The organism is uncultured Pseudoalteromonas sp. (assembly GCF_963922945.1).
Classification (GTDB): Bacteria; Pseudomonadota; Gammaproteobacteria; order Enterobacterales; family Alteromonadaceae; genus Pseudoalteromonas.
In genome coordinates, this window is record NZ_CAWUKC010000023.1 from 1 (window position 1) to 42,702 (window position 42,702).

43 protein-coding genes are annotated in these 42,702 nt (G+C 41.0%); 9 read left to right on the forward strand and 34 right to left on the reverse strand.

Annotated features, from left to right (window positions below; translation table 11 throughout):
• Positions 1-88: 88 nt before the first annotated feature.
• The 11 genes from AABI99_RS07100 to rppH form a co-directional block, all read right to left on the reverse strand.
• A complete protein-coding gene (locus AABI99_RS07100) occupies positions 89-766 on the reverse strand; it encodes a FlgO family outer membrane protein (protein ID WP_338364868.1) in 678 nt (225 codons plus the stop codon).
• A gap of 8 nt (positions 767-774) precedes the next feature.
• On the reverse strand, positions 775-1,467 hold the full coding sequence (locus AABI99_RS07105) for a FlgO family outer membrane protein (RefSeq protein ID WP_338364870.1): 693 nt from the start codon (positions 1,465-1,467) through the stop codon (positions 775-777).
• 13 nt (positions 1,468-1,480) lie between these two features.
• A complete protein-coding gene (locus tag AABI99_RS07110; RefSeq protein WP_338364872.1) occupies positions 1,481-2,074 on the reverse strand; it encodes a FlgO family outer membrane protein in 594 nt (197 codons plus the stop codon).
• Between the two features lie 159 nt (positions 2,075-2,233).
• Entirely contained in the window at positions 2,234-2,773 is a 540-nt protein-coding gene (locus tag AABI99_RS07115) for an SPOR domain-containing protein (protein WP_338364874.1), read from the reverse strand.
• A gap of 87 nt (positions 2,774-2,860) precedes the next feature.
• Positions 2,861-3,553 carry an SPOR domain-containing protein gene (locus AABI99_RS07120; RefSeq protein ID WP_338364876.1) on the reverse strand — a complete coding sequence of 231 codons (693 nt, stop codon included), beginning with the start codon at positions 3,551-3,553 and terminating at the stop codon, positions 2,861-2,863.
• A 440-nt stretch (positions 3,554-3,993) separates the two neighbouring features.
• Positions 3,994-4,872, reverse strand: coding sequence for a UTP--glucose-1-phosphate uridylyltransferase GalU (gene galU / locus AABI99_RS07125; RefSeq protein ID WP_338364878.1), 879 nt, complete (start codon positions 4,870-4,872; stop codon positions 3,994-3,996).
• 19 nt (positions 4,873-4,891) lie between these two features.
• Positions 4,892-5,743 (reverse strand): thymidylate synthase, encoded by an 852-nt coding sequence (locus AABI99_RS07130; RefSeq protein ID WP_338364880.1) that lies wholly within the window; start codon positions 5,741-5,743, stop codon positions 4,892-4,894.
• Between the two features lie 11 nt (positions 5,744-5,754).
• Positions 5,755-6,558, reverse strand: a complete 804-nt coding sequence (lgt, locus tag AABI99_RS07135) for a prolipoprotein diacylglyceryl transferase (RefSeq protein WP_338364881.1) — start codon at positions 6,556-6,558, stop codon at positions 5,755-5,757.
• A 10-nt stretch (positions 6,559-6,568) separates the two neighbouring features.
• Positions 6,569-7,378 carry a sulfite exporter TauE/SafE family protein gene (locus AABI99_RS07140; protein WP_338364883.1) on the reverse strand — a complete coding sequence of 270 codons (810 nt, stop codon included), beginning with the start codon at positions 7,376-7,378 and terminating at the stop codon, positions 6,569-6,571.
• Positions 7,379-7,450: 72 nt separating this feature from the next.
• On the reverse strand, positions 7,451-9,715 hold the full coding sequence (gene ptsP, locus AABI99_RS07145; protein ID WP_338364885.1) for a phosphoenolpyruvate--protein phosphotransferase: 2,265 nt from the start codon (positions 9,713-9,715) through the stop codon (positions 7,451-7,453).
• A gap of 28 nt (positions 9,716-9,743) precedes the next feature.
• A complete protein-coding gene (rppH, locus tag AABI99_RS07150; protein WP_004586239.1) occupies positions 9,744-10,262 on the reverse strand; it encodes an RNA pyrophosphohydrolase in 519 nt (172 codons plus the stop codon).
• Positions 10,263-10,827: 565 nt separating this feature from the next.
• On the opposite strand from rppH, the gene mutH reads away from it, so the two are divergent.
• Entirely contained in the window at positions 10,828-11,499 is a 672-nt protein-coding gene (gene mutH / locus AABI99_RS07155) for a DNA mismatch repair endonuclease MutH (protein WP_338364893.1), read from the forward strand.
• Between the two features lie 133 nt (positions 11,500-11,632).
• Here mutH and eno read toward each other — a convergent pair whose 3' ends face one another.
• The 5 genes from eno to rlmD all read right to left on the reverse strand — a co-directional run bounded on the left by eno (position 11,633) and on the right by rlmD (position 19,124).
• Positions 11,633-12,931, reverse strand: a complete 1,299-nt coding sequence (eno, locus tag AABI99_RS07160; RefSeq protein WP_338364894.1) for a phosphopyruvate hydratase — start codon at positions 12,929-12,931, stop codon at positions 11,633-11,635.
• Between the two features lie 113 nt (positions 12,932-13,044).
• Positions 13,045-14,679 carry a CTP synthase gene (locus AABI99_RS07165; RefSeq protein WP_338364896.1) on the reverse strand — a complete coding sequence of 545 codons (1,635 nt, stop codon included), beginning with the start codon at positions 14,677-14,679 and terminating at the stop codon, positions 13,045-13,047.
• A 155-nt stretch (positions 14,680-14,834) separates the two neighbouring features.
• A complete protein-coding gene (mazG, locus tag AABI99_RS07170; protein WP_338364953.1) occupies positions 14,835-15,632 on the reverse strand; it encodes a nucleoside triphosphate pyrophosphohydrolase in 798 nt (265 codons plus the stop codon).
• A gap of 1 nt (position 15,633) precedes the next feature.
• Entirely contained in the window at positions 15,634-17,790 is a 2,157-nt protein-coding gene (relA, locus tag AABI99_RS07175) for a GTP diphosphokinase (RefSeq protein ID WP_338364898.1), read from the reverse strand.
• 8 nt (positions 17,791-17,798) lie between these two features.
• Positions 17,799-19,124, reverse strand: a complete 1,326-nt coding sequence (rlmD, locus tag AABI99_RS07180) for a 23S rRNA (uracil(1939)-C(5))-methyltransferase RlmD (protein ID WP_338364900.1) — start codon at positions 19,122-19,124, stop codon at positions 17,799-17,801.
• Positions 19,125-19,235: 111 nt separating this feature from the next.
• On the opposite strand from rlmD, the gene barA reads away from it, so the two are divergent.
• Positions 19,236-22,010, forward strand: a complete 2,775-nt coding sequence (barA, locus tag AABI99_RS07185; protein WP_338364902.1) for a two-component sensor histidine kinase BarA — start codon at positions 19,236-19,238, stop codon at positions 22,008-22,010.
• Between the two features lie 87 nt (positions 22,011-22,097).
• Here barA and pdxJ read toward each other — a convergent pair whose 3' ends face one another.
• From pdxJ to rpoE, 10 genes are all read right to left on the reverse strand, one after another.
• Positions 22,098-22,829, reverse strand: a complete 732-nt coding sequence (gene pdxJ / locus AABI99_RS07190) for a pyridoxine 5'-phosphate synthase (protein WP_338364904.1) — start codon at positions 22,827-22,829, stop codon at positions 22,098-22,100.
• 21 nt (positions 22,830-22,850) lie between these two features.
• Positions 22,851-23,543, reverse strand: a complete 693-nt coding sequence (recO, locus tag AABI99_RS07195) for a DNA repair protein RecO (protein WP_338364906.1) — start codon at positions 23,541-23,543, stop codon at positions 22,851-22,853.
• A gap of 19 nt (positions 23,544-23,562) precedes the next feature.
• A complete protein-coding gene (era, locus tag AABI99_RS07200) occupies positions 23,563-24,495 on the reverse strand; it encodes a GTPase Era (protein ID WP_338364908.1) in 933 nt (310 codons plus the stop codon).
• Entirely contained in the window at positions 24,485-25,162 is a 678-nt protein-coding gene (gene rnc / locus AABI99_RS07205) for a ribonuclease III (protein WP_338364910.1), read from the reverse strand. Before rnc ends, era begins: the two co-directional genes overlap by 11 nt.
• 2 nt (positions 25,163-25,164) lie before the next feature.
• Complete coding sequence (gene lepB / locus AABI99_RS07210) at positions 25,165-26,100, reverse strand: signal peptidase I (RefSeq protein WP_338364912.1); 936 nt, start codon at positions 26,098-26,100, stop codon at positions 25,165-25,167.
• 15 nt (positions 26,101-26,115) lie between these two features.
• A complete protein-coding gene (lepA, locus tag AABI99_RS07215; RefSeq protein ID WP_338364914.1) occupies positions 26,116-27,903 on the reverse strand; it encodes a translation elongation factor 4 in 1,788 nt (595 codons plus the stop codon).
• A 189-nt stretch (positions 27,904-28,092) separates the two neighbouring features.
• Positions 28,093-28,542 carry a SoxR reducing system RseC family protein gene (locus AABI99_RS07220; protein ID WP_338364916.1) on the reverse strand — a complete coding sequence of 150 codons (450 nt, stop codon included), beginning with the start codon at positions 28,540-28,542 and terminating at the stop codon, positions 28,093-28,095.
• 19 nt (positions 28,543-28,561) lie between these two features.
• Entirely contained in the window at positions 28,562-29,512 is a 951-nt protein-coding gene (locus tag AABI99_RS07225) for a MucB/RseB C-terminal domain-containing protein (RefSeq protein ID WP_338364918.1), read from the reverse strand.
• Between the two features lie 4 nt (positions 29,513-29,516).
• Positions 29,517-30,143: an RseA family anti-sigma factor gene (locus AABI99_RS07230; protein ID WP_338364920.1), complete on the reverse strand. Its 627-nt coding sequence runs from the start codon at positions 30,141-30,143 to the stop codon at positions 29,517-29,519.
• Position 30,144: 1 nt separating this feature from the next.
• Positions 30,145-30,726, reverse strand: coding sequence for an RNA polymerase sigma factor RpoE (gene rpoE, locus AABI99_RS07235; protein WP_004586222.1), 582 nt, complete (start codon positions 30,724-30,726; stop codon positions 30,145-30,147).
• A gap of 245 nt (positions 30,727-30,971) precedes the next feature.
• On the opposite strand from rpoE, the gene nadB reads away from it, so the two are divergent.
• Complete coding sequence (gene nadB, locus AABI99_RS07240) at positions 30,972-32,582, forward strand: L-aspartate oxidase (RefSeq protein WP_338364922.1); 1,611 nt, start codon at positions 30,972-30,974, stop codon at positions 32,580-32,582.
• Here the strand turns inward: nadB and AABI99_RS07245 are convergent.
• Together AABI99_RS07245 and AABI99_RS07250 are read right to left on the reverse strand one after the other, a co-directional pair.
• Positions 32,557-32,811 carry a hypothetical protein gene (locus AABI99_RS07245; protein ID WP_338364924.1) on the reverse strand — a complete coding sequence of 85 codons (255 nt, stop codon included), beginning with the start codon at positions 32,809-32,811 and terminating at the stop codon, positions 32,557-32,559. The genes nadB and AABI99_RS07245 overlap by 26 nt on opposite strands.
• Positions 32,812-32,968: 157 nt before the next feature.
• Positions 32,969-33,220, reverse strand: a complete 252-nt coding sequence (locus AABI99_RS07250; RefSeq protein WP_338364926.1) for a succinate dehydrogenase assembly factor 2 — start codon at positions 33,218-33,220, stop codon at positions 32,969-32,971.
• A gap of 162 nt (positions 33,221-33,382) precedes the next feature.
• Between AABI99_RS07250 and ygfZ the strand changes: the two genes are divergently transcribed.
• Together ygfZ and AABI99_RS07260 are read left to right on the forward strand one after the other, a co-directional pair.
• Positions 33,383-34,294 carry a tRNA-modifying protein YgfZ gene (ygfZ, locus tag AABI99_RS07255; RefSeq protein ID WP_338364928.1) on the forward strand — a complete coding sequence of 304 codons (912 nt, stop codon included), beginning with the start codon at positions 33,383-33,385 and terminating at the stop codon, positions 34,292-34,294.
• 12 nt (positions 34,295-34,306) lie between these two features.
• Entirely contained in the window at positions 34,307-34,792 is a 486-nt protein-coding gene (locus AABI99_RS07260; protein WP_338364930.1) for a peptidylprolyl isomerase, read from the forward strand.
• A gap of 41 nt (positions 34,793-34,833) precedes the next feature.
• Here the strand turns inward: AABI99_RS07260 and AABI99_RS07265 are convergent, their stop codons facing one another.
• Genes AABI99_RS07265 through AABI99_RS07275 form a run of 3 tightly spaced genes read right to left on the reverse strand, consistent with a single transcriptional unit; the run spans position 34,834 to position 36,512 of the window.
• Positions 34,834-35,322 (reverse strand): hypothetical protein, encoded by a 489-nt coding sequence (locus AABI99_RS07265; RefSeq protein WP_338364931.1) that lies wholly within the window; start codon positions 35,320-35,322, stop codon positions 34,834-34,836.
• A 15-nt stretch (positions 35,323-35,337) separates the two neighbouring features.
• Complete coding sequence (locus tag AABI99_RS07270; RefSeq protein WP_338364934.1) at positions 35,338-36,150, reverse strand: DUF481 domain-containing protein; 813 nt, start codon at positions 36,148-36,150, stop codon at positions 35,338-35,340.
• A gap of 32 nt (positions 36,151-36,182) precedes the next feature.
• Complete coding sequence (locus AABI99_RS07275) at positions 36,183-36,512, reverse strand: HI1450 family dsDNA-mimic protein (RefSeq protein ID WP_338364936.1); 330 nt, start codon at positions 36,510-36,512, stop codon at positions 36,183-36,185.
• A 245-nt stretch (positions 36,513-36,757) separates the two neighbouring features.
• Between AABI99_RS07275 and AABI99_RS07280 the strand changes: the two genes are divergently transcribed.
• From AABI99_RS07280 to AABI99_RS07295, 4 genes are all read left to right on the forward strand, one after another.
• Complete coding sequence (locus tag AABI99_RS07280; RefSeq protein WP_338364938.1) at positions 36,758-37,549, forward strand: crotonase/enoyl-CoA hydratase family protein; 792 nt, start codon at positions 36,758-36,760, stop codon at positions 37,547-37,549.
• A gap of 72 nt (positions 37,550-37,621) precedes the next feature.
• Complete coding sequence (locus AABI99_RS07285) at positions 37,622-37,975, forward strand: CidA/LrgA family protein (RefSeq protein ID WP_338364941.1); 354 nt, start codon at positions 37,622-37,624, stop codon at positions 37,973-37,975.
• Positions 37,968-38,687 (forward strand): LrgB family protein, encoded by a 720-nt coding sequence (locus AABI99_RS07290; protein WP_338364943.1) that lies wholly within the window; start codon positions 37,968-37,970, stop codon positions 38,685-38,687. Before AABI99_RS07285 ends, AABI99_RS07290 begins: the two co-directional genes overlap by 8 nt.
• 36 nt (positions 38,688-38,723) lie before the next feature.
• Positions 38,724-39,557: a mechanosensitive ion channel domain-containing protein gene (locus AABI99_RS07295; protein WP_338364945.1), complete on the forward strand. Its 834-nt coding sequence runs from the start codon at positions 38,724-38,726 to the stop codon at positions 39,555-39,557.
• Between the two features lie 42 nt (positions 39,558-39,599).
• Here the strand turns inward: AABI99_RS07295 and AABI99_RS07300 are convergent, their stop codons facing one another.
• From AABI99_RS07300 to AABI99_RS07310, 3 genes are all read right to left on the reverse strand, one after another.
• On the reverse strand, positions 39,600-40,952 hold the full coding sequence (locus tag AABI99_RS07300) for a magnesium transporter (RefSeq protein WP_338364947.1): 1,353 nt from the start codon (positions 40,950-40,952) through the stop codon (positions 39,600-39,602).
• A gap of 273 nt (positions 40,953-41,225) precedes the next feature.
• Positions 41,226-41,975, reverse strand: a complete 750-nt coding sequence (locus AABI99_RS07305; protein ID WP_338364949.1) for an RIO1 family regulatory kinase/ATPase — start codon at positions 41,973-41,975, stop codon at positions 41,226-41,228.
• 133 nt (positions 41,976-42,108) lie between these two features.
• Positions 42,109-42,585: a MarR family transcriptional regulator gene (locus tag AABI99_RS07310; protein ID WP_338364951.1), complete on the reverse strand. Its 477-nt coding sequence runs from the start codon at positions 42,583-42,585 to the stop codon at positions 42,109-42,111.
• Between the last annotated feature and the right edge of the window lie 117 nt (positions 42,586-42,702).

The following is a 42,702-nucleotide window of genomic DNA, read 5'->3' on the forward strand; positions in this document are numbered from 1 at the left end:
AGCTTACAGCTTACAGCTTACAGCTTACAGCTTACAGCTTACAAAAATTATAACGGCATGTTGTTTTTCATATCAAGCTAAAATTAACTTAATTGCTTGATAAATATATATCTTCTTTGTTTAACACGTACAGTGGTATGAGTTTACGGCTGCTTGCTACAATATGTTTGCTGTGAACATTTATAACGCGGGTGTTTACTGCTACGCCATTTGGGCGGTAAATTAACGTACCTGCTAAAACATAGTTAGCCATGCTGCTTTCGCTGAGCTTTTCTATATCGCGAGATAGCACAAAGTCGCCTCTGTTTGATACATCAATGTTGTCCATGGTTTTAAAATCTACCACGCCGTAGCCAAATTTTTGCAGCTGATGAATAAACGTCTCGGCTAATTGATTACCCAACTGATTACTTTTATTAAGCGATGCGTCTAAATCAACAATGGTAGTAACCGCTATGTTGATGCTGTTGTTATCGGGTGCTTCGGCTTCAAGCGTATCCACTAAATCCAGCGCCATTTGCTCTACATAGTTTGCCAGCGTTTTGTGATGTTTAAGCGGTGTAAACTGCCTTGCTGTGTCGTACTCGCTTTGCTGCTGCACAGATTGGTTGGCATATACAGGCCTAGGCTGGCTGTTTTGCGTTACCACGGTGTAATCTGAGCGTGTGTTTATGCTTTCGTTATGCTCATTATTTTGCGTTATTGAACAGCCAGTTAATGCTAACGTTGCCGTTAGCCCCGCTATAGCAGATAGTTTGTAAAACATGGCTAACCTCACTCGCTGGCTTGTTTAAGCATAATTCCGTCGGTGCGATAGCTACTGTTTAACGCATCAACCACTGATTGAGGGATAAACCCTTGCGCACTGCCCACTACCGCTTTGCTTTTAATGCCCACTATACGCGCATTTACCAGTACACCACCTTGGTGGCTTACAAGTGTTCCTGCTAATACGTAATTAAAATTTTGATCTTGGTTTAGCTCTAGGTAGTCGCGGCTAAATACAAAGTCGCCTGCGGGGGTTACTCGCATATAGTCGGTGGTTTTAAAATCGATAACCGGCACACCAAAACTATGCAGTTCGTGCATAAAGCTTTCGGCTATTTGGTTACCTAATAGGCTTCCATCGCTGTAATCATCATCTAAAAACACAAAGCTAGAAACGGCAAGTGGCGTTTTGTCGTTTACGTATTGCAGATTTTCGACCATGTCTTGCATTATCCCGCGCACATAATGGTTTATATTTTTGCGTTTTGCAGGGGCACTTTTGGTGTAGTTACTTTGCTTGTTTAAGTTAGACTGAAATAACGCGTCATTTGCTACAGGTGCTTTTACCGCACGTTGCTCTGAAACAAGCTGGGCTACATTATCTTGCTCAACTTGCTCCGGCTCTGAATGTAGCGAATTTAGCATTTGCGAACAGCCAAAGCCTAATGGCAAACATAGGGTAATTAATAGGTTTCTCATGGTGTGCTCCTGATTAATATTCGCTGCGGTACAAAGAGCCGTCACGCTGCTGAATTTTTTCACTTCCCCACATTACATTTATAGGGATCTCTGTGCTGCCTGCCGACAGTACTTGCTTGTTTTCAATATTAACGAGTCGTGCATTAACTATGTACGCATGCTGTTGGCGCGTTACAGTGCCGGTGATAACTAAGTCAATATTTTGGCGATTGCGTAATTTACTTAAGTCGCGGCTTAATATGCTGTCTGCGTTTTGCGCTAATATAAGGTTATTGCCAAGGCGGTACTCAACGGTATGATAGCCAAACTGAGTAAATTGCGTTAATAGACTTTCTTGAATTTGTAAGCTCAAACCCGAGGCCTGCCCTGCTACTAGCTTAGTATCTAAAGCATCGGCATAAAAAAAGCTACTCACACCAATGCGCGCATTGGCATTTAAAGCGCCATTTATATGATTAAGCTGCGAGGTTAGATTGGCTACATACTCGTTTACAGTATAGGGTGCCATGGCTGCTTTTGGCGCGTCAGTGGGCACACTCGGCTCTGGGGGCGGAACCAAGTTGCAAGCAGTTAAATTTAACAATATTAAAGGCAGTAAAAGGCGCATAGTTGCCGTCCTCTTTAAAACATACCGAGGATAAAGCAATTATTATGCCTAATTAACCTAAACTCTGGATAATAAACCTATCTCTAGCTAGAGATAATAAATTTAAGTATCAAGATAGTTCAATATGCTAGTAAGGCTCTTAACCAGAGTTCAGGTTAATTAACTTTGAGGCGTTTTGACGTAGTAAGTTACAAAGCAAGTATTATTGTTTATTAATGACTTGCACGCATCTTCAGCTGCTTTTTTTGTTTTAAACGCACCAAGCTTTAACCTATAAAATGTGTGCTGCTCAATGAGTACTTGCTCGGTATTTACCTCAAGCTTATTTGAGGCCGATTGAAATTGTTTTACAGCCGCTTCAAGTACCGCTTTATTTTTATATGCCCCTACTTGAACTGCAAACAGTGCATTTGTATTTACAACAGCTAAGTGGTTAGTTAGCTGGGTTTGCTCTAGATCTGGCTGCGTATTTAGTTGTTTTAATTTATCGACTGTGCGCTGTAATTCACTTTCTAGCTTTAACAGCCTTTCTAATTGAGGCTGGGTTTGTTGCCACTGCTGGGCTGACTCTTTAAGTGCTGCTAAATCATCCTTTTTAATAAGCACCGCCTGCTTTTGGGGTGTGGCAAGTGCAAGAGCACTGTTTGCTAAAGCAAAGCCTAAGAGTAATGTCGCTAAAAAATCCTTGTAGTGCAGCATAAGTTTGTTGTTGATTTGGGTAAGATTGGGCGCTATTTTAACAGTCAATTGATGCTTAGCAAGTCAGGGCTTATCGAGCTATCTGCTTTAAAGTTTAATTGGCTTGTCGGTATAATTACTTACAATGCAGTCAAGCTTATACATTTTAAATACTTCACAGTCGGCTTTGGCATTTTTAAAGTTTTTATAAGAGCCAAGCTTTAAGCGGTAAAAGGTTTTGTTATTCACTTTTGCGGTTTCTACATTGGTTAATATTTTATCTCTAAATAGTGGCGCTGCTTTGGTATTCAGCTCTTGCCAGGCTTTTGTTACACCTTGCTTAGAGTCGACCGAGGCAACTTGCAATGCAAACACATGTTTTGGGGTATTAAGCTTTACCGTTTGCTTATTTTTAACGGCTTTATAGGTTTGCTGGGTACGTGGTTTATTGCGTGTTGTACGCGAAGGCATGCGAGTATAACGGCTGCTGTAACCTTGGTTAGCACTCGATTGGGCAATGGCTTTAGAGTTTATTATATCTATATGATTTACAAGATAAGTGATTTCTTTTTCAAGCTTTAAAATACGCTCTATACCGGCACGTGCTTGCTGCCACTGCATGGCGGCGTCTTTTAATTGAGCAAGCTCTAATGCTGTAATCTGCACATAGTCGGGCGTGGTGTTAGGTATTTCATTATCAATAGCAGGTTGAGCAGTAGGCGTAATAGAGCACGCCGTGCCAAACATAAGCGTAAAAAGGCATACAATAAAGTGTTTATAGTATTTTTTTAATTTAAGCATGTACCCGTTATCCTGAAAGCAGTGCCTTCGCACTTGCATTTCAGTTAAACATTCTCACAAGAAAGCGTTTAACTTAGCAATTTAAACAATGAGCAATTTTTGCTCTAGCACGCTAACTTACCTGCATAGATAAAATTAACATGTCCCTTCCGTGAGTTTGGCTTTTAATACAAATTCAATGCCAATTAACATAAACTTTACAATATAAATTACGTTATGTGGCTTTATAACGCAAGCTTAATTAGAAACATATCTAAGCGTAGACCATTTTAATAATGTGACTACTCAATTAGTGAACATAGTTTTAAAGGGCTTTTGCGTACTACTTGTACCAACTCGTTTTAATAAGTGGGCTATTTTGAGGATAGGGGTTAACGTACACACTGGGCAGATCATAAAAAAGGCGCCAAAATAGGCGCCTAGGTAAGACGTTTTAAAATTTACACTAACGATTTAATGAATGCTTTTAAATCATCGGCAAATTCGTCGCGGCGCAGCGCAAATTCTATCGTTGCTTTTAAGTAGCCTATTTTGCTGCCACAATCGTGGCTACGGCCTTTCATAGCGTAGGCGTCTACTTTTTCTTGTTCCATTAGCATGGCAATTGCGTCTGTAAGTTGAATTTCGTTACCAGCCCCTTGCGGCGTTTTAGCAAGCAGTGGCCAAATTTTTTCGCTTAATACATAACGCCCTACTACCGATAGGTTTGAAGGTGCCTCATCTACTGGTGGTTTTTCTACCATGTTGATAATAGGCGAGCTTTCACCTTGGTGTAGCTCTACGTCACCTAAATCAACAACACCAAATTTGTCTACTTCGTCCATGGGTACTGGCTCAACCATGATTTGGCTGTGCTTAGTTTGCTCAAAACGAGTGATCATTTCTGCTAGGTTATCTTTTTTAAGATCACTCTCTACATCATCAACAATCACATCTGGCAAAATAACGACAAACGGTTCGTTGCCAATAATTGGCGCAGCACAATTAATTGCATGACCTAAGCCTTTGGCTTCACCTTGGCGTACGTGAATAATAGTGACATCTTTAGGGCAAATTGCTTGTACTTCGGCAAGTAATTGCCGCTTTACGCGTTTTTCAAGCGTGGCTTCTAGCTCAAAGCTGGTATCAAAATGGTTTTCGATAGAGTTTTTACTTGAGTGCGTTACAAGTACAATCTCTTTAACGCCTGCGGCTACCGCTTCATTTACTACGTATTGAATAAGCGGACGGTCTACCACTGGAAGCATCTCTTTAGGGATGGCTTTTGTGGCAGGTAGCATACGCGTTCCGAGGCCTGCTACTGGGATCACTGCTTTCATCTTGTTCTCCTTAATCTTATTATACTGAAAACGGATATTGGATTGGTTCGTGGCATTGATAGCCTACTACTTCAAAATCGTCTCGTGTTACCCATGTTTCTATATCTTCTAGTGACTTTATATTTGGGTTTATTTTTAATTGCGGTGAATCAAACGGCTCACGTTTTAACTGTACATCGCGCATTAACGGTAGCTGGTTTTCGTAAATGTGCGCATTAGCAATTTTATGATACGCCTTGCCTGCTTTATGGCCGGTAATTTGTGCAACCAAGGCCAGTAATACAAAACACTGAATTTGATTAAAATTAAGGCCTAGTGGCACATCGCAACTGCGCTGATACGAGGTTAAATACAGCGTGTCACCAAGCAGCGAAAACGTATGTGTGTGCATACATGGGCGCAAACAACCAAGCTCAAACTCACCAGGATTATAAAAGGTAATTATTTCACCTCTGTCATCAATGCCGTTTTTTAAGTTATTAATTACTTTAGCAAGCTGATCGAGCGTTGAGCCATCTGGGCGTTGCCAATTACGCCCTTGCACACCATAAACGCGGCCCATGTCGTCCTCGCCTTTGCGGTTAGGGTTATTTAGCCATGCGTTATTATCGTTTGCGTTTGCATCCCAGGTTTTACAACCGATATCGCGAAATTGCGCTGCGCTATCGTACCCGCGTAAGTAACCTAAAAGCTCAGCAATAGCGGCTTTATAATAGCTTTTACGCGTGGTGATCATAGGAAATTTATTATTACCTACATCGTATTCTAAGTCGGCATTAATAACAGTTAGGCAGCGCGTGCCTGTGCGTTTATTTTCTACCCATACACCTTCGTCAACGATGCGCTGACATAAATTTAAATATTGTTTCATGCTGTGTTTTACTATGCCTTTGCTGCTGTTACAGGTTGCGGTTTTTTATATGCCCAAATTAATAGCCCAAGGCCACCAATAATCATAGGCAACGAGAGTATTTGCCCCATTGAGATAAAGTCGGCAAATAGGCCAAGCTGCGCATCAGGTTGGCGGAAATATTCAATACAAAATCTAAATACGCCATACCCTAATAAAAATACACCGGCTACACTGCCTGCAGGGCGAGGCTTTTTAATAAACCATAATAAAATTAAAAACAGGACTAGCCCCTCAAAAAAGGCCTCGTATAATTGCGATGGGTGACGCGCAAGCGGCCCACCCGTTGGAAATACCATGGCCCATGGCACATCGCTTACGCGGCCCCATAATTCGCCATTTATAAAGTTACCAATACGCCCTGCTAATAAACCCACAGGTACAAGCGGCACTACAAAGTCACCCACTGCAAACAATGATTTTTTACGGGTTTTTGCAAATAGAATAATAGCGGTAATAACCCCTAAAGTTCCGCCGTGGAACGACATTCCGCCTTGGTCGATTCTGAATAAATAAAATGGATTTTCTAAAAAGTAGCTAAACTGATAAAACAATACATAGCCAATTCTGCCACCTAAAATAACCCCAAGCATGCCGTAAAAAAGCAAATCGCTGACTTGCTCTTTAGTCCAGCCGGAGTTTGGCTTTTGAGCCTGACGATTAGCAAACCACATCGCAAATGCAAACCCAATTAAATACATTAAACCGTACCAACGTACGCTTAGCGGTCCAACAGAAAAAATGATTGGATCGATTTGAGGAAACTCAAGTGCCATAAATAAACCTTTAGCTAAAAACCATTTTAAGTGCGATGAGTACAAGCAACACCGCGAAAATTTTCTTTATTATATTAACAGGTAAATAATGAGTTGCTTTAGCCCCTAAGGGCGCCACAAACCACGATGTTAGTACAATACCAAATAAGGCAGGTAAGTATACAAACCCTGCGAACCCGTGCGCTAAATCGGTTACCTGCCACCCTGCGCTTATATAACCAATAGAGCCAAATAGCGCGATAACAATGCCGCATGCTGATGCGCACCCTATCGCTTTTTTTATATTAACCGAAAAGTAATTTAGCATAGGAGCAATAAGTGCGCCGCCGCCAATACCTATTAAACCAGAAAGCGCCCCCATAAGGGCAGAAATGCTTCCTAAAATAGGCCCTTTTGGTAATGGTTTTTCTTTAATCGCTTTACTGCTTGATGCCAACACCATTCTGCCGGCAATAAACACAACACTCACAGCAAACACGCTGCGTAATGCTTGTTCGGGTATTAAACTTGCGGCAAAGCCACTTATTAACGCGCCTAAGCCCACACCCGACATTACCCAAGGCGCAATTTGCCAAGGTACATTATCATTTTTATGATGAGCCATTACTGAAGAAGTAGATGTGAATAAAATAGAGGCGAGCGATGTTGCAATAGAAATAACCAAAACGTGATCAGGTGAAGTAACATCAAACATCAGTAATAAACTACTTAAAACAGGCACTATAATTAAACCGCCGCCTATCCCTAATAGCCCTGCTAAAAAGCCAACTACACAGCCAAGTAGCGCACAACTGGCCACGAGTAAAGCTAATTCATACATAGTGTTCTCAAATACCTTTTCGTGCGCCTATATTAAAGGATTATTACGTTAATAGCATCTTTAAGCGCTGCATTATTTAGCGGTGTAAAATAGATCGCCTAATTGGTGTTCAATCATAAAGTTACGGGTTAAACGCAGCACCTGTTTAGCATTCGACTGCATTAGGCACTCTGCAAGTAACTGCTGCATATCGTTAATGTTTAAGCGTCTTAAAATCCACTTTACTTTAGTCAATGACGACATGTTCATACTTAAATGCCTATAGCCCATGGCAATAAGTAAAATTGCGCCCTCTGGCTCGCCGCCCAGCTCGCCACATAAACTAAAGGGTAAGCTATGTTTATTACATTCATTCGCCACTTTGTTTAATACCCTTAACACTCCAGGGTGGTATGGGTTAAATAACTGAGCCACCCTCGCATTTGCTCTATCTACAGCAAGTAAGTATTGCGTTAAATCGTTACTGCCTACTGAGCAAAAATCAACTTTTTTAGCCCACTCATCGAGCATAAAAATACTTGAGGGGACTTCGAGCATAATGCCTACTTCTGGGCGCTCTAAATTTTGCTCTGGGTGTTTTTCTGCCAGTTCAAAATAAGCTTGTTCAAATAGCGCGAGCGCTTCGTCTACTTCTTCTGAGCCACTGATCATTGGTAGCATTATTTTTAAATTACCTAAGCCCATATTTGCTTTTAACATGGCTTTGAGTTGATCTAAAAACAGTTCTGGATGGTCAAGGCTTATGCGTATACCACGCCAACCTAAAAAGGGATTTTCTTCGGTGATATTAAAGTAATCTAAAACTTTGTCGCCACCAATGTCGAGCGTTCGCATAACCACTGGCGCTGGATGGTAACTTTTTAGCACTTCCCTATACCAGTTTTCTTGCTCAGCTTGCGATGGAAACTGCCCCTTTTGCATAAACCACGCTTCGGTTCGATAAAGCCCTACCCCATCGCAAATATGTTCATTGCTTTGCTCAGTATTAAGCTCTAATCCCGCATTGAGCATTAAATTTATTTGCTCACCATCTAAGGTGACCGACTGCGCATTTTGCTCTGCTAAAAATCGGTTATTGAGTAATTTATCTTGATGCTTTAACTGTGCGTATTCATCAAGTAACACCTGCGAGGGCGAAATATATAAACGCCCTGCAAAGGCATCTAATATCATTGGTTTACCATCAAATTGCAGTAAGGGTAAATCTTCAATACCCCAAATAGCCGGTATCCCCATAGCACGGGTTAATATAGAGGCATGGCTATTGGCTGAGCCATTTACACTCACTACACCTGCTAAATGCCCGTTGGGTACTTCAGCTAGCATAGCGGGCGTTAAGGTTTTTGCTATTAATATGGTATCGGGTGGATAATCTTTTACGGCATGCTCTGTGTTTACAAGGTGGTGTAATACCCTAAGCCCAATATCCTTTACATCCACGGCCCGCTCTTTAATGTAAGGGTCTTGCATGGCATTAAACTGCGAAATAAGCCGCTCAATAACTATTTTCAAGGCGCTTTTTGCACACCAGCCTTCATGTAATTGCACCTCAACATTATGGCCTAAACTTTTGGCATCAAGTAATTGTTGGTATACATCAAATACCGCAAGTGCCTCGCGCGGTATTGAGTCACTCAAGGTCATAGACAGGGTATTAAATTCTTTACGAGTGGCAGCAACGGCTTGCGTAAACAAACGTTTCTGCTCGGCGCTATCGGGGTCTTTTTTTAGTTCTATAGATTTAAAATCAAGCTTAGGGAGTACCACAAAAGCCTGCCCAATCCCTATACCTGGCGCACTCGACACCCCTTTTAGCACTGAGGTTTGATGTGATGATTCATCTTGGCGTAAAAGCTCTTTTATTTCAGCATGCGCAAGTTGCGAGGCTAGCTGCGCCGAGAGCGTAATTAAAAACGACTCTTCGTCTTGGCTAAAAACCCGCGCCATTTTTTGTTGTACAACAATAACGCCCAATACTTTTTTTTGATGCACCACAGGTACAGACAAAAAAGCATTGTAACCTTCTTCATTTACTTCGGGGGAGAGCTTAAAACGCGGGTGGGATTTTGCAAACGCAATATTAATGGGCTCTTCACGCTGAGCGACTAAACCAACCAGCCCTTCGGTAAAACCAATTCTAAACTTACCTACGGCATCGGGGTTTAGGCCTTCGGTTGCCATAAGTACAAAGTTATCTTGGCTGTAGTCGGCAAAATAAATAGAGCAGCACTGGGTTTTCATGGCATCTTTAACCATTTTCACAAAGCACACTAAAGCACTGTCTAAATTCGCTTGTTGCGAAACAGACTCAGCAATCGTTCTCAGTGTTGCCAGCATGACCTGCTCCTTATTTTATAATTATTTACTACCTTTTATGTCGCCATTGCTCTTTATGATGCTCTCTTTTATTAAATGGCATTGCGAACGGGGCAAACTCCTTCATAACACGTCTGTATACATCGCGTTTAAACGACACTACTTGCCTTACTGGGTACCAATAACTCACCCAACGCCAATCATCAAACTCAGGATGATGAGTTTTTAATAAGTTTACATCTTCATCTTTACAACGCAGTTTTAATAAAAACCATTTTTGTTTTTGCCCAATACACACCGGACTGGAGTCGCGGCGAATTAATCGTTTGGGTAACTTATAGCGTAACCAATGTTTTGAGCTTGCAACTATTTCTACATCTTCTGGTCGCAAGCCTACTTCTTCGTGTAATTCACGGTACATGGTTTGCTCGGGGGTTTCGCCGTCATCAACACCACCTTGGGGAAATTGCCAAGAATGTTGACCGTAACGTCTAGCCCAAAAAACCTGCCCTTGATTATTGCAAATTACAATTCCGACATTGGCACGAAAACCTTCGGCATCAATCACCTTAGTGCCTCATTTGTAAGTCGATTTTTAATGATTGTTCCACATTAGCCGCAATTCGGCAAACACTATTATCCCCAACTAATAGTCAGTTTATTATTTGCACTGTGCATAACGAGTTAATGCTAAATTTTCATAAAGTAGATTTAGGGATAAAATAACCCTTAATTAACGCAACTTTTAGTAAAAAAAGTAAAGCTATGCCTTGATTATTAGATTTAGCACTATTTACTCACAGCTTGTGTATAACTTTTTATAAACAAGGCTATTTTGCAAACAAGTCCACAATATAAGATCTAATAAGTCGCTTTCTCCACAGATTCTGTGGATAAACATGTTTATATAGTTGTATTTATCCCATAAAGATTATTTAAGCTTAATTAAAACTGAACTAATAAATAAAAAATATCAAATAGCGTCAGTTACTTAGAGTTAAACAGACACTTTTAGAAGTGAGTAAAATTAAGCCACCTATAGTGCGTATAAAATTCAACCAAAAGCAAAGATATCCACCTTTGTGGGGTTTTGCTATCATGGCACTGTTAATTATTCAACACAAATGAGTAGCATGCGACCAACAAAACCCCATTCAATTAATGACTTAATGCAACGCGTAAATGCTATTGCCGGATTAACATTAGGCCAACTAGCCTCTCAATACAGCTTTAAAACCCCTGACGATCTACTACGCGAAAAAGGCTGGACCGGACAGCTTATTGAATTCGTATTAGGTGCGACTGCAGGCTCAAAACCCCTCCCCGACTTTGAAGATTTAGGCATTGAATTAAAAACACTGCCAATTTCGTACAAAGGAAAACCTTTAGAAACCACTTTTGTGTCGGTTACCCCCCTTATAAACGTAACTGGCATGACGTGGCATACAAGTACAGTGCGCAAAAAACTCAATCATGTTTTATGGCTACCTATATTAAGTGAGCGCGATATTGCCCCTTTTGATAGAACCATAGGCAGTGGATTTTTGTGGCAACCAACACCTGAGCAAGATGCGCTGTTACAACGAGACTGGGAAGAACAAATGGAGTTGATTGCACTTGGGCGAGTGGATGAAATATCCGGCCATTTAGGGGACGCCATTCAAATAAGACCAAAAGCAGCAAACAGCAAAGTGGTTACCGATGCAATAGGTCCAAATGGTCAAATTATAAAGACCTTACCCCGTGGCTTTTATTTAAAAACCAGCTTTACAGGTGAGATTTTAAAGCAGCAGTTTCAGCTTTAAGAACGTTTATAAGCTAAGCTCACTACTTTTTATGTACCACTAACGCAAATATTACAGGGGTTAATAAGCTTAGCTGGCATAAAAAATCCCCGCCTGAGCGAGGATTTTATAATCTTAAATTAAAGAGCAGTAATTACTGGCCTTTAACTTCTTTTAAACCGTTGTAAGGTGCTTTAGAACCTAGCGCTTCTTCAATGCGAAGAAGTTGGTTGTACTTAGCTACACGGTCAGAACGGCTCAATGAGCCTGTTTTAATTTGGCCTGCAGCAGTGCCTACCGCTAAATCAGCAATAGTTGCATCTTCTGTTTCGCCAGAACGGTGTGAAATAACAACTGTAAAGCCTGCATCTTTAGCCATTTTGATTGCTGCTAACGTTTCAGTTAGTGAACCAATTTGGTTAAATTTAATTAGGATTGAATTAGCAATACCGTTATCAATACCGCGTTTTAAAATCTTAGTGTTAGTTACGAATAAATCATCGCCTACTAATTGGATTTTATCGCCCAATAATTTAGTTTGGTGTGCAAAACCGTCCCAATCAGACTCGTCTAAACCATCTTCAATAGACACGATTGGGTACTGTTCAGTTAGCTCTTTTAAGAAGTAGTTAAACTCTTCTGAAGTGAATTTTTTACCTTCACCTTTAAGGTCGTAAATATTTGCTTCTTTGTCATAAAACTCAGACGCAGCACAGTCCATAGCAAGCGTAATATCTTTACCTAACTCGTAACCTGCGTTTGCTACAGCTGTTTTAATTGCAGCAAGTGCCGCTTCGTTTGATGCAAGGTTTGGTGCAAAACCACCTTCGTCACCTACAGCAGTAGAGTGACCGTCTGCTTTTAGTACTTTAGCTAGGCTGTGGAATACTTCAGCGCCCATACGTAGGCCTTCGCGGAAGTTTGCCGCGCCAACAGGCTGGATCATAAATTCTTGAATATCTACAGAGTTATCTGCGTGCTCACCACCGTTGATGATGTTCATCATAGGTAGCGGCATTGAGTAAACACCTGGTGTACCGTTTAAGTCTGCGATGTGCTCGTAAAGCTCAACGTTTTTAGATTGAGCAGCTGCTTTTGCAGTCGCTAGTGATACTGCTAAGATAGCATTTGCACCTAGTTTTTCTTTGTTTTCGGTGCCATCTAAATCAAGCATTACTTTGTCTACAGCGCTTTGCTCTAAAGCATTTTGGCCTTTAAGTGCATCCGCAATTTCGTTATTAATAAAACCAACTGCATTTAATACACCTTTACCTAAGTAACGGGCTTTGTCACCATCACGAAGCTCTAGTGCTTCGCGAGTACCTGTTGATGCACCTGAAGGAGCAGCAGCACGGCCGCAAGAACCATCCGCTAAATATACATCAGCTTCAACAGTCGGGTTACCACGCGAGTCCATAATTTCGCGACCAATTACTTTTACGATTTCTGACATCTTGATTCCTCTATATTCCCAAAATAGTGAGTTCAGCTAACTTTACTACGTTTTATATATTTTAGTCAGCCCTTTAGACAAAAAAGCCGTGCAATAAGCACGGCTGTTTTTAATTACGAAGACGCTTTTTGATGAGTGTGCGCAGCTGCTACAAACCCTTCAAATAACGGGTGGCCATCACGCGGCGTTGATGTAAATTCCGGGTGGAATTGCGCGGCGATAAACCATGGGTGATCTTTATTTTCGATGATCTCTACTAGCTTTTTATCTTCTGATAAACCGGTAAAGCTCAAGCCTGCTTGCTCTAGTTGCTCTACAAAATTGTTGTTTACTTCGTAGCGATGACGATGACGCTCAACAATTTCTGTACTGCCGTACACTTCGTGCACCTTAGAGCCTGGCGTTAAATGACATTTTTGTGCGCCTAAACGCATTGTGCCACCTAAATCAGATTTTTCGTCGCGTATTTCAATGTTGCCCTCAGCATCTAGCCACTCTGTAATTAAGCCCACTACAGGTGCTTGCGAGTCGCTATTAAACTCAGTTGAGTTCGCATCGGTTAAACCAGCAACATTACGTGCATATTCAATAAGCGCAACTTGCATACCTAAACAAATGCCTAGGTAAGGTATTTTGTTTTCGCGTGCATATTTAGCCGCTAAAATTTTACCTTCAACACCACGCCCGCCAAAGCCGCCAGGTACTAAGATAGCATCTAGGTGAGAAAGCAATTCTACCCCTTTGCTTTCTAAGTCTTGCGAGTCTACGTATTCAATATTAATTGTTAAACGGTTTTTAAGACCTGCATGTTTTAGCGCTTCGTTAACTGATTTGTATGCATCTGGTAGTTCAATGTACTTACCAACCATACCTATTGTTACTTCACCAGTTGGGTTCGACTCTTGATAAAGCACTTGCTCCCATTCAGATAAATCAGCCTCTGGTGCATCAAGGTGGAAACGACGACATACAAAGTTATCTAGCTCTTGTGATTTTAATAACGCAGGAATTTTGTAAATGCTTTCTACGTCAGGCAGTGAAATAACGGCTTTTTCTTCAACATTTGTGAACAATGCTATTTTTGCACGCTCATTGTTAGGCAGTTTACGGTCCGAGCGACAAACAAGGATATCTGGTTGAATACCTACAGAGCGTAATTCTTTTACAGAATGCTGTGTTGGTTTTGTTTTAACTTCGCCCGCAGGGCCTAAAAATGGTACTAGCGTTAGGTGAATAAATAGCGCGCGTTCACGGCCAATTTCTGTTCCTAACTGACGAATTGCTTCAATAAATGGTTGTGATTCAATATCACCTACTGTGCCACCAATTTCTACAATCGCAATATCATGACCTTCAGCACCGTCATATACACGTTGCTTAATATCATTAGTGATGTGTGGAATAACCTGAATGGTCGCACCTAAGTATTCACCACGGCGTTCACGACGTAACACATCTTCGTAAACTCGCCCTTGTGTGAAGTTGTTGCGACTGGTCATTTTGGTGCGAATAAAACGCTCGTAGTGACCTAAGTCAAGATCAGTCTCAGCGCCGTCTTCAGTAACGTATACTTCACCGTGCTGAATTGGGCTCATTGTGCCTGGGTCAACGTTGATGTAAGGATCCAGCTTTAAAATGGTAACATCTAAACCGCGGGCCTCTAAAATAGCTGCCAATGACGCTGCTGCAATACCTTTACCCAACGAAGAAACCACCCCGCCAGTAACGAAGATAAATTTTGTACTCATGCGAACCCTAGAATATCAGGAATTAAAAGGAATATAACACCCGAGAAAGAGACTCTGGGTATATCATCAAGACGGGGCGTAATTGTACCAAAGCAACGTTAAGCAATCCAGTTAAAAATAGTGTTACATGCACAAAAAATGTTCGTTGATTAACATCATTTCGCTTTTTTAATGGCGTCCCATGCCTGCTCCATTTCATCAAGCGTGGCACTTTCTAAACTTTTACCTTGTGCTATCAGGTAGCCTTGTACTTTTTCAAAACGCGCTGAAAACTTAGCGTTTGCTTGTCTAAGAAGTTGTTCTGGGTCACGCTTAACATGGCGAGCAACATTAACTGTAGCAAATAACAAATCGCCTATTTCTTCTGCTGTATGATCTGATAAAGGGTCACACTCTAGGGCCTCTTTTACTTCAAGTACTTCTTCACTTACTTTATCAAGTGCCCCATGGTAGCTTGGCCAATCAAAACCAAGTGCGGCAACCCGTTGCTGAATTTTTTTAGCTTTGGCTAAGCTTGGCATATTTGTGGGTATATCTTGCCAAAGTGAGTCTTTGCTTGGCTGTACTTTAGCTGCGCGTTCTTGTGCTTTAATTGCTTGCCATTGCGTTGCTAATTGCTCGTCGGTTAACGTTTGCTTGTTGCTAAAAACATGTGGGTGGCGACGGGTTAGCTTACTATTTAGCTCACTAACCACGTCGTTAAAATCAAACATGCCCTGCTCGTTGGCAAGTTGTGCGTAAAAAACGATTTGAAATAATAAATCGCCCAGTTCATTTTTAAGCTCGCTTAAATTACCTGACTCAATACAATCAGCGACTTCATAGGCTTCTTCTAGGGTATGCGGGACTATCGACTTAAAGTCCTGTTTTAAGTCCCAAGGGCAACCGCCCTCAGGATTGCGCAGTGCTTGCATTATCTCTAACAGTTGCTCTAGTGCAGCACTGTTTGCCATTTTATTGGTTTCGCTTGGCACTGTGCACACCTTCAATTTGATGTAGTTTTGACAAAACCCGGTTTGTGCCCGATAGGTCATGTACCTCTATTTGCATAGTAAAAACAGCGAGCTGGTCGGCCCCAACAGTGTTAACGTTCATGTTGATCACATTTACTTTTTCATTAGCCAGTACAGAGCTAATATCACGAATTAACCCTGAGCGATCACTTGCTTCAATTTTTATACTCAGTGCATAGGAGCCGTTTATTTCATCTGACCAACTTACTGATATAACACGCTCAGGATGCTGCTCTTTTAAGTTGGTAAATGCATCACAATCTTCGCGGTGTACTCCAATACCGCGGCCTTGTGTAATATAACCAATGATTTTATCGCCAGGTACTGGACGACAACACTTAGCTACGTGGCTCATTAAGCTGCCTACACCATCCACCACTATTCCGTTTTTATCGCCGGTTACTTTACTGGGCGCTTTAAAACGAATAACAGGCTCTTCTTCGGTACGGTCGCTTACAAAATTAAGCATTTGATTTAAGCGTACATCGCCTGCGCCTATGGCAACCATCAAGTCATCAAGCTCTTTAAAATTAAAGCGCTTAATAGCTGGGTCTAAATCTTTGTACGTTAAATCTAGCTTTTGCAGTTCGTTATCAAGAATCTCTTTGCCGGCACTTAAATTTTTATCGCGGTCGAGCTGCTTAAACCAATGATGGATTTTAGCCCGCGCACGCGATGATTTAATATAGCCAAGTGATGGATTTAGCCAATCGCGGCTTGGATTGGGCTGCTTTTGTGTAAGTATTTCGACCTGATCGCCTGTAGATAGCTGATGCGTAAACGGCACTATTTTGCCAAATACTTTCGCCCCTATACAGCGGTGGCCTACATTTGAGTGAATGTAGTAAGCAAAATCAAGCGGTGTCGCGCCAACCGGTAAATCAATAATGTCGCCACTTGGGGTAAATATATAAACGCGGTCTTCTACAACTTGGTTTTTAAGCTCTTCAGCTAAATCACCGCCATCGACCACTTCTTCTTGCCATTGCAGTAATTTACGCAACCAGCTAATTTTTTGTTCATAGCCGGAGCCACGTCCAGGTAACGCGCCTTCTTTATACATCCAGTGCGCGGCAACGCCTAGCTCAGCATCTTGGTGCATTTCGCTGGTACGTATTTGAATTTCAACTGTTTTACCTTCAGGACCAAATACCACAGTATGAATAGATTGATAACCATTTTGCTTTGGCGTTGCAACGTAATCATCAAACTCTTTATTTAGATGACGCCAATTAGTATGCACAATGCCTAGCGCGCCATAACAATCTTGCAGGCGTTCAACAACAATACGCATTGCTCTAATATCAAACAGCTGATCAAACTCATAGTTTTTTTGCTGCATTTTTTTGTAAATACTGTAAATGTGCTTGGGACGGCCATACACTTGCGCTTCTATACCGGCTTCGCTTAAGCGCGCTTTTACTTGCTCAACCATATCTTCCATGTAGGCTTCACGGGCAAGGCGCTTATCATCCAGTTGTTTGGCAATGCTTTTATAAGTATCAGGGTGTAAATATCTAAACGATAAATCTTCAAGTTCCCACTTGAGCTGACCGATACCTAGCCTGTTTGCTAAGGGCGCAAAAATATCTTCGGTTTCTTTAGCTGCAATAACCCGCTCTTCTTCATCGCTATTTTTTACGTTGCGCAAATGGCACACTTGCTCGGCTAGTTTAATTACAACAGCGCGAACATCTTCAACCATGGTCAGTAACATTTTACGAATGTTATCTACCTGCATGGTGCCTTTACCTTGGTGTGATAACGTACTAATAGCCGCCATTTGTGCAACTCCGGTTAAAAGCATAGCTACATTTTTGCCAAGCTGTGCTTCTACGGTTTCAAGGTCGACTAAATCATTTAAGTAATAATGCGTTAAATACGCGGTTGCGAGTGATTCTGCATCTAAATTTAGCTCAGCTAAAATCTCAACCATTTCGATAGCCGTGTTTTGCCGTGCTTGGTTGTCACATGTAACACACAATGCTTGCGCTTTGTTTAGTAGCGTTACTTTGTCTTGTGATAACGCTAACTGTTTTAGGCTAGTAGCAAAGTCACCTGTGTCGTCCTGCTGATGTGATTGACGTGTAGCGACCATAAAACGCTTTACCTCCGTTGAAATAACGCCATTGTTTCTATGTGTCCTGTATGCGGAAACATATTCATTAGCCCAATTTTAGTAAGTTCAAAGCCTGCTTGCGAAATAATTGCACTGTCACGGGCTAAAGTAACAGGGTCGCAAGAGACGTATAAAATGGTTTTAAACTGTTTTAGAGGAAGTTGCTCTAAAACAGCCATAGCACCGGTACGCGAAGGATCTAAAACTAATATATCTAATGCCTTATTAAACCACGATGTTGTATCAATTTTTTGTGTTAAATCAAAACAATGAAAATGTGCATTGGTGATAGAGTTAGTGTGCGCATTTTGCGTCGCCATTGCAACCGCCGAGGCAACCCCTTCTACGCCAATAACCGATTTAGCGTACTGAGCAAGCACTAATGAAAAGTTACCAATACCACAAAATAAATCTAATACCTGTTCGTTTTTTTGCAAGTTAAGCCAATTTACCGACTGCGCAAGCATAGCCTGATTAACTTCATCGTTAACTTGAATAAAATTACCAAGACCAAATTCAAATTTTAAATTAAATTTATCTAAAAAATAATAAGGCGTTGGTAAATGAGCCTGCTCTATCACATCGCTGCTATCTTGCCAGGTAATTAACCACTTTTGAGCATTTGCTGCGGTTTGAATGTAACTTTTCGCCTCATCGTTTATTGCTTTGGTGTGGCGAATAACAATATAGTTCCCTGCTTCGTTTTGGCATAACTGTAAATGGCTGATACTGTGAAGCGCTTTATGTTGATTAATAAGTGTTTCAAAAATAATAAATACATTGCTAAATGCCTCACTGAGCACATCGCATTGTTCAATACTAATCACATTTTTAGAGCCGGACGCTCGATACCCCACTCGCATTTTTTTAGCGGCTTTATCATACATAACGGCTATACGAGCACTGCGTCTGTAATGAATAGGCTTACTTAAAAGGGGGGGCTGCCAATTTAAGTCGCTTAACTTGGCAAACTTTTTAAATAATTGCGTAACGGCATTTTGCTTATCTAATACTTGCTGATTAATCTCTTGGTGCTGTAACTGACACCCACCACATTGGTTATAATGCTGACAAAATGGCGCTGTGCGTGCATCGCTTGGCTTAATAACTTTAATTAACTTTGCGCTGCTGTATTTGGCTTTATCTTCGATTAATCGTGCCGTTACCTGCTCATTTATTAAAGCACCGCTCACAAAGCACACTTTATTATTGTGTTTGGCAACGCCACGCCCTTGATGATCCATGGCTGTAATATTCAATGTGAGAGTTTGCTGTTTAAGTGGTTTTTTCTTTGCTTTAAAAATTTGCGCCATGCGCCATTACCTTTAATTTTGTATTACGTATAAGCAAATCAGATGCTTTGAGAATAGCTAATGAACCGTATATACTCGATGCATACTAATAATGATAATAACGCTTCCATTATGACCAAATTAGGCTTACGTGATTCTGTTTTAACTTTGACCTTGATCCCTACGGTAATCATTGGTTTGTTACTTGGCGGCTATTTTACAATAAATCGTTACATTGAGCTTGATGAAATTTTATTTCAACAAGGAAGTGCAATATCAGAGCCCTTAGCCATAGCACTGGAGCAGCCTTTACTTGAAAAAAACAAAAAGCTGTTAAATCGTTTAATTAGTTACACACATAACAAGCACTCGCCAGCCATTAAATCGATTGCTATTTTTGATACCAACAACCAGCTTGTAATGACTAGTAACTATCATCGCTCGTTTGAGAAACTCACGAAAAAAGAGCAGCTTGAAAACCTACACACAACAAAAATTCATAAATCAGAAGAGCTAATTACCTTTTATACCCCTATTTTTAATCACTCTACCCCAGTGTCAACATGGGAAATAAACGACTTTCATACCCCTTTGGGTACTGTTATTTTGCAGCTTAATAAAGACCAAGCAATTATAGGGCAGCAACGTGCTGTGTTGATCAGTGGCATTGTGATTCTGTTTTCTCTCATATTAGCCTCTATTTTAGCCTTTAGGCTGAGTCGCATGTTTATGACTCCGCTCAATAAGTTAGTGCTTGCTACTGACAAGCTCGTTGAAGGGAAAAGAGATACAGGTTTAAACGAGGTGATGATAGGTGAGTTTGAACTGCTTCGTGAAGGGCTCAATACCATTGCACACTCTATGGTTATGCAAAAAGATGAAATGCAAAAAAATATTGACCAAGCGACCAGTGATTACCGCGAAACTTTAGAACAATACGAAACCTCTAATATTCAGTTAACCATGGCCAAAAAAGAGGCGCAGGATGCTAACCGCGTTAAATCTGACTTTTTGGCTAAAATGAGTCATGAGCTGCGCACCCCGCTCAATGGCGTTATTGGTTTTACACGCCAGTTATATAAAACGCCTTTAAATAAACATCAAAAAGACTACCTCGATACCATAGAGCTCTCTGCAAATAGCTTATTAACAATTATTAGTGACATTTTAGATTTTTCTAAACTTGAAGCGGGGGCCATGGAGCTTGAATCAATCCAATTTCAACTTCGTGATAGCGTCAACGAAGTCATGACGCTATTGGCTCCTTCGGCACATGAAAAACAGCTCGAATTATCTATTTATATAAACCCTCAAGTGCCTGAAGATTTAACCGGCGACCCAACCCGCTTTAAACAAGTACTGATTAATCTATTAAGCAATGCGATCAAATTTACCGAAAAAGGGTCTATTAAAGTTGATATAAGCTACCGTTTATTAGATGAAGATCGCGCTTCTATTTTAGTCTCTGTCACCGATACTGGTGTGGGTATCCCAATGGATAAGCAAGATGCGCTATTTACCGCATTTGGACAAGCAGACTCCTCCATTACCCGTAAATTTGGCGGCACGGGTTTAGGTTTAATCATTACTAAACATATTGTTGAGGCTATGAATGGCCGGATTACACTCAACTCGGCGCCTGGAAGCGGCACCTGCTTTACCTTTAATGGCGTGTTTAGATTACCAGATCATACCTTTAGTAATGATTTACCGTCTAAATCGCTCATAGGTAAACGTGTACTCTATTTAGAACCACATGAACATACACACCATTCTGTGCTTTCTATTTTAAATGAGTGGGAAGCGGTCGTCACAGCGTGCTTTAACGAAGCCGCGTTTTTAGATGCCATCAAACATAAAATGTTTAAATACGATATTTGTATTATCGGTGATATGGCATCGGTGGATGATATGCAGCGCCTCAAAGGCTATATAAATATGGTTCGCGAGTCGTGTGATTATTTATACCTAATGCTTAACACAGTATCACATAATATGCGCGAAGCATTTATAGGTAGCGGCGCAGACGCGTGTTTAAGTAAACCACTGAATCACCGTAAATTGTGTGAAGTACTGGCCGCCCCCTATCGACTGGATCACCCAACTTTAAATATTGAACCAAGTGAGCAAACATTATTGCCATTAAAAGTACTGGTGGTAGATGACAACGATGCAAACTTAAAACTTATTTGCACCTTGTTAAAAGAACAGGTTGAGTTTATAGACACCGCTTACAATGGTTCGCAAGCCTACAGCTTAAGTAAAAGCCATAAGTACGATGTTATTTTTATGGATATACAAATGCCTATTATGGATGGCATTACGGCATGTAAACTGATCAAAGAGTCTTCTTTAAATGAGGACACACCTATTATTGCCGTAACTGCACATGCGCTACACAGCGAGAAAGAGCAGCTATTAAAAGATGGCTTTAAAGGCTATTTAACTAAGCCTATTGATGAAGATATGCTGAGCCAGATTATTTGCGATCATAGTCCGCAGTCGCCTGTCAGCCGCGATAAAGTTAAAAATGTAGTTCCACAAAGTCCGGCTCCATTTAAAAGCAGCTGTTTAGATTGGCCACTTGCGCTACAACGTGCCGGTGGTAAAGGCGAGCTGGCATTAGAGATGCTCAATATGCTTTTAAAGAGTGTGCCTGAGACCATCTCACAGCTAAATGAAGCAACTGAGCAAGATGATTGCCAAGCTGTATTAAGTATTGTGCACAAGTTTCACGGCGCATGTTGCTATACTGGTGTACCTAAGCTCAAATCGCTGGCAGAAACGATAGAAACCTCACTGAAAAGTGACTGTGTACTTGAGAATGTTGAGCCCGAGTTATTTGAGCTACAAGATGAACTGGAAAACTTAATGGCAGATGCGCGTATGCCTGAGCATCAACGCTAAAATTATCCAATAAGCAAGCGCAGTAAACTGCGCTTTCAACAGGGCTTAATACTATTTCTATTAAATGGAGCCACCATAGGGCTAAATTTATAACCTTGCTTCAAGCATTAGGCGTTTCATATCGCGTACTGCTTTTTCAAGACCATCGATCGCTGCGCGCGCAATAATAGCGTGGCCAATATTAAGCTCGTAAATTTCTGGCATTGCCGCAATAGGTTTTACGTTATGATAATGAAGACCGTGGCCTGCATTAACGATTAAGCCTAAGCTCGCTGCGTATTTAACCCCTTCGCGAATGTGCTCAAGCTCTTTATGTAAATCTTCATCATTTGTCGCATCTGCATAGGCACCAGTATGAATTTCTACATAAGGTGCGCCACACGCTTTTGCTGCATCTAATTGTGCTTTATCGGCATCAATAAATAACGACACTTTTATACCTGCATCGCTCAGTGTTTTGGTCGCTGCTTTAATTTTATCTATGTTACCCGCCACATCTAAACCGCCTTCGGTGGTGAGCTCTTCACGCTTTTCAGGCACTAAACACACGTACTCAGGTTTAACTTCGAGGGCAATGTTAATCATTTCATCGGTCACCGCCGTTTCTAGGTTCATACGTGTTTGAATGGTTTTAGCCATCACATATACATCACGGTCTTGAATATGGCGGCGGTCTTCACGCAAATGAATCGTTATACCGTCAGCACCCGCATGCTCTGCTACACTCGCCGCGTGAGCTGGGTCTGGGTATGATGTACCACGTGCTTGGCGAAGCGTTGCAATATGATCAACGTTTACGCCTAAAAGAATGTCTTTCATTTGATTACCTATAAAATGTGTTTATTGAGAGGCCATAAATAATTCACGGCTTTTTAATGGTTTATTACCCAGTAAAGGCTTTAATAAATAACGGCTTAACTGCTTTGCCATATAAAGTACATCACGTTGGCTAAAATCATGATTAGCAATCGCTTTGAGCTGCGCGCCGCTAAATCCCGAGCGCGTATCTTGCTGTGCTAAAAAACCTACCTCAGGAAAATAGCTATACGTTTGCTTTTCGTCAATTGGCTCACCACTGGCATCAAAGCTAAAGTCGACACCGTAGCCTAATAACTCTAACAATTGAAATTCGTATGAGCGCAGCACCGACTGTAAATCAACATCGCTATTTAAGTTCTCTAGGTGAGTTTTGTAAAGCTCGAACACGTTTTCAAGTGGCTCGTTTACCGGCACAATGCGGTTAGTCAGCTCATTCAAATAAAAGCCACAATAAAGCTTATCCTTGGTTAAATATAAAGGATTGCCATGTAGCTCAAATTTATTAATGTATTTTAGATCGTACTTACCACTGTAATGAACAAGCAGCGCCTGAAAAGGCTGTAGTTGTGCTTTGTGTTTAGTGGCCTGGCGGCCACTCACTCTGGCTAGCATTCTGAGCTGGCCAACACCTTCTACCAGCATATCGAGCATTACTTGGGAGTCACTATAAGGACGCCGATGTAATAGGTACGCTGTGTAGAAGTCGCTATCCATATTGAAATATTAAATGCGGTTAATCTTCGCCATAGCCTAAGCTTCTTAGGGCCCGTTCATCATCTGCCCAACCCGATTTAACTTTAACCCATAGCTCTAAAAACACTTTATTATCGAGCATTTCCTCAAGGTCTTTACGGGCCTCTCGGCCTATGACCTTAAGCTTTTCACCTTTGTTACCTATTACCATGCGTTTTTGGGTTTCACGCTCAACAAGTATTAACCCGTTAATGTGCCAAACACCGTTTTCTTGCCATTTAAACTGCTCAATTTCTACCGTAACAGAATAAGGGAGCTCTTCGCCCATAAAGCGCATTAGCTTTTCACGAATCACCTCTGCCGCCATAAAACGCATCGAGCGGTCAGTAACATAGTCATCAGGGAAATAAAACTCACACGGCGGTAGGCGCTTAGTCACTTCGGCTTTAATTAAATCAACATTTTTACCTTGTGTTGCCGATACCGGCATAATACCCACAAAATCAAACTTATCGCCAAGCATTTTCATATGCGGTAAGACTAAATCACGGTCTTTTACTTGATCTATTTTATTGATCACAAGTAAAACGGGCTTACCACTTTGCGACACCTTGTTTAGCACCATTTCGTCATCGGCATTCCAGTGAGTACCCTCAACAACAAAAATAATTAGCTCTACATCACCTATTGAGCTCGACGCAGCGCGGTTCATTAACCGATTAATTGCACGCTTTTCTTCAACATGCAAACCAGGCGTATCAACATACACAGCTTGATACTGGCCTTCGGTATGGATCCCCATAATGCGATGACGGGTTGTTTGTGGTTTACGCGAGGTAATACTTACCTTTTGCTCAATAATTTCATTCAGTAGTGTTGATTTGCCTACATTAGGTCGGCCAACAATAGCAACCATGCCACAAAACGTATCGATATCGCCTTCATGAGGCTGTATTAAGGTATCAAGATTCATTTTTAAGTATCTTCAATGCTTTTTCGGCAGCTTTCTGCTCGGCTTTACGGCGTGAGCTGCCAACAGAAATAATGCTATCCATACCTTCAACTATACATTCAACCGTGAACGTTTGATTGTGCGCTTGCCCTTTGGTATCTACGACGGTGTAGCCCGGTAAAGATAATTTACGGGCTTGTAGGTGCTCTTGCAGCAAGGTCTTAGGATCTTTTTGATTAAGCCCTGGTGAAATAGCATCAAGTCGAGTTTCGTACCACGCTAAAATTAACTCGCCACAGCGCTCGATGTTAGAGTCTAAGAATACAGCGCCAATAATGGCTTCAACCGCATCTGCTAAAGTTGACTCACGGCGAAAACCGCCGCTTTTAAGCTCACCCGGCCCTAAGCGCAAATAATCGCCTAAACCAAACTCTAATCCAAATTCAGCAAGCGTTTGCCCACGAACAAGTGTAGAGCGCATTCGACTTAGATCGCCTTCGCGAGCCTTAGGGAACTTTTTGTATAAAGCATTGGCAATAACAAAGCTCAAAATAGAATCGCCTAAAAACTCTAAGCGTTCGTTGTGTTGCCCTTTATGACTGCGGTGTGTCATTGCCTGCTCAAGTAAACCTTGATCAGCAAACTCGTAGCCAATTCGTTTATATAATTCTGTTACATTTTTTTTCATTGTTACTGAATATTACCTAGGCGTTCAAAGCGAACACCAGTTGGAACCCATCCTGGTAAAACATCATCTGGGCCATTCTCAAATTCAAAACTCATCCATATAAAGACAGCTTTACCCACCAAGTTTTCTTTTGGTACAAAGCCCCAAAAGCGACTATCTTGGCTGTTGTCGCGGTTATCACCCATCATAAAATAATGACCATCTGGCACAACCCATTCATCTGAAGGTGTACCTGGTTGCTGATAGTAACGCCCTTTTCGTTCAGGAGCGCGTGGGTTGATTAAAATATCGTGCTTAAGTGTTGTTAAATCTTCATTAACACGAGCAAGCGACATTTGGCCTTGTTTAAACTCATTATCATTAATGAGTTTAAAATCAATTTTATTAAACTCATTACAAAGCAGCTCACCCTGTTGAGTTTCACCCTCTTTGCAATTAGGTTGAATATATAAGCGTTTATCACGATAAACAATTTTATCGCCTGGTAAACCAATTGCACGTTTAATATAGTCTACTCGCTCATCTAGCGGGTATTTAAAAACAACAATATCACCGCGTTCTGGTTCGCCTACATCAACAAGCTGGCTGCGCCATACTGGGTCTTTAATTCCATACGAGTACTTTTGTACTAAAATAAAATCGCCCACAAGCAAAGTTGGCATCATTGAGCCTGATGGTATTTGAAAAGGCTCAAATATAAACGACCTAAAAATAGTAATCGCCGCAATCATAGGAAAAATCGATTTTGCCGTTTCTGTAATTGCTGGCTCTGGCGCAATTAATGCCGCGGTTTCTTCATCAAGCTGGCCACCGGCAGATGTTTGCGCAAGTGCTAAGCGCTCTTGCCTTTTTGGTGCATACATTAGGTGGTCAATTAACCATATTAAACCTGAGCCTAACGTTAATAACACCAATAAAACTGAGAAATAACCAGCCATCTATAATCCTTTGATTTATTTGCCAACTTTCAAAATAGCTAAAAACGCTTCTTGCGGTACTTCTACATTACCTAATTGCTTCATTCGTTTTTTACCATCTTTTTGCTTTTGCAGTAGCTTTTTCTTACGACTCACATCACCACCGTAACACTTAGCGATTACGTTTTTACGTAATTGCTTAACTGTTGTACGAGCAATAACATGTTGTCCTATTGCGGCTTGAATCGCAATATCAAACATTTGGCGCGGAATAAGCTCTTTTAGCGCGTCAGCTAGTTGGCGGCCACGCGATTGTGCACTATCTCTGTGTACAATAATAGCCAATGCATCAACGCGTTCACCATTAATAAGTATATCAACACGAACCATGTCTGATGTTTGAAAATGCTTAAAATTGTAATCTAGTGATGCAAAACCACGGCTGGTTGACTTTAACTTATCAAAAAAGTCCATGACCACTTCAGCCATTGGTAACTCGTACGTTACAGCGACTTGTTTACCATGGTAACTCATTTTAGTTTGAACGCCGCGTTTTTCTATACACAACGTAATTACGCTCCCCAAATACTCTTGTGGCACAAGAATATTGGCTTCAACTACAGGTTCACGTATTTCTACTATATCGTTAACCGGTGGTAAGTCTGATGGGTTATCTATTTGCTGAGTACCCTCTTTCGTTACAACCTCATAGATTACAGTAGGCGCGGTGGTAATTAAATCAATATCGTATTCACGCTCTAAACGTTCTTGAATAATTTCCATGTGTAGCATGCCTAAAAAGCCACAACGGAAACCAAAACCAAGAGCAGTTGAATTCTCTGGTTCAAAAAATAACGATGCATCATTTAAGCTTAATTTATTAAGTGCATCGCGGAACGATTCATAATCATCAGAGGCAATAGGAAACATACCGGCATAAACCTGAGGCTTAATTTTTTGAAAGCCTGGTAAACGCTCTGGCGCAGCATTTTTTTGATGCGTGATGGTATCGCCCACAGGCGCACCATGTATTTCTTTAATGCCCGCAATTACAAAACCAACTTCGCCAGTACGTAAAATTCCGGTATTGGTTTGTTTAGGAGTAAAAATACCCACGTGATCAGCAATGTGCACTTGCTCGTTCGACATTATTTTTATTTTGTCGCCAGCGCGAAGCTCACCATGTTTTATACGCACAAGTGATACAACGCCTTGGTATGGGTCAAACCACGAGTCAATAATCAGCGCTTGTAAAGGCTCATCTTTGTCTCCCTCTGGTGGTGGGATATCCTTAACAATCATCTCAAGTACTTCGGCAATACCTACACCTGTTTTAGCACTACACTGCACTGCGTCTAAAGCATCAATACCAATAATATCTTCAATTTCCTCTGCAACACGTAGAGGATCGGCCTGAGGTAAGTCTATTTTATTTAAAACAGGAATTACTTCTAAGTCCATTTCTATTGCGGTGTAACAGTTTGCAAGGGTTTGTGCCTCAACGCCTTGGCCGGCATCTACAACTAAGAGTGCCCCTTCACACGCAGCTAAAGAGCGAGACACTTCGTATGTAAAATCAACGTGTCCTGGAGTGTCGATAAAGTTGAGCTGGTAGGTTTCACCATCGTTTGCTTTATAATTCAGCGTTACACTTTGCGCTTTAATAGTAATACCGCGCTCGCGCTCGATATCCATCGAATCTAACACTTGCTTTTGCATTTCGCGGTCTGTTAAGCCACCACAAACTTGGATCAAACGATCTGAAAGGGTCGATTTACCATGGTCAATATGGGCGATGATCGAAAAATTACGGATATGCTTCATAAATTGGATTCTAAACTTCTATTTTAATAGGCTAAGTACAAACACCTGAGTGACTTGAAAATACTTATTGGGTTCAAGCGGTAAATAAATAGTTAAATACTATTAAGATAATCATTTATCTGCTTGATTTTTTACCCTGTATTTCCAAGTTACTCTGGTATAAAACGGCAATTTTACATTTAATTGGCTTCAATCACCATCTATTTGCGTTAAAGGGAGGCTAATTGGATGAATTTTTATCACTTTTATGTCGTGTCTGAGTGTTTTAACTTTGCTTTTAGCTAAGAAATAACCTCCTATTCCACCTAGTGCGGCGAATACAATTTGCCACCCCTGTGCTAAAAGTAATAACTCGGCACTGATAAAAGCGAATGTTAATCCCAAAAACAGAGGCAGCATATAGACGGCAAAAGCATGCTTAACTAAATGCGAATCATCTAACGACAACGTTACTTTTTGGCCGACTTCTACTGGGGTGTCGAATTGATAGGGAAAGGTTTTTTTATCGCTGCCAAACAATTTAGCAAAGACTTGCGAGCCACAGCGACCATTGCACCCTTCGCACGCTTTTTTTTGCTGGGCTTCTAAGTGAGCAGTGCTGCCTTCTATGGCAACCACTGTAAGTGTTTGTTCTATCATAACAACCCTTACGAATTGTTTATAATGCGCGAGTCACTGACTCAGCAATTGCCTTTGCGGTTTGACTTGGCACATTACCAACAACGGATACATCAAAGTTTCCGCCATTATGCACATAAATTGTCGTTGCGCCAGAAGTTAATGAGCCGCTCAAACGACGTCCAGGTAAGGGACGCTGAACAAAAACAGAAACCTCAACGAACCCGTCTGAATATAAGTAGTAATCGGTCAGTTCGTTGTTCAAGTCGAGCTTATGGCGATCCGATTTTAGTAATTTAAAGCCATCAGGTAACCAGCCAATACGCCAATTTGTAGCGTTACTTTTTTCCCCTTCCAGTGCATTACCTGGTAACGGTGTTGGAAAGCTGCGGTTGAGTACCTCTAAAAGCATAGGAGCCGGTTGCTCTGTTACACTGATGTGCGTTAATTGAAGCTGCTCTAATGCCTCACCTTGGTGATTAACATAAGCGGCTTTTAATAACAGTGATGACTCTGTATCTAGCCAAATCCAATAATTATATTTAAATTCATCTTTTGACTCTATTCTTACTAGTTGCGCCGCTCGCCCTGCAATACGCCCTTTACCACCTAGCACAAAATCATACTGGCTGCTTAATGCTTCAATATCTTTAAAAAGTACTTCAGGTATTGGACCTGCAATTGAGTCAGTATTTATAGAGTATGGCTGCGATTGCGGTTCAAAGTAGGTCACTTGGTCATTAATTCTAACCATTTCTAACCCCGCGCCATTAAGCAGGCTTAAATGTTCAAGCTCTGTTTCACCTTGCTTTGCATGAACCCAACGATAAGGTTCCATTGCCTTCCCTTTTACCACAACAAAAGAGGCATCAAAGTTACGAGTATGTACTGCGTTAGCCATGTTAAGCAGTAGATCTTTGGCGGGGTTTTTGTCGTTAGCAACAGCAGTAAAGCTTACTACTAACGACAGAACAAAAGTGATTACTTTCATTTAATTAGTTTTTTTCCTCTTGCGCTTTGTCACTATTTTGCGCTGTTTGCAAAGAGTGTGCAACACGTGCTTGACGTTGATGCTCTAAAACTAACGCGCCAATGCGTTGTTGTTGTAACTCACGCAAGCCTTGCTTAGCGTTTTCAAGCGCCGGCTCTGACGAATAGCTCACCGGTGACGCCATACCTGTTAACGGGGTAGTTTGTAAAAGCGGAATCTCACTTTCTTGCTCGCCCGCACCTTGCGGGAGCGTGTTAACGCCAACAATAGCAAACATAGCAACACTTGCAGCTATAGCAAGTTGAGCAACGGGCCTGCGCCAATTAAACGCAACTACTTTGTTATCTTGCACCGCTTCGCTTTGTTCTTTTTCAGGAGCCTTGTTTGCTGTTGATTGTGTAAAATCGGCATAAACAGGTTCACTTTCAAGCGCAAGCGCGATACTTTCACTTATGTCGATGTGTATGTCGTTGTTATTTTTTTGGGCACGCATCGCATCACCAATTAGCGCATATCGACCAAACGTAGCAACATCGTGATCAGAGATTTTATCCTCTGAAAGTTGTTGTTCGCCGTCAAGTAATGCTGATAACGTTTCGTTATCCAACTTGTTAACGTGTGCTTTTGTCATACTAAGACTCGCCTATTAATGGGTTTAATTTGTTATCTATTGCTTCTCGGGCTCTAAAGATACGCGAGCGCACTGTCCCGACAGGGCAATCCATTACCACGGCTATTTCTTCATAGCTCATCCCTTCAATTTCTCTTAGGGTAATCGCGGTTTTCAGGTCTTCAGGCAAACTATCAATCGTATTAAAAATAACAGCGCGTACTTCATCGCTTAACAGTAAGTTCTCAGGTGATGCGTTTGAGCGCATCGAATCCGCACCGTCATAAAACTCGGCATCTTCAGCGTCTATATCGTTTGCTGGCGGTTTACGCCCCTGAGCTACTAAATAATTTTTAGCACAATTAACGGCAATACGGTATAACCACGTATAAAAGGCACTATCACCTCTAAAGTTAGGAAGTGCGCGATAAGCTTTAATAAATGCCTCTTGCGCTACATCTGCAATATCACCTTGGTTTGACACATAACGTGATATCAACCCTGCAATTTTGTTCTGATACTTCTTTACTAATAGGTTGAAGGCGTTTTTATCTCCTTGCTGGACCCTTTTTACAAGCGCTAAATCTAATTCCTGCTCGCTCATTCGAGCCGGTACTCCTCTGTTTGATTCTTGCTGGTTATTCATAGTGTCGCCATTGTTCACACATACTCTGACCCCTTTATGAATAAAAAGTTCTGCCTAATATCATTTTTTTATAAAATAGTGGTAATTAACGATGCTAAGCCATTAAAATCACTACGTAGTAATGTGACAATTATGATACAACTACATTATTAAAAACAAATATTGCTCTAATTTGAGCATTGTAACCGCAAAGTACCTCTGACATGAACCAAAATAAACATCATATTGCTGATGTCGCTATTATCGGCAGCGGCGCGGCAGGCTTATCTCTTGCATTGTCTTTAGCTAACTCTTGTAATGTTACAGTGATTAGTAAAGGCGCCCTCACCGAAGGCTCTACATTGTACGCACAAGGCGGTATTGCCGCAGTATTTGATAAAAAAAACGACAGCATAGAATCACACGTTGAAGACACTCTCGACGCTGGCGGTGGCTTGTGCGATCGCGAAGCTGTGCACTACACAGCGAGTAATGCACACCAGTGTTTACAATGGCTAATTGAGCAAGGCGTTCCCTTTGACATGGAGTTTGATAGTAAAGGAAAAGAACGGTTTCATTTAACCCGAGAAGGCGGACACAGCCACCGTCGCATTTTACATGCCGCTGATGCCACAGGTAAGGCTGTACAAACCACATTAATTAGCCAAGTTAAAGCACATAAAAACATTACTTTGCTGGAGCAGTACAACGCCATCGATTTAATTAGTGATAAAAGCCTAGGAAAGGCTGGCTCACATATTCATGGTATGTACGTATGGAATAAAAAAGCAAAAAAAGTAGAAACTATTTCCGCTAAATTTGTTGCACTGGCAACTGGAGGCGCAAGTAAAGTTTATTTATATACCTCAAACCCTGATGTATCGAGTGGAGACGGCATTGCCATGGCATGGCGTGCAGGGTGTCGAGTTGCAAATATGGAGTTTAATCAATTCCACCCCACAAGCCTTTATCATCCGGAGTTGCAAAACTTTTTAATTACCGAAGCCATGCGCGGTGAAGGCGCGTATTTAAAGCGCCCTGATGGTACACGCTTTATGAAAGACTTTGACGATAGAGAAGAGCTTGCTCCGCGCGATATAGTAGCCCGTGCTATCGACTTTGAGATGAAACGCTTAGGTGCAAATTGTGTGTATCTCGACATTAGCCATAAAGATAAAGACTTTATTATTGAGCACTTCCCGACCATTTACGCAAAATGCTTAAGTGTCGGGCTTGATATAACCAAAGAAGCTATTCCCGTTGTGCCTGCAGCACACTATACCTGCGGCGGTGTAATGAGCGACTTTAACGGTAAAACCGATTTAGATAATTTATACGCTGTGGGTGAAGTAGCCTACACGGGCTTACATGGCGCAAACCGTATGGCAAGCAACTCATTATTAGAGTGTATTGTTTTTGCTCACGCTGCTGCAAAAGACATTTTAAGTAAATTAGATAACGCGCCTGCGCCTTTAGCACTGCCTCATTGGGATGAAAGCCGTGTAAGTAACTCTGATGAGGAAATTGTAATTACTCATAACTGGCACGAACTACGATTATTTATGTGGGATTATGTGGGTATTGTGCGCTCAACTAAGCGATTAGAGCGTGCGCTACATCGAGTTGAGTTACTACAACAAGAGATACATGATTATTATGCAAACTTTAGAGTAAGTAATAACTTATTGGAGCTTCGTAATTTAGTGCAAGTAGCCGAGCTTATTATTAGAAGCGCAATGCAACGTAAAGAAAGTCGGGGCCTACACTATACAATTGACTACCCTGAGCAAACTGAAAACCCAACACCCACTATTTTGACTCCTCCTCGCCATTAATAGTAATCAGTGCTGCGCGCTTTAATCGTGCGTAGCTTTGTTTATCTACGCCTTTGGCTGAAATAATTAGCCACTGGCGTTTATTAAAACCTTTAACATGTAGCCACACACTGGTATTTAATATTTTTGTTTTAGGGGTTAATTGCCCCTGAATATTTAAAATTTCGCTTTCAAAGCGTATCTGTTTAGGCTCTAAAATAATGACCCCATTGACTGGGTGGATAGCCACTATTTTTTGCCATACCCAGTAACACGCAATGGTATTTATAGCTAAACAAACAACAACGCTAAAAAAAGAGCTTAAATAAAGCCCTAAAACAACACTTAGCAAGCAGAAAAACAGCACGATAGGCCGATGTTCTGCTCTGTTATTAACAACCGTAAATCTATACACGAACTCGGTCTAAAATGAGCGACACCATGTTATTAAGCTCTGCGTCTTTACATTCTTCGTGGCCCATAAACCATGCGAATAAATCTGGATCTTCCTGCGTTAATAAACGCTGAAATGCAGCCTGCTGTTGTGCATTTAACGAGTCGTATGCTTCCTCAACAAATGGCATAAACAAAACATCTAACTCTAACATACCGCGGCGACAAGCCCAGCGTAAACGTGCTTTACTATGAATTTCAGTCATTTTAAACCTCATAATTAATTGTCACGAGTTTAACAAATACCTATATGTTTAGCAGCTATTAATCTGCAACAAAAGAATAAAAAACTGCTGGCTTTCGTTGCTGTACCCTAGGATATAACTGCGTTATGATGTGAGCTCATTTGTATTGCACAGAAGGTTTTTATGTCGAGCGTTTATGCATGTCCGTTATCTCACCAACTCATTAGCTTAACCGGTGCGGATAAATTATCTTATCTTCACGGGCAAATCACTCAAGATCTCAATAAACTATCTAACAGCAATTATCTATGGGCCGGTCACTGCAGTGCCAAAGGCAAGCTGTGGGGTGTTTTTAAATTATTCTCTCATCAAGATAGTTTTTACCTAGCAGGGACTAAGCCTGAGGTAGAACAATCGCTTAGCGAACTAAAAAAATATGCCGTATTTGCCAAAGTCGATATTGAAATTTCTACGAACAGACTCATTGGGTTGATCAGCGATGATTTAACCCCAACCTTAGAAAAGCTTAATATACACTTTTCTGATGATGAAACAGCCTGTGACTTTCCAAGCGGTAAAGCACTTAAATTAGCGCCAAATCGCGTGTTATTAATGGTCGATAGCCAATTCAGTATGCCTGATGATGTTTCTACATTAGATAATTGCGCCCTATGGCAAGAAGCGGCAATCAAAGCAGGCGAACCACAGTTAAATAGTGACGCCATTGGTGAGTACGTGCCACAAATGGTAAACCTACAAGCAATTAACGGCATTAGTTTTAAAAAGGGCTGTTACACCGGCCAAGAAACTGTTGCGCGCATGAAATACCTTGGAAAAAATAAACGTGCTATGTATATCGTTTCAGGTAAAAGCGATGCCCTACTTGAGGAGCTTGAGCTTGAAACTCAAATAGGAGAAAACTGGCGCCGTGCAGGTAAGTTAATAGCACAATGCTATAACGAAACTAGCGAAACCTTATTTGGCCTTGTAGTGCTGCCAAACGACACACCAAGTACACACGTACTTCGTGCAAAGCACTCCCCTCAGGTAGAGCTAAGCATTCTGCCTCTACCTTACTCCCTTGAAGATGAATAAATAGGAATGACTATGATCATTGCACCAAACACAGTAGTAAAAATGCATTATTCAGTAATGGATAACGATGGCAACACCATTGATAACTCTTTTGATGGCGAGCCACTGGTTTTTATTACTGGTACAGGCTACCTGATCCCAGGGCTTGAAAATGCACTCCAAGGCAAGCAAGCCGGTGATACACTAAGTGTAAAAGTTGAGCCTGAAGAAGGCTATGGCGAACGCCACGACAACTTAATGCAAGCAGTGCCTAAATCTATGTTTGATGGCATGGAGATCGAAGTAGGCATGCAATTTAGAGCATCAACGGATGATGGCGACCAATCTGTGATGATTATCGAAATTCAAGATGAAGATGTGATTGTTGATGGTAACCACCCTCTTTCGGGCATTACCCTTAACTTTGATGTAGAAATTTTAGATGTTCGCGAAGCAACCGAAGAAGAGCTGGCGCATGGGCATGTCCACGGCGAAGGCGGGTGTGGTCACGAACACTAATCATACTACCGTTTATAAAAAAAGCGCCTTAGGCGCTTTTTTTATAGCATATTGTTATAATTCGCGGTTTTTACTGGAGCGGGCTCTTCTAACGAAAGTTCACTGGGCGATATTTTTCCCTCAAGCGCATGTAATAAGCCTTGCTGATCGTTTGTTCCCACTCTGTACTGAGTACCATCTTTTAAGGTTAACTGTACAGCGCTAAACCCTGATACAGAGTACACCCACCCATCGTGCGTGATACGAATACCAATACCATGACGATATGAATTTTGAACTGCTTTAGCTTCGACTATCTCGCTGAGCGTTAAACGTTGCCCCGCAACCCCAGGCCCAAAAGCCCAGCTAATTGTTTGCTCGTCAACTTTTACGGTTAAACCATGAAACAAAAATCCGACTAAAACGAGTACACCGGCGAACACCATTAATGGCACATCGGCGCCCATTAAATTCCAAGCCAAAGCGACAAAGCCACCTATCCACGCCAAAACAAAAAATATAAACACCGCATATTGTTTATGCTGATACATAGCACTCTCTTTTTATTAAAAACTGTACACCAAAGTGGCACTTAACTCCGAGTCGTATTTAAGATTATCGTCCTCAGGTTTGGAATTATAACGATACATATAAGCAAACTTTAACGATACCGCACCGATTACTTGGCTGATTAGAGCGGTTTCTGACTTTAACCGCGAATTTAACCCCGATAAAGACTGTTCAATACTTACATCTTGGTTAAAACGAGTACGCTTTGACACCAGTCTTTCCCATTGCATTGCAATACGTACTAAGTAACCAGTTTGATTCTCACTTGCTTCAGTTGCATCTGATTCATCATCAGCAACAGAGCGATAAAGACCAGGCCCAATATCAATATCAACTTTATTTTTAACGCCTTGATACACCCTTGCACCGTAACCTGTCGCTAACGTACTTTTAAAATCAAGGCCACTAAATTTATCTTCTTCGTAGTCTCCGTAAATAAAAAACGAAGAGTTTTTAATACCTACTTTATAGTTACCTTGTGCAGAAACAAAAATACGATCTGCAGTTACATCTGTTTGCCCAGTATCATCGTTTTCATCGCGTTTATAGAGGGTGTCTAACTTAAATTGATTACGCCAGTTTTCGAAGTCTTGGTATAAATTACCTCTAAATTTAAAGCTGGTAGAGTTTGTATTACCTTTACTTAAAATTAAGCCAAATTCAGTATCACCATAGAGCATTTCGCCTTTATGTAGTTCGTGTATTTCTTCATCAGAGAGTTGCCCATATTCATGAAAGTCTTCAAATGGATCTACAGCCCAACAGTGGCTGCTCATTATTAACAACATGAATAGTAAATACTTATACACAGTAAACTCTCTTGCACATACAAACATAACGCTTACTCAGCGTGCTGTGTATCTTTCCATAAAATATGACAAAACGGCGCGTCTTTATCACGGCTAATTAAAATTTTTGCAAATAACACATCTTGGTTTTCAAACTCTAACCCTACTAACACCTGTACAAATAATTCTGGCTCTATTTCAAGTGCTACAAAGTCTTGCCATTGTTCGTCAGGTTCACCTTCTTCAATAAAGCCAAGCTCTTCTCGGTATGTGTTAAAGTCTTCAACATCTTGTTCGCTAAGATTATTTGGCGCCAGCTCTAAAAAAATATCGTACGCTTGATGGGTAACTTCTTCTTCGCTGTATAAACGTGGGCCCGACATGGGTAAAACCTCAATGCAACATAAATGCGCACATAATATCAAAACTCACCTGTGTTTTGAGAAAAAACAGCTAAAAATAATGACTTTTTTGTTATCAACTCATGTGCAGTTAAGCTTTAATAAGATGCAGTTAGTTTTGACTAAAAAAACTAAAAATAATTCAATTTAGTTTTTTGTAAAACAAACCGTTACTTTACTTAGCATTGCGTACATCTTAAGCTCTAATACACTAATTGGAGAATGCGATGATAAAACTAGAAATACAACAAGGCATTGCTAACGTTATTTTAAGCCGCGCAGAAAAACAAAACGCACTTAGCTTTAAGATGTTCATGCAATTGAACAGCACGATTAAACAAATTAAAAAAGACAAAAGCATTCGCGCGGTGGTCATAAAAGGGGAAGGTGAGCATTTTTGCTCAGGGCTTGATGTGTCAGGAGTTATGGCCTCTCCTCTTAATATTGTAAAACTCTTATTTAAATGGCTACCCGGAAACCAAAACCTAGCACAAAAAGTCGTGCTCGGATGGCAGTCACTGAGTGTTCCTGTTATTGCACAAATAAAGGGGAACTGCTTAGGCGGTGGGCTACAAATAGCGCTAGGCGCCGATTACAGAATAGTGGATACGCAGGCAAAACTTGCCATTATGGAGGCGCGCTGGGGGTTGTGTCCTGATATGGGCGCTAATGTGGTGCTTGCAGGTTTATTAAAGCGCGACCAAGCGCTGTGGCTGGCAAGCCATGCAAGCCCTATTGATGCAGAAACAGCCTTTGAACTAGGGTTAATCACAGAGCTAAGTGACAATACCGAACAAGCTACAAAACGTATGTTAGATACACTGCTTGAGCGCTCTCCTGATACACTTGCCGCAATCAAGCGAGTAACTCAACAAAGCTATACACTAAACCAGAGAAAAATTTTAGCTAAAGAAACGCTGAGTCAAATTCGCCTGTTAATCAATCCCAATACTAAAAAAGCCATTGCTAAAGCAAAAGGAAAAACAGATATACGCTATGCAAATTCAAAACGTTGGTAAGACTAAATTAGCATATAAAAATACTACGCCTTTGCTAACGTCATTATGTTTATTACTAAATGGGTGTTTATTATGAAGTATTTGCTCAGCAGTGTTATTATTTTACTGTGTTTAGGCTGTGCAAAATTAATAATGTATTACGTAGATGGAAGCTTTCCTGCACCTCTTCTTGGCATGGTGATTTTACTGTGTTTGTTACTACTAGGTATAGTTAAAGAGCACCATGTAACACCTTCTGCCTCCCCGATATTAAATATTATGCCGATATTTTTTATTCCCGCGGGCGTTGGCTTTATTGAGCATATCACTCTTATTAAACTACATTGGCTTTATTTAGTTATGATAGTTTGTTTAGTACCTGCCAGCACATTACTATTAGTAAGTAGCGTAGTTGGCTACGTTAAAGGCAAACAAAATCATGACTGATCAGCCTTTTACATTATGGCTCTTTACAACCCCGGCTATAATTTTACTGTTTTTACTTCTAAGAGCCTTTAATAAACGCTGGCAACATAATTTATTAAAGTCGCTTAGCAACCCGGTGTTTTTAAGTATTGCGATTATTGCGCTAGTTCTGGTTAATTTAAATTTACCCTACACTGATTTTTACCAAAATAGCCAACTACTTAGCTGGCTATTAGAACCCGCTATTGTGGCATTAGCTTTACCTTTGTATCAGCAATTTATACACGTCAAAAAAAATTTACTCTTAATTGTAAGCACGTGTAGCTTAGGCATAATTAACGCAACTGTCGTGGCCTTTGTTTTAAGTATTTTGTTTGATGTACCCGCCAATTTAAGCGCATCCGTAGCTGCATTGAGTGTCACTACGCCTATTTCGTTAGTCGTTACACAGTCGATAGGAGGGGTTAGCTCACTTGCAGCCGCGTTAGTTATTTTTATAGGCTTACTCGGCGCGCTCTTTGGTTTTTTACTGCTTAAATGGGCAGGTTTACATAACCACCAGGCCCAAGGTATTGCCATGGGGACTGCGTGCCATGCAATAGGCACTGCTGCAGCACTCGCTGAGCACCCAAAAATAGGCGCATTTTCTTCGGTGGCTATGGCCTTAAGTGCGCTTTTAACGGCAATTATAGTCCCCGTGCTATATCCTTTTTTAGTCAACTCTTTGCTATAGTTAACAAAAACAATCACCTAATACTAAGAGCCTACTATGATCAGTTCTGAAATAGAACAATTTGAAAAATACTACACCATGTTTACTGAGTATTTAGTTACTTACAGTATGCAAATTGTTGGCGCTATTTTTATTCTTATACTGGGTTTGTGGGTTGCCAAAAAGCTCTCAAACTTAGTCGCTAAATTAATGACTCGTCACAATATCGATATCACACTAACCAGCTTTGTAAGTAGCTTGGTAAAGGTATTAGTTATCGTGATGGTTGTGGTGATCGCACTGGGTAAAATAGGCATTAGTGTTACACCTTTTGTCGCAGCGATTGGTGCTGCATCTTTAGGGGCTGGTTTAGCCCTGCAAGGAATGCTTTCAAACTATGGCGCCGGCCTTGCGATTATAGCAACACGCCCTTTTGTGGTGGGCGATACCATTGAGGTAAAAGGGGTGAGTGGTCAGGTAAAAACTATTGAGTTGGGTTACACCATTTTAATTGATGAAGAAAAAGTAGAGATCACGATTCCTAACAAGCACATAGTGGGTGAAATTATTCACAACTCGTTTAGCTACTCATTAGTAAAAGGCGAAATTGATATAGCCTATAGTGCAAGTGCTGATAACGCTATCGAATTAATTGAAAAAGTTTTAAAGTCGCATGAACAGGTCTCGCAAGACCCTGCGTCTCAAGTGGGTATCGAGCGCTTTGCCGACAGCGGTGTAACAATTAGTTATCGCTACTGGGTGCCTACAACCAAAATAATAGAGACCAAACTGGCTATTAACGCAGGCGTTTACAAAGCCCTGAATAACGCTGACATAGAAATACCCTTTCCACAACGCGAAGTTACTATTAAAAACCACAGTGCTACGTAACTATACACAAAGCCGCTCAATGCGGCTTTGTTGTTTTATCGCTTACAACAATAACACGCTACCTAGCCCTAAAAAGGTCACAAACCCAACTATGTCGGTAACTGTGGTTAGTATAACCGAACCAGAAAGTGCAGGATCTATTTTCATTTTGTCCAAGACAGACGGTATAACAACGCCTGCTAACGACGCTGCAACCAAATTAAGTAGTATCGCTGAAGTAATCGTGATGCTGAGCATAATGTCACTAAACCACAAAAATGTGAGCCCCCCAATCACTAAAGCCCACACCAAGCCGTTTACAGCCCCAACTCGCAGCTCCTTTTTTAAAAGCGCATTTCTATTCGAATCAGTAACTTGCCCAAGCGCTAAACCGCGCACAATAACGGTCAAAGTTTGACTGCCAGCAATACCGCCCATAGAGGCAACCACAGGCATCAACACTGCCAAAGCAACAACCTGCTCTATTGTTGCGCCAAATAAGCCAATAAACCATGATGCCAAAAAGGCTGTTGCTAAATTTATACCCAGCCAAATACCTCGGTTTTTAGCACTTTTTCTTACATTGGCAAATAGCTCTTCGTCTTCGCGTAAACCACCCGCTTTTGCTGCTGCTTCATCGGCGCTCTCTTGTCGTAATTCGTATGCCGAGCTAATGGTTAACCGCCCCACGAGTTTATTATCGGCACTAACAACCGGCATGGCCATTTTCTCACTGTGAATAACCACTTCTGCCGCTTCGTATAGATCATCATCAGCATGCAGTGATGAAAAATCATAGTTTACTAAGGCCAGTAAACTATCTTCCTCATTAGCTCTAATTAAGTCATTAACGGCAAGCTCACCTATTAAGCTACCTTGGCGGCTAACTAAATATACAACCTCACTGTATTGCGGCAAGCCTTTATGCAGTAGTTTTTTTACGCCTGCTACCGTTGCTTTTTCGCTAATTTTTAAAAAGTCAAAGCCTACCCAGTGACCTAGTTGCTCGGGAGAATACTGCTGAGCAAGATCATATTGCTTTGTTTGTGCCTCATCGAGTTGCTTTTTAGCATAATTAATAAAGCGCTCAGGAATAACCTCTTCAAGCTCTAGTAGCTCTTCGACATTAACCTCATCTAAAAGCTTATAAACTTCGTTTTCATCTAAGGTTTGTAGTAACCATAAGCAACTATCATCACTTAAAGTTACAAATATTTCATGCTGTATATCTGTGTCTAATAATTGCCAAATTTCTAAGCGCTGCTCTTTTGGGATAGCCTCAACGAGTAGTGAAAGGTGCTCAGTAGATAAATTAAGCTGTGCATCAGCTAGTAGTTGGCCTTTTTGTGCGTGTGTTTCACACTGCAGTAAATCGTTTATTAACTGCGGGAGTTGGTCGACTGGATACTCAATCATCTTAAAACCTTAAAATTTAATAATGCACATTGCTTATAGTTTACTTGAACAATAAAAAATAGCAGAAAAAACTTAAACTTATTTGAGCGCGTTAGCTTTTATTAGTTAAGTTTCTAGACACTACTTTTGCGCATTGTAGGGGCAAAAACCCTCGCGATACTACTGTTTATTTTAAAAATTAAAAAAGAAATTTTTGGCCTTATTTTTTAGTCAAAAAAAAGCCCATAACATTGAGTCGTTATGGGCAAAGTCACACAATGAAAAAAGGTAAAGTTAAAATCTATCGGTTAAATTGCGTATTAGGTCAGAGTCCACAAATTGTGTGACCATTGCAGCGCCCCATGCGTATGTACGTTGTATTGGGTAGCCTTTGAATATCCAGCGTTTACGAACATGGTTAAAACGCTGCAAATACTGCTGCTTAGCAAGCGGTAAAGGCGTACTGCTTAGTTTGTCCCACGCTTTATATACGCCCGACATGTCAGAGCCGCGCATAAAACGCTGCAACCAGCGCGAAAAACGTCTAAACCCAATGGTAGATTGAAAATCAATGATATAAGGCTTGCCATCGCTACCACATAATATGTTGCCCATATTACGCAGGTCCAAATGCACTATGCCTTGGCGGTGCATTTTTGCAACTTGGCGCTCAAGCTCAATAAAAAACTCAACAGGCAACGTCTTACCCTGCTGTATTAAGCTTCTAAGCGGCGTGCCCTCTATGTAGTCATACGCTACCGCAATTGGTGATAAACGACTAAACTGATTAGCTACCGCGTCAAGCTGTGCTAGGCGACTCAACCCCTTAAACTCTTGATTTACAGAAAGCTTGGCAAAGGTTTTACGAATAAACCACGGACTTTTACTAAAGTCTTTTACTATTAAGTCAAACTTATCATCTTTGTACCTGTATACAATTGCGTTCGCAAAACGCCCTTTATGAACAACACTTAAATACGGTTGCTTAAATACATGTTCAGGAAACTGCTGCTGTAATTGTGATAACAACTTATTTTCAATCATAACAAACCTAACAAGATGATAACTTTAATTGCCTAGGCAACTATATTAGCAAGATTGGATTTGCCAAACAATGAGATCTACTACTTAGCAGGCTAAGTTTTTATTGAAACAGTATCGCTAAAATGTTGATAATCTATTTGGTAGGTGAGTCTAAATTGGTTATTGCTTTAAACAATAAATCTATAACTTGCTGTTTTTCATCATCAGAGAATCCATTAAGCGCTTTAGCATACACCTCATTTACCAAAGGCATTATTTGCGGGTACAGGGCTTTGCCTTTTTCACTTAAACCCAAAATGGTAGAGCGCTTATCGAACTCGCACTGAGTTTTTGCAATAAGATCTTTTTCTTCTAGGCGCTTTAGCAAACGGCTCATAGCTCCTTTATCGTAAACCATATGCTCACACAGCCCGGCTAAGGTATTTACCGAGCCTTTTGCTAATAATACCACCACAATATATTGGGCCGACGTTAAACCCATAGGCTGAAGCTGTGTATCAATATGAGTAGAAAGCTTTGAACGTAAAAACGAAATTACTCGCCCTAAATCTTGCTCAGGTATTAATTGTGATCGGTTACAGCTATTTATCGAAGGCATGCTTTGTTGCATATAAGGATTACTCTGTTTATTCAAAATGCGTGTAATAGACTACACATAATTAATAAAATTCCCTAGGGCCTGTTGACCTTTCAGGATTAAAATTTGTTCAATTTAGGGGCCATTTAA

What these genes read in the sequence shown, in the direction of transcription:
- AABI99_RS07100 (WP_338364868.1), bottom strand. Translation starts at nt 766, where the DNA reads ATGTTTTACAAACTATCTGCTATAGCGGGGCTAACGGCAACGTTAGCA.
- AABI99_RS07105 (WP_338364870.1), bottom strand. Translation starts at nt 1,467, where the DNA reads ATGAGAAACCTATTAATTACCCTATGTTTGCCATTAGGCTTTGGCTGT.
- AABI99_RS07110 (WP_338364872.1), bottom strand. Translation starts at nt 2,074, where the DNA reads ATGCGCCTTTTACTGCCTTTAATATTGTTAAATTTAACTGCTTGCAAC.
- AABI99_RS07115 (WP_338364874.1), bottom strand. Translation starts at nt 2,773, where the DNA reads ATGCTGCACTACAAGGATTTTTTAGCGACATTACTCTTAGGCTTTGCT.
- AABI99_RS07120 (WP_338364876.1), bottom strand. Translation starts at nt 3,553, where the DNA reads ATGCTTAAATTAAAAAAATACTATAAACACTTTATTGTATGCCTTTTT.
- galU (WP_338364878.1), bottom strand. Translation starts at nt 4,872, where the DNA reads ATGAAAGCAGTGATCCCAGTAGCAGGCCTCGGAACGCGTATGCTACCT.
- AABI99_RS07130 (WP_338364880.1), bottom strand. Translation starts at nt 5,743, where the DNA reads ATGAAACAATATTTAAATTTATGTCAGCGCATCGTTGACGAAGGTGTA.
- lgt (WP_338364881.1), bottom strand. Translation starts at nt 6,558, where the DNA reads ATGGCACTTGAGTTTCCTCAAATCGATCCAATCATTTTTTCTGTTGGA.
- AABI99_RS07140 (WP_338364883.1), bottom strand. Translation starts at nt 7,378, where the DNA reads ATGTATGAATTAGCTTTACTCGTGGCCAGTTGTGCGCTACTTGGCTGT.
- ptsP (WP_338364885.1), bottom strand. Translation starts at nt 9,715, where the DNA reads ATGCTGGCAACACTGAGAACGATTGCTGAGTCTGTTTCGCAACAAGCG.
- mutH (WP_338364893.1), top strand. Translation starts at nt 10,828, where the DNA reads ATGCGACCAACAAAACCCCATTCAATTAATGACTTAATGCAACGCGTA.
- eno (WP_338364894.1), bottom strand. Translation starts at nt 12,931, where the DNA reads ATGTCAGAAATCGTAAAAGTAATTGGTCGCGAAATTATGGACTCGCGT.
- AABI99_RS07165 (WP_338364896.1), bottom strand. Translation starts at nt 14,679, where the DNA reads ATGAGTACAAAATTTATCTTCGTTACTGGCGGGGTGGTTTCTTCGTTG.
- mazG (WP_338364953.1), bottom strand. Translation starts at nt 15,632, where the DNA reads ATGGCAAACAGTGCTGCACTAGAGCAACTGTTAGAGATAATGCAAGCA.
- relA (WP_338364898.1), bottom strand. Translation starts at nt 17,790, where the DNA reads ATGGTCGCTACACGTCAATCACATCAGCAGGACGACACAGGTGACTTT.
- rlmD (WP_338364900.1), bottom strand. Translation starts at nt 19,124, where the DNA reads ATGGCGCAAATTTTTAAAGCAAAGAAAAAACCACTTAAACAGCAAACT.
- barA (WP_338364902.1), top strand. Translation starts at nt 19,236, where the DNA reads ATGACCAAATTAGGCTTACGTGATTCTGTTTTAACTTTGACCTTGATC.
- pdxJ (WP_338364904.1), bottom strand. Translation starts at nt 22,829, where the DNA reads ATGAAAGACATTCTTTTAGGCGTAAACGTTGATCATATTGCAACGCTT.
- recO (WP_338364906.1), bottom strand. Translation starts at nt 23,543, where the DNA reads ATGGATAGCGACTTCTACACAGCGTACCTATTACATCGGCGTCCTTAT.
- era (WP_338364908.1), bottom strand. Translation starts at nt 24,495, where the DNA reads ATGAATCTTGATACCTTAATACAGCCTCATGAAGGCGATATCGATACG.
- rnc (WP_338364910.1), bottom strand. Translation starts at nt 25,162, where the DNA reads ATGAAAAAAAATGTAACAGAATTATATAAACGAATTGGCTACGAGTTT.
- lepB (WP_338364912.1), bottom strand. Translation starts at nt 26,100, where the DNA reads ATGGCTGGTTATTTCTCAGTTTTATTGGTGTTATTAACGTTAGGCTCA.
- lepA (WP_338364914.1), bottom strand. Translation starts at nt 27,903, where the DNA reads ATGAAGCATATCCGTAATTTTTCGATCATCGCCCATATTGACCATGGT.
- AABI99_RS07220 (WP_338364916.1), bottom strand. Translation starts at nt 28,542, where the DNA reads ATGATAGAACAAACACTTACAGTGGTTGCCATAGAAGGCAGCACTGCT.
- AABI99_RS07225 (WP_338364918.1), bottom strand. Translation starts at nt 29,512, where the DNA reads ATGAAAGTAATCACTTTTGTTCTGTCGTTAGTAGTAAGCTTTACTGCT.
- AABI99_RS07230 (WP_338364920.1), bottom strand. Translation starts at nt 30,143, where the DNA reads ATGACAAAAGCACACGTTAACAAGTTGGATAACGAAACGTTATCAGCA.
- rpoE (WP_004586222.1), bottom strand. Translation starts at nt 30,726, where the DNA reads ATGAGCGAGCAGGAATTAGATTTAGCGCTTGTAAAAAGGGTCCAGCAA.
- nadB (WP_338364922.1), top strand. Translation starts at nt 30,972, where the DNA reads ATGAACCAAAATAAACATCATATTGCTGATGTCGCTATTATCGGCAGC.
- AABI99_RS07250 (WP_338364926.1), bottom strand. Translation starts at nt 33,220, where the DNA reads ATGACTGAAATTCATAGTAAAGCACGTTTACGCTGGGCTTGTCGCCGC.
- ygfZ (WP_338364928.1), top strand. Translation starts at nt 33,383, where the DNA reads ATGTCGAGCGTTTATGCATGTCCGTTATCTCACCAACTCATTAGCTTA.
- AABI99_RS07260 (WP_338364930.1), top strand. Translation starts at nt 34,307, where the DNA reads ATGATCATTGCACCAAACACAGTAGTAAAAATGCATTATTCAGTAATG.
- AABI99_RS07265 (WP_338364931.1), bottom strand. Translation starts at nt 35,322, where the DNA reads ATGTATCAGCATAAACAATATGCGGTGTTTATATTTTTTGTTTTGGCG.
- AABI99_RS07275 (WP_338364936.1), bottom strand. Translation starts at nt 36,512, where the DNA reads ATGTCGGGCCCACGTTTATACAGCGAAGAAGAAGTTACCCATCAAGCG.
- AABI99_RS07280 (WP_338364938.1), top strand. Translation starts at nt 36,758, where the DNA reads ATGATAAAACTAGAAATACAACAAGGCATTGCTAACGTTATTTTAAGC.
- AABI99_RS07285 (WP_338364941.1), top strand. Translation starts at nt 37,622, where the DNA reads ATGAAGTATTTGCTCAGCAGTGTTATTATTTTACTGTGTTTAGGCTGT.
- AABI99_RS07290 (WP_338364943.1), top strand. Translation starts at nt 37,968, where the DNA reads ATGACTGATCAGCCTTTTACATTATGGCTCTTTACAACCCCGGCTATA.
- AABI99_RS07295 (WP_338364945.1), top strand. Translation starts at nt 38,724, where the DNA reads ATGATCAGTTCTGAAATAGAACAATTTGAAAAATACTACACCATGTTT.
- AABI99_RS07300 (WP_338364947.1), bottom strand. Translation starts at nt 40,952, where the DNA reads ATGATTGAGTATCCAGTCGACCAACTCCCGCAGTTAATAAACGATTTA.
- AABI99_RS07305 (WP_338364949.1), bottom strand. Translation starts at nt 41,975, where the DNA reads ATGATTGAAAATAAGTTGTTATCACAATTACAGCAGCAGTTTCCTGAA.
- AABI99_RS07310 (WP_338364951.1), bottom strand. Translation starts at nt 42,585, where the DNA reads ATGCAACAAAGCATGCCTTCGATAAATAGCTGTAACCGATCACAATTA.